53 protein-coding genes and 5 pseudogenes are annotated in these 53816 nt (G+C 61.5%); 28 read left to right on the forward strand and 30 right to left on the reverse strand.

All coding sequences use genetic code 11. The annotated features are described in order from the left end of the window. From NKJ20_RS25785 to NKJ20_RS25830, 10 genes and pseudogenes are all read right to left on the reverse strand, one after another. Nucleotides 1-679, reverse strand: a pseudogene (locus NKJ20_RS25785) (NAD(P)/FAD-dependent oxidoreductase); the annotation flags it as partial. A gap of 53 nt (nt 680-732) precedes the next feature. Further along, complete coding sequence (fni, locus tag NKJ20_RS25790) at nt 733-1782, reverse strand: type 2 isopentenyl-diphosphate Delta-isomerase (RefSeq protein ID WP_352747951.1); 1050 nt, start codon at nt 1780-1782, stop codon at nt 733-735. An 85-nt stretch (nt 1783-1867) separates the two neighbouring features. After that, entirely contained in the window at nt 1868-2770 is a 903-nt protein-coding gene (locus NKJ20_RS25795; RefSeq protein WP_352747953.1) for a terpene synthase family protein, read from the reverse strand. Beyond that, nucleotides 2767-4317 carry a hypothetical protein gene (locus NKJ20_RS25800; protein WP_352747955.1) on the reverse strand — a complete coding sequence of 517 codons (1551 nt, stop codon included), beginning with the start codon at nt 4315-4317 and terminating at the stop codon, nt 2767-2769. Before NKJ20_RS25800 ends, NKJ20_RS25795 begins: the two co-directional genes overlap by 4 nt. A gap of 136 nt (nt 4318-4453) precedes the next feature. Continuing rightward, complete coding sequence (locus NKJ20_RS25805; RefSeq protein WP_352748029.1) at nt 4454-5452, reverse strand: polyprenyl synthetase family protein; 999 nt, start codon at nt 5450-5452, stop codon at nt 4454-4456. Nucleotides 5453-5606: 154 nt separating this feature from the next. Next, nucleotides 5607-6950, reverse strand: coding sequence for a cytochrome P450 (locus NKJ20_RS25810; RefSeq protein ID WP_352747958.1), 1344 nt, complete (start codon nt 6948-6950; stop codon nt 5607-5609). Next, nucleotides 6950-7792, reverse strand: a complete 843-nt coding sequence (locus NKJ20_RS25815) for an SDR family oxidoreductase (RefSeq protein ID WP_352748032.1) — start codon at nt 7790-7792, stop codon at nt 6950-6952. Before NKJ20_RS25815 ends, NKJ20_RS25810 begins: the two co-directional genes overlap by 1 nt. A 168-nt stretch (nt 7793-7960) precedes the next feature. Then, nucleotides 7961-8104: pseudogene (locus NKJ20_RS25820) on the reverse strand (ferredoxin); the annotation flags it as partial. Beyond that, nucleotides 8088-9377: a cytochrome P450 gene (locus NKJ20_RS25825; protein WP_352747960.1), complete on the reverse strand. Its 1290-nt coding sequence runs from the start codon at nt 9375-9377 to the stop codon at nt 8088-8090. The gene NKJ20_RS25825 and the pseudogene NKJ20_RS25820, both read right to left, overlap by 17 nt. A gap of 91 nt (nt 9378-9468) precedes the next feature. Further along, nucleotides 9469-10671, reverse strand: coding sequence for a cytochrome P450 (locus NKJ20_RS25830; RefSeq protein ID WP_352747962.1), 1203 nt, complete (start codon nt 10669-10671; stop codon nt 9469-9471). Between the two features lie 1627 nt (nt 10672-12298). Between NKJ20_RS25830 and NKJ20_RS25835 the strand changes: the two genes are divergently transcribed. From NKJ20_RS25835 to NKJ20_RS34195, 8 genes are all read left to right on the forward strand, one after another. Next, a complete protein-coding gene (locus tag NKJ20_RS25835; protein WP_352747964.1) occupies nt 12299-12832 on the forward strand; it encodes a peroxiredoxin in 534 nt (177 codons plus the stop codon). A gap of 69 nt (nt 12833-12901) precedes the next feature. Beyond that, nucleotides 12902-14338, forward strand: a complete 1437-nt coding sequence (gene rpoN, locus NKJ20_RS25840) for an RNA polymerase factor sigma-54 (RefSeq protein WP_352747967.1) — start codon at nt 12902-12904, stop codon at nt 14336-14338. A gap of 57 nt (nt 14339-14395) precedes the next feature. Next, a complete protein-coding gene (locus tag NKJ20_RS25845) occupies nt 14396-15613 on the forward strand; it encodes an MFS transporter (RefSeq protein ID WP_352747970.1) in 1218 nt (405 codons plus the stop codon). Between the two features lie 125 nt (nt 15614-15738). After that, entirely contained in the window at nt 15739-16026 is a 288-nt protein-coding gene (locus NKJ20_RS25850; protein ID WP_352747973.1) for a hypothetical protein, read from the forward strand. Between the two features lie 56 nt (nt 16027-16082). Beyond that, entirely contained in the window at nt 16083-16346 is a 264-nt protein-coding gene (locus NKJ20_RS25855; protein WP_352748035.1) for a type II toxin-antitoxin system RelE/ParE family toxin, read from the forward strand. An 87-nt stretch (nt 16347-16433) separates the two neighbouring features. Beyond that, the gene (locus tag NKJ20_RS25860) at nt 16434-16829 is read left to right on the forward strand and encodes an XRE family transcriptional regulator (protein ID WP_352747975.1); all 396 of its coding nucleotides are present in this window, start codon (nt 16434-16436) and stop codon (nt 16827-16829) included. Nucleotides 16830-16895: 66 nt separating this feature from the next. After that, on the forward strand, nt 16896-18239 hold the full coding sequence (locus NKJ20_RS25865; RefSeq protein WP_352747977.1) for a hypothetical protein: 1344 nt from the start codon (nt 16896-16898) through the stop codon (nt 18237-18239). A 429-nt stretch (nt 18240-18668) separates the two neighbouring features. Beyond that, entirely contained in the window at nt 18669-19052 is a 384-nt protein-coding gene (locus tag NKJ20_RS34195; protein WP_502902831.1) for a carboxymuconolactone decarboxylase family protein, read from the forward strand. 6 nt (nt 19053-19058) lie between these two features. On the opposite strand, the gene NKJ20_RS25875 is transcribed toward NKJ20_RS34195, so the two are convergent. Beyond that, nucleotides 19059-19454, reverse strand: a complete 396-nt coding sequence (locus NKJ20_RS25875; RefSeq protein WP_352747980.1) for an avidin/streptavidin family protein — start codon at nt 19452-19454, stop codon at nt 19059-19061. A gap of 89 nt (nt 19455-19543) precedes the next feature. Here NKJ20_RS25875 and NKJ20_RS25880 point away from each other — a divergent pair, with 89 nt between their 5' ends. Beyond that, nucleotides 19544-19765: a hypothetical protein gene (locus NKJ20_RS25880; RefSeq protein ID WP_352747983.1), complete on the forward strand. Its 222-nt coding sequence runs from the start codon at nt 19544-19546 to the stop codon at nt 19763-19765. Between the two features lie 350 nt (nt 19766-20115). On the opposite strand, the gene NKJ20_RS25885 is transcribed toward NKJ20_RS25880, so the two are convergent. The 14 genes and pseudogenes from NKJ20_RS25885 to NKJ20_RS25950 form a co-directional block, all read right to left on the reverse strand. Beyond that, a complete protein-coding gene (locus NKJ20_RS25885) occupies nt 20116-20628 on the reverse strand; it encodes a hypothetical protein (protein ID WP_352747986.1) in 513 nt (170 codons plus the stop codon). Nucleotides 20629-21185: 557 nt separating this feature from the next. Continuing rightward, nucleotides 21186-21293, reverse strand: a pseudogene (locus NKJ20_RS25890) (ABC transporter permease); the annotation flags it as partial. A gap of 303 nt (nt 21294-21596) precedes the next feature. Further along, a pseudogene (locus NKJ20_RS25895) lies at nt 21597-22085 on the reverse strand (IS66 family transposase); the annotation flags it as partial. Nucleotides 22086-22108: 23 nt separating this feature from the next. Next, the gene (gene tnpC / locus NKJ20_RS25900) at nt 22109-23692 is read right to left on the reverse strand and encodes an IS66 family transposase (RefSeq protein ID WP_352747989.1); all 1584 of its coding nucleotides are present in this window, start codon (nt 23690-23692) and stop codon (nt 22109-22111) included. A gap of 73 nt (nt 23693-23765) precedes the next feature. Beyond that, on the reverse strand, nt 23766-24110 hold the full coding sequence (gene tnpB / locus NKJ20_RS25905; RefSeq protein ID WP_287281401.1) for an IS66 family insertion sequence element accessory protein TnpB: 345 nt from the start codon (nt 24108-24110) through the stop codon (nt 23766-23768). Further along, nucleotides 24107-24487, reverse strand: a complete 381-nt coding sequence (locus NKJ20_RS25910) for a transposase (RefSeq protein WP_352671857.1) — start codon at nt 24485-24487, stop codon at nt 24107-24109. Before NKJ20_RS25910 ends, tnpB begins: the two co-directional genes overlap by 4 nt. 109 nt (nt 24488-24596) lie before the next feature. Next, nucleotides 24597-24806, reverse strand: coding sequence for a hypothetical protein (locus NKJ20_RS25915; RefSeq protein WP_352747992.1), 210 nt, complete (start codon nt 24804-24806; stop codon nt 24597-24599). A 203-nt stretch (nt 24807-25009) separates the two neighbouring features. Further along, nucleotides 25010-26068, reverse strand: a complete 1059-nt coding sequence (locus tag NKJ20_RS25920; RefSeq protein ID WP_352747993.1) for a hypothetical protein — start codon at nt 26066-26068, stop codon at nt 25010-25012. Nucleotides 26069-26151: 83 nt separating this feature from the next. Then, complete coding sequence (locus tag NKJ20_RS25925) at nt 26152-26682, reverse strand: HNH endonuclease (RefSeq protein WP_352747995.1); 531 nt, start codon at nt 26680-26682, stop codon at nt 26152-26154. A gap of 435 nt (nt 26683-27117) precedes the next feature. Next, complete coding sequence (locus NKJ20_RS25930; RefSeq protein WP_352747997.1) at nt 27118-28077, reverse strand: hypothetical protein; 960 nt, start codon at nt 28075-28077, stop codon at nt 27118-27120. After that, entirely contained in the window at nt 28070-28354 is a 285-nt protein-coding gene (locus NKJ20_RS25935) for a hypothetical protein (RefSeq protein WP_095091031.1), read from the reverse strand. Before NKJ20_RS25935 ends, NKJ20_RS25930 begins: the two co-directional genes overlap by 8 nt. Nucleotides 28355-28531: 177 nt before the next feature. Continuing rightward, nucleotides 28532-29116, reverse strand: coding sequence for a nitrogen fixation protein NifQ (locus tag NKJ20_RS25940; RefSeq protein WP_352748038.1), 585 nt, complete (start codon nt 29114-29116; stop codon nt 28532-28534). 312 nt (nt 29117-29428) lie between these two features. Further along, nucleotides 29429-29656, reverse strand: a complete 228-nt coding sequence (locus NKJ20_RS25945; protein ID WP_352747998.1) for a ferredoxin — start codon at nt 29654-29656, stop codon at nt 29429-29431. A gap of 40 nt (nt 29657-29696) precedes the next feature. Continuing rightward, nucleotides 29697-30914, reverse strand: a complete 1218-nt coding sequence (locus NKJ20_RS25950; RefSeq protein ID WP_352748041.1) for a cytochrome P450 — start codon at nt 30912-30914, stop codon at nt 29697-29699. A gap of 436 nt (nt 30915-31350) precedes the next feature. Here NKJ20_RS25950 and NKJ20_RS25955 point away from each other — a divergent pair. Beyond that, nucleotides 31351-31691 (forward strand): annotated as a pseudogene (locus NKJ20_RS25955) (hypothetical protein). A 91-nt stretch (nt 31692-31782) separates the two neighbouring features. On the opposite strand, the gene NKJ20_RS25960 reads toward NKJ20_RS25955, so the two are convergent. Both NKJ20_RS25960 and hemP read right to left on the reverse strand, forming a co-directional pair. Then, nucleotides 31783-32850 carry a hemin-degrading factor gene (locus NKJ20_RS25960; protein ID WP_352747999.1) on the reverse strand — a complete coding sequence of 356 codons (1068 nt, stop codon included), beginning with the start codon at nt 32848-32850 and terminating at the stop codon, nt 31783-31785. 32 nt (nt 32851-32882) lie between these two features. Next, the gene (hemP, locus tag NKJ20_RS25965; RefSeq protein WP_352692227.1) at nt 32883-32987 is read right to left on the reverse strand and encodes a hemin uptake protein HemP; all 105 of its coding nucleotides are present in this window, start codon (nt 32985-32987) and stop codon (nt 32883-32885) included. A 588-nt stretch (nt 32988-33575) separates the two neighbouring features. On the opposite strand from hemP, the gene NKJ20_RS25970 reads away from it, so the two are divergent. From NKJ20_RS25970 to NKJ20_RS26055, 18 genes are all read left to right on the forward strand, one after another. After that, nucleotides 33576-33896, forward strand: a complete 321-nt coding sequence (locus tag NKJ20_RS25970) for an iron-sulfur cluster assembly accessory protein (RefSeq protein WP_352748001.1) — start codon at nt 33576-33578, stop codon at nt 33894-33896. 264 nt (nt 33897-34160) lie between these two features. Beyond that, nucleotides 34161-34406: a NifU family protein gene (locus tag NKJ20_RS25975; protein WP_352748003.1), complete on the forward strand. Its 246-nt coding sequence runs from the start codon at nt 34161-34163 to the stop codon at nt 34404-34406. Beyond that, nucleotides 34357-35574 (forward strand): cysteine desulfurase NifS, encoded by a 1218-nt coding sequence (nifS, locus tag NKJ20_RS25980; protein WP_352748004.1) that lies wholly within the window; start codon nt 34357-34359, stop codon nt 35572-35574. The genes NKJ20_RS25975 and nifS overlap by 50 nt, the downstream gene beginning before the upstream one ends. After that, nucleotides 35571-36779 (forward strand): homocitrate synthase, encoded by a 1209-nt coding sequence (nifV, locus tag NKJ20_RS25985; protein ID WP_352748007.1) that lies wholly within the window; start codon nt 35571-35573, stop codon nt 36777-36779. Before nifS ends, nifV begins: the two co-directional genes overlap by 4 nt. Beyond that, the gene (gene nifW / locus NKJ20_RS25990) at nt 36776-37156 is read left to right on the forward strand and encodes a nitrogenase stabilizing/protective protein NifW (RefSeq protein ID WP_352506802.1); all 381 of its coding nucleotides are present in this window, start codon (nt 36776-36778) and stop codon (nt 37154-37156) included. The genes nifV and nifW overlap by 4 nt, the downstream gene beginning before the upstream one ends. A gap of 187 nt (nt 37157-37343) precedes the next feature. Further along, complete coding sequence (locus NKJ20_RS25995) at nt 37344-38195, forward strand: electron transfer flavoprotein subunit beta/FixA family protein (RefSeq protein ID WP_352748009.1); 852 nt, start codon at nt 37344-37346, stop codon at nt 38193-38195. Between the two features lie 18 nt (nt 38196-38213). Beyond that, complete coding sequence (locus tag NKJ20_RS26000) at nt 38214-39323, forward strand: electron transfer flavoprotein subunit alpha/FixB family protein (protein WP_352480509.1); 1110 nt, start codon at nt 38214-38216, stop codon at nt 39321-39323. A 9-nt stretch (nt 39324-39332) separates the two neighbouring features. Then, nucleotides 39333-40640 (forward strand): FAD-binding protein, encoded by a 1308-nt coding sequence (locus NKJ20_RS26005; RefSeq protein ID WP_023678244.1) that lies wholly within the window; start codon nt 39333-39335, stop codon nt 40638-40640. Nucleotides 40641-40651: 11 nt separating this feature from the next. Continuing rightward, a complete protein-coding gene (locus NKJ20_RS26010; RefSeq protein ID WP_023678245.1) occupies nt 40652-40951 on the forward strand; it encodes a ferredoxin family protein in 300 nt (99 codons plus the stop codon). 181 nt (nt 40952-41132) lie between these two features. After that, nucleotides 41133-42896 carry a nif-specific transcriptional activator NifA gene (gene nifA, locus NKJ20_RS26015; RefSeq protein ID WP_352748013.1) on the forward strand — a complete coding sequence of 588 codons (1764 nt, stop codon included), beginning with the start codon at nt 41133-41135 and terminating at the stop codon, nt 42894-42896. A gap of 238 nt (nt 42897-43134) precedes the next feature. After that, the gene (gene nifB, locus NKJ20_RS26020; protein ID WP_352700536.1) at nt 43135-44613 is read left to right on the forward strand and encodes a nitrogenase cofactor biosynthesis protein NifB; all 1479 of its coding nucleotides are present in this window, start codon (nt 43135-43137) and stop codon (nt 44611-44613) included. Between the two features lie 32 nt (nt 44614-44645). Further along, the gene (locus tag NKJ20_RS34200; protein ID WP_023678248.1) at nt 44646-44840 is read left to right on the forward strand and encodes a 4Fe-4S dicluster domain-containing protein; all 195 of its coding nucleotides are present in this window, start codon (nt 44646-44648) and stop codon (nt 44838-44840) included. 99 nt (nt 44841-44939) lie between these two features. Beyond that, entirely contained in the window at nt 44940-45260 is a 321-nt protein-coding gene (locus NKJ20_RS26030) for a nitrogen fixation protein NifZ (protein WP_352450751.1), read from the forward strand. Next, entirely contained in the window at nt 45257-45469 is a 213-nt protein-coding gene (gene nifT / locus NKJ20_RS26035) for a putative nitrogen fixation protein NifT (RefSeq protein WP_352748015.1), read from the forward strand. Before NKJ20_RS26030 ends, nifT begins: the two co-directional genes overlap by 4 nt. 38 nt (nt 45470-45507) lie before the next feature. After that, nucleotides 45508-46413 (forward strand): SIR2 family NAD-dependent protein deacylase, encoded by a 906-nt coding sequence (locus NKJ20_RS26040; RefSeq protein WP_352748017.1) that lies wholly within the window; start codon nt 45508-45510, stop codon nt 46411-46413. A 73-nt stretch (nt 46414-46486) separates the two neighbouring features. Next, nucleotides 46487-48355, forward strand: a complete 1869-nt coding sequence (locus NKJ20_RS26045) for an ABC transporter ATP-binding protein (protein WP_352748020.1) — start codon at nt 46487-46489, stop codon at nt 48353-48355. Then, a complete protein-coding gene (locus tag NKJ20_RS26050; RefSeq protein ID WP_352748023.1) occupies nt 48355-50250 on the forward strand; it encodes an ABC transporter ATP-binding protein in 1896 nt (631 codons plus the stop codon). Before NKJ20_RS26045 ends, NKJ20_RS26050 begins: the two co-directional genes overlap by 1 nt. 159 nt (nt 50251-50409) lie before the next feature. Then, nucleotides 50410-50613, forward strand: coding sequence for a hypothetical protein (locus NKJ20_RS26055; protein ID WP_352457028.1), 204 nt, complete (start codon nt 50410-50412; stop codon nt 50611-50613). A gap of 247 nt (nt 50614-50860) precedes the next feature. Here the strand turns inward: NKJ20_RS26055 and NKJ20_RS26060 are convergent, their stop codons facing one another. From NKJ20_RS26060 to NKJ20_RS26070, 3 genes are all read right to left on the reverse strand, one after another. Further along, a complete protein-coding gene (locus tag NKJ20_RS26060; RefSeq protein WP_352506792.1) occupies nt 50861-51901 on the reverse strand; it encodes an LLM class flavin-dependent oxidoreductase in 1041 nt (346 codons plus the stop codon). A 91-nt stretch (nt 51902-51992) separates the two neighbouring features. Beyond that, complete coding sequence (gene hisC / locus NKJ20_RS26065; RefSeq protein ID WP_352748024.1) at nt 51993-53132, reverse strand: histidinol-phosphate transaminase; 1140 nt, start codon at nt 53130-53132, stop codon at nt 51993-51995. A 235-nt stretch (nt 53133-53367) separates the two neighbouring features. Then, the gene (locus tag NKJ20_RS26070) at nt 53368-53520 is read right to left on the reverse strand and encodes a helix-turn-helix domain-containing protein (RefSeq protein ID WP_352748027.1); all 153 of its coding nucleotides are present in this window, start codon (nt 53518-53520) and stop codon (nt 53368-53370) included. Nucleotides 53521-53816 lie beyond the last annotated feature (296 nt).

The following is a 53816-nucleotide window of genomic DNA, read 5'->3' on the forward strand; positions in this document are numbered from 1 at the left end:
CGAAGACATTGCGCTTGCGCGGCTCCACCGGCAGCGCCAGCCCGGCCATTGCTGCCACCTTGCCGGCATTCGGCCCGGCGGCGTTGACGACGGTGCCGGCCTCGAGCCGCTCGCCATTGTCGAGGGTCACACCGGCGACGCGCTTCCCCTGCCGTTCGATACCGGTCACCGACGCCGTGATGAAATCGATGTTCTTGCTTCGCAGTGCCTTGCGGAACAGCATCAGCATCGCATGCGCGTCGAACCAGCCTTCGCCGCTGCGGCCATAGGCGCCGGCGGAAATGCCCTCGACCGACAGCCATGGAAAGCGGCGGACGAGCGCCTCGGCATCCTCGAGCACGATGTCGGCGCCCTCGGCCATCTGCGCCTCGTGGTTGGCCCGCAGGATCGGCAGCCCGTTTTCGCCGGCAAGGATGAGATAGCCGCCTTCGCGGCATCCGCGCCAAACTCTTCCCTGAGCCGCCGGAACAGTTTCAGCGTGAACTGCGACAGGCGGATGTTCTCGGGGATCGAAAACTGCTGGCGGATCGAAGCGCAGGACAGCGTCGTCGCCGCATGGGAAAATTGCGGGGTCGCGCTCGATCAGCGCGATCGAGCCTGAAAACCCTTCCTCGCGCAGATAATAGGCGACCGAGGAGCCGACGATGGCTCCGCCGATGATGATGATGTCGTAATGCACTTTTTCGCTTCTCCAGTTCTAAGGCCCGCCGCCACGTGCGGGCGATGCCGGCATCAACCGGCGGGCAGATGTGCCGAGGGCAACAAGCGCGCCTGACGCAACGCCGCCAGATCAGCCGAGCCGGTGCAGAAGCAGGCGACGGCCAACTGGCGGATGACGATCTCGAAATGCGCGACAACCGCCTCGGTGGATACCGTAGCCGCGCGCAGCACGCCGGCCGCCTGCCCGGCGATGTCCGCGCCCAGGCGGATGGCCTTGGCCACGTCGACGCCGTCGCGGATCCCGCCCGACGCGATCAGCTTCACCTTTGGCAGCGCCCGACGTACCGCCTGCACGCTGGCCGGGGTCGGAATCCCCCAATCGGCGAACGCCATCGCCACTGCACGGTCGGCGGCATCGCGGGCGCGCTCGCCCTCCACCGCGGCCCAACTGGTGCCGCCGGCGCCGGCGACATCGATCACCGCCACGCCCGCCTCGACGAGCGCACAGGCCACCGAGGCGGACAGGCCCGACCCCACTTCCTTGGCCACGATCGGCACGCCCACGCCGCGCGCGGCGCGAGCGATCTGCGCCAGGACACCGCGCCAGTCGCGGTCGCCCTCCGGCTGTACCGCTTCCTGCAGCGGATTGAGATGGAGGATGAGTCCATCGGCCTCCAGCGCTTCCACCGCCCGGCGCGCCAGGTCCAGGCCGTCGGCCTCGCGCAGTTGCGCGGCGCCGATATTGGCCAGCAAGGGAATGTCTGGGGCCTGGCGGCGCAGCGCGCGCGTCAGCCCCTGGGAGTTGCGGGATTGCAGGCTCACGCGCTGCGAACCGACGCACATGGCGATCCCCAAGGCTTGCGCTGCCTCGCTCAGATGCCGGTTGATGGCCTCGGCGCGTGGCATGCCGCCGGTCATGGAGCTGATCAGCAGCGGCGCGCGCATGGTCTTGCCCAGCAGCGAGGCGCGCAGGTCGATCTGCGTCAGGTCCAACTCGGGCAATGCGCAGTGTTCGAAACGGATGTACTCCCAGCCGGCGGCGACCGTGGCCGACGCCGTTCGCCGATCCAGCACGATGTCCAGATGGTCGTCCTTGCGCCGGCTCAGGGCGGTGTCGCTCATGCTCGCTCCATCCGTCGCATCGGGCGACGGCGTTGCGTCGGATCGGACCGACGGCAGCGCGCGCACGCCGCCGCCTCCCGTGCGTTCAGGCCGGCGCACGCTGGCCTCCCCCCGCAGCGTCGCTGCGGTAGCGGCTGGTCGAGGTCTGGTAGTACTGCGCGCGGATGGCCGCCATGGCCTCGATCAACGGTCCCCACGGCGCGGGAAAGTGTTCTTCCGCCATCACCCGGTGCAGCATGCGCGTATGGCCGGCCAGCTCATCGTTGAGGAACTCCACCACAGGCATAGCCGGATAGCGCTGCAGCAGCAGGATCGCCGCGTTGTCGGCCTCGCCGGCCGACCTGTCCTTTTCGCGTCCATGCAGATCGTTCTGCAAGCGCCCTATCGCGGAGATGAGCCGCAGGACCTGGCGAAACGCCGGACGCGCGCGCAAGGTCGCCATGTCCAGTCCCCACAGCAACGACAGGCAACAGAACACGTTCGTGTAGGCGATCGAATCGATGCCGTTGTGCAGGTACTCGGCGTAGGACCAGCGTTCCGCCCCTGCCGCCTGCGCGTGTCCGGCGCGCAGCGCCGCGCAGTAGCACCGGGTATCGTCGAGAAGCTGAGCATAGTCGCGAGGATCGTAGGCGAGCGCAGCCAGCGAAGCGCGCAGCACAGCGCAGCCATCGAATCCGGGGAGCGCGCACGGCACGCCCTGCCCCAGCGCCTGCTCCACCGCGGCGAGCTGCTCCGGCGCGATCAGGCCAAGGTCGTTGCAATCGTCGAGCCAGAACAGCAGAGCCAGTTCGCGATAGAACGCCACGATCAGCGTTTCGTCCTGCGGATCGCGGCCGGTGCGGGCGCTGGTGTGGCGCAGGCTCGGGTGGATGCGCTGCAGGATGTGCTGGCCGCCCCTGACCGCTTCCACGGCATGCTCGTGGGCGAACCCGGTCAGGGAACGCCCCCACTCCAGCACCTGCTGCAGCGCGCGTTCGGTCCGGATCATGGCGCCGCTCCTGCTCCCTCGGCCGAGACGCGCCGCCCCCAACGAAGCGCCAGCCACAACCCGGCGAGTTCGGCCACGCGCACCACCCGGGTGGGGCAATACAGTTCCTTGCCGATCCACAGCGGCGTCTGCGGCAATGCATGCGCCGCATGGCGGGCGAGCATCCACTCCAGCGCACGCGCCACCGCCTGCGCGATGCGTTGGCGCCCTGTCGGCTCTTCGCTCCCGTCCATCACGTGCAACGCGAACAGCGCATAGGCGGTTTCCTCGAATGTGGACGCGCGACCGGCGCCCCAGCCGCCGTCGCCGCGCTGCGCCTGCAGCAGCGCCGCCAGCGCGCGCTCGTCGCGCCACTGGGGCTTGCCTTGCGCCAGCGCAGCGACCGCATGCGCGGTGGGATACAGCCACGAAACGTGCCATTTTTCGTTGTCCCATAGACCGTGCGGGTTGCGATTGGCCTCGACGTAGACGCTGGTGCCGGCCGCGGGCTTTCCCAACATTCGCAACGCATGCAGGGCGTGGATGTTGGTCGACACCGAGGCATTGCGCTCGCCGGGGAAGGTGACGAACAGCTCGCCGATTTCGAAATGGCGCAACGCATCGGCCGCCGGGTCGCGGCCTGCAAGGCGCAGGACGCACATCGCAACGGCGGTGTCGTCCGCATCGGCCGCGAAGTGCAAGGCCGGGCCCAGACCGCGCACGCCCAGGCGGGCGTCGAGCTGCGCGACGATCACTTGCACCGCCTCGGCGAGCGCGGGATGCGCGAACAGACCGGCCAGATGCAGGGTGTACAGCGACCAGCATGGCTCGAATACATTGATCGGCCAGACGTTGGGAACGACACCTTCGATGCCGCTGCGCGTCGCCCGCGATGCCGCCTGCAGATACGCGTCGGCGCGCCCGACATGCGGCGTGTTCCCCTGTGTCACGGCGTGCGCACGCCACGCGGCGGTGGCCGCCGGACTGATGCCGATGCTGCCGTCGTCATCCGGGCATGAGGTGGTCGGCGACGTCCCCCAGGCTTCCCAGGAGTGCAGCAACGGATGGCCGCTCGGCAACGTCCCCACCGCCCCCAGCTTGACCAGGCACGCTTGCCGCAACGGCAACAGCGCCGGGTGACGCGGAAACGCCACGCCGCCCAGCAAGGATACGGCCTCGCCGCACAACTGCGGCAGGATCAGCTCCGCGCCGATCGGCGCGTCTTCCGGCACCGCATGCGCGTAGGGATCGGGCTGGCGCTCGAGGAACCGGGTTGCAGCCTGGACTGCGTCGGCAGCGCCGGGAAGAGCATCGGCACGCTGCAATGCCAGCAACGCCGCCCACGTGGGCGCATGGCGGAACAGCGGGAACTCCGCACTTCCCCATCCGCCATCGGCCTGTTGCTGCGCGATGAGCCACGCGAACGCGTCCTGCCGACCGGTGGCGTTGCCGTGGAACTGGAGAGCTCGCGCCGTGTCGTAGACGGACGGACCGACGCTGCCGCCGTCGCTCATCTCGCTCAGCAGGTGGCGCAATTCGGAAAGGATCTGTTCGGACAGCGCGTTCACGCGGGATGTTCCTTCTGCAGACGGTTGACAAGAACCAGGATCGGCAGACGCCGCGGACTCGGGCACAGTGCAGCATGCACCGCTGCCGCCGGCCGATCGCAGTGGCACAGGGGCGACTCCATGTGGACGGGCGTGCTCATGCGCATGGCGCGTGCTTGAACAGATACCCGTTGGCCCGCTGCAGTATCTGCGCCAACCGTTCCGCACGCGGCCCCAGCGGGGCGATGGCTTCCCCGGCGTCGCGCAACAAATCCAGCGCGAACTGGCGCGCTGGCTGCAGCCCCATAATCGACGCGCAGGTCGGCTTCTGCGCCGCCGCGTCCTTGCCGGGGGTCTTGCCCAGCGTCGCGGTATCCGCTGTCGCGTCGAGAATGTCGTCGATCACCTGCAACGCCAGGCCGAAACAGGCGGTGTACCGATCAAGCGCACAGTACAGCGCAGCGTGCGCGGCATCCTCCGCGATGGAGCATAGCGCGCCCATGCGAACGGACGCGCGCACTAGCGCTCCGCTCTTCATCCGGTGCATCGCCACGATCCTGTCCAGCTCGGCGTGCTTTCCGACCAGCGACAGATCCATGGCCTGCCCGCCTGCGGCACCCTCGGCGGACACGGCCTGCGCCAGTTCGCGCACGAGCGCGATACGGTTGTCGCCCGGCGCATCCAGGCTCGCCAGGGTCAGGAAGGCGTGCGCCTGCAGCGCATCGCCGACCAGGATCGCAGTGGCTTCGCCGAACTTGACGTGCACGGTCGGAAGGCCGCGGCGAAGCACGTCGTCGTCCATCGCGGGCAGGTCATCGTGGACCAGAGTACAGGCGTGCATCATCTCGATGGCGGCGCCGACGTCGTCGAGCATGTGCGCCGGCGTGTCGGCCAGTGCGCCGGCAGCCAGACAGAGCAAGGCGCGGGTGCGCTTCCCGCCATGCAAGGTGGCGTAGCGCATCGCCGCCATCAGCTCGGTCTCACCGTCGTCTTCGGCGCAGAGAAGACGCGCCAGCGCCTGTTCGACCCGCTTTGCGCCGTCGTGCATCCAGATCTCCGGCAGCAGCCTGCCGGATGCGCCGCGCGCCTGCGCGCCCAATCCGCCGAGCGCGGAAACGCCAGTTCGGTCGTCGTGTAGCGTGGAACCGGTCTGCATGTTTTTCATGTCCTTGTACCTGACACGAGATGGCCACAGCGAGCGCCAAGCCGCAGCGGTGTTGCCGGCGTCGCACCGAGCGCGTGCGCTGAGTGCAGCAATGCCGCGCCTCGCCGGCGCCGCTGCCTCGCCACACGGGGCATGCGATGCCAGCTCATGAGAAGCCTATGCGGATTGCCATGGACGGATGTGCGGTCGGGTAATAGCGCCGGCCTTTTTCGACGCCGCTCAGCAACCGCGGCCGCACCCCGGCCTTGTGCATGATCAGCGCCAAGGCGATGCAGAACTGCACCATTTCCAGCCATACCAGGTGGTAGCCGATGCAGACGTGTGGGCCGGTACCGAACTGCAGCATGTCCACCGGCCGGATCGGCTCCGTGCGTTGCAGCCACCGCGCCAGGCGGAACTGATCAGGCGCCTCGTGCAGCAGCGCCGAGGTCGAGAAATGCAGCAGCGGGATGCACAGATGGGTGCCCGCGGGAATGCGCCGTTGGCCGAGTTGCAATTCCTGCAGGGCGCGACGCGGCAGGAGCGTGGTCGCCGGATGCAGGCGCAGCGTCTCGCGGAACAGCGCCTCGGCGACGGGACACTCCGCCAGGTCCGCGTGCCGGGTCGGCACCGCGCCCACGCGTTGCGCCTCCTCGACCAGGGCGTCCCACAGCACAGGCTGCCGCGCCAGTTCGATCACCATCCAGGCCATCGTCGAGGCAGTGGTGTCGTGACCGGCAAGCAGCAGCAAGCGGATATTGGCGACCAGGACGTCATCGGAAAGCGCATCGTCGCTGCGGTCGAAGGCGCTCACCATGTCGTTGATCAACCCGGTGCGCGCGGCATGCGCGCGCGCGTCGTGGACGAACTGGCGCAACTGCGCGTCGATCCAGTCGCGGGCGGCGCGGCCTCGCCGCAAGGGCAGTCCGGGCAGGTCGACCGGGGGCGCGACGATCAACTGCAGCAGTTGCCGGTATTTGCGATGCCATCCCGGCAGGTCCTGCGCGGGGATTCCCATGAGGCTGAAGATGAGCTTGAGCATCAGGTCGCCGGTTTCGCGCAGGATCGTTACCTCGCCGCGGGCGCGCCACGCCTGCACCCGCGCCTGGATGACGGGCGCGAACAGGTCGCCGATCCCGGCCTGGGTCAGCCCCTTGGGCAAGAACGCTGCCTTGATGGCATCGCGCGCCTGCCGGTGCGCGCCGCCGTCCAGGGCAACCAACGTTCCGCCAAGCAATTCGGGCGCGATCTCTTCGATCAGCGCCGAGGACACGTCCTTGTGCTTGAGCAGTGAGAATGCGTCCGGATCCACACAGGTCATCAGATGTCCGGCAGGGCCGAAATCCAGCCAGAAGTGGCTGCCCAGCGTCCGTTCTGCGCGCTGCAGCAGGCGCGGCAGGTCGCAGACAATGGCGGGAAGATGCCCGACGAGGGGGAAAGCGCCAGGCATGACCGGGATGTCGCATCGCAGCCGGTGCCGACGGTTGAGGGGGTTGAGTAGTATGTCCATCAGCAGCGCGCCGCCGCCGCCGATTCGGTGTCGCCGGCAGGGCGCGCGGCGCAGCTGTTGCCTCCGTCGGCGTATGTCGGCACATGCGCCAGCATGCCGCCATCGATGCACACGACCTGGCCGGTCATGAACGCAGCATCGTCGGAGAGCAGGAACGCCACGAGCGCGGCCACGTCCTCGGGACGGCCGACGCGCGGCAGGAGCTGGTGCCGGCGCAGATGCCGTTGCATGCACTCGTCCAGCTTGCCAAGGAGACGCTCGGTCATGATAAGACCCGGCGCAACCGCGTTGCAGCGGATCTGCGAGTGACCGTACTGGGTGGCGAGCGAGGCCGACAGCATGTTCATCGCCGCCTTCGAGGCGGCGTAGGACGTCTGCGCGGTATCACCGCTGAGCCCCTGACACGACGACATGTTGACGATCGCGCCACCGCCACGGGCGATCATCCGTGGGATGGCCTGCCGGCAGCAGAGCAGCGTGCCGCGCAGATTGGTCGCCATGGTCTGGTCCCAGACCGCCAGGTCCAGGTCGAGGATCGCGCGGTCGCGCGGGGTCAGATGCATGGCGCTCGCATTGTTCACCAGCAGGTCGACCCCCCCGAAGTGCCGCTCCGCCCTCTCGAACAGCGCTGCCACCGCCTGCTCATCGGCGATATCCATGGCTATGGGCAGCGCGTGGCCTGCTTCGGCCGCGATCTGCGCGGTGCAGGCGATGGCCGCCGAGCCATCAATGTCGGCCACCACCACTCTGCCGCCCCCGCGCGCGATGGCGAGAGCGCATGCCTTGCCAATGCCGGCGCCGGCGCCGGTCACCACGGCCACTTTGCCTTCAAACCGTCCCATCGTGTCTCCTGAACTGCATTGGTCTTTCGCAGCATGCCGCTTGGCCTGCGCCGGAGAAGGCGCAGGGTCGGCGCTGGCGCACTCGTCATGGCCAGCGTCGCTTTCGATGACTCGAATGGCGGCGACCGGGCACTGGTTGGCCGCAAGCCGCACGGCGGCGTGCAGCGCCTGCGGGACCGTCGCCACGCACACTTCGGCCACGCCGTCCGGTTCGCGCTGGCGAAAGGTGCCCGGCAGCGTCAGCACGCACTGCCCGGTAGTTCCGCACAGATCCTGATCGACCAGGACGCGCATCTCAGCCCTCCTGCCCATGCAGCCGCACCGGCAGCGCGCGGAACGTCCTAAGGAACGCGGAGGGCTCCCGGGTCGGCTGCTCGGCCAATGCCAGCGTGGGGAAGCGCGCCTGGATCCGCGGCAGGCTTTCGGCCAACTGCACCCGGGCCAGCTGCGCACCAAGGCAGAAGTGGATGCCGTGGCCGAAGGTCAGCATGATCTTCCCGTCGATCGACATGCCAGGACTTGTGCCGTAGAACCGCACGGGATCGAAGCGGTCGGGATCGGCGAAGGCGTCCGGGTCGCGATTGCCGGCCGCGATCAGCACGCGCACGTCCGCGTTCTTCGGGATCACCACGCCGCCCAGTTCGATGTCGCGCTGGGCGATACGCGGAATGGAGCTGAACATGGCGGGCGCGTCGTAGCGCAGGGCTTCTTCGACGAATGCCTTCACCCCCACGGCATCTCCCTTCAGCCAGTGCCGCTGTTCGGGATACGCCAGCATCGCCAGGACCGCATGGCCGATGGCCGCGGCAGTGGTGGCGAAGCCGCCCAGCAGCATGCCCCAGAGCATGCTGATCAATTCCGCATCCGACAGCATCTCGGCATCGTCGTCGTGTGCGCCGACCAGCATTGACACGATGTCGTGGCGGGAATCGGTGCGCTTGCGCTGTATGAGGTCGCCGAAGTAGGCCTGCACCCTGGCGCTGGCCGCGTCCCCCGCAGCGAGTTGGGGATCGCTGGCGTGCGGGCTCAGGCCTTCCAGAATGGCGCTGATGCCGGTGACGAGCCCGAGAATGTCGTCCGGGGGCATGCCGAACAGTTCGCCGAAAACCAGCATGGGCAAGGCCAGCGCGAATTCCCGATGCAGGTCCACCGCCTCCCCGCGCTCCAGCGCGGGCGCCATGCCGTCCAGGCGCGCTGCGACGATGCGCGCGATGCTCGGCCGCAGGTTGTCGATCTGGCGCATGGTGAAATCGCGCGAGATCAGCCGGCGCAGACGCGTATGCGTCGGTGGATCCTTCATCGCTAGCGTGGACGCCAGCAGATTGAGTGACAGGCTGGTCGCCGCACGCGGGAAATAGCGCGCCAGTTCGCCCGGCGCCGGTCCCCGAAAAGCATCGCCCGTGGCCTTGAGCGCCCAGTAGATGTCGGCGTGGCGGCTCAACAGGAAGAGGCCCGACGCCGCGCGATGTACCGGATCGTGCTCGCGCAACCACCGCATGAATGGGTACGGGTCCTGAATGCACGCTGGCGACGCCAGTTCGGCGAAGGCGTCCGGGCATGCTGCCGTGGCTTCTTGCACGTCCATCTTGGTCACCTGTTGGCTAGCTGATCTGACCGGCGCGCGGCAGGCGCGCCGGCAATTCGGAGAACATCGCGTTCCTGGTGGCGTCCGCGCATCACCAGAGCACCGGGAACTCCTCGAACCCGCCAGTGATGATCTCCTTGCGCAACTTCAGTTCTTCGGGCGCCACCGCCAGGCGCAGCGCGGGAAAGCGCTGGAAGATCGAACCGAACACCGCCTTGAGTTCCAGCCTAGCCAGCGCCAAGCCGATGCAGTTGTGCGGCCCGTAGGAGAACGCCAGGTGCGGGTTTTCGTCACGTCCGATGTCGAAGATTTCCGGGTCGTCGAAATGGCGCGGATCGAACGAGGTCGCCGGCAGGCCGACCAGCACCTTGCTCTCCGCGGGAACATGCATGCCCGCGATGGTCACGTCGGTCCTCGGGTAGCGCATGATGCCGTCCCAGCCGGCGCCCGGCGGGTACATGCGCAGGATTTCCTCCACCGCCTTGTCCACCAGGGATGGATCGCCCACCAGGCGTTCGCGCTGTTGCGGATGGCGGAACATGGCCAGCAGGCCGAATTCGATCTGCGCCACGGTGCTCTCGTGCCCCGCCACCAGCATGCCCGCCGCCAGGCCGATCGCCTCTTCCTCGGTCGCCTTGCCCTGGTCGACCGCCGCGAGCAGATCCGTCAGCAGGTTGTCGCCCGGATTCTGGCGCTTGTCCCGCATCTTGCCGCGAATGTAGGCGCGCAGTTCTTCCCAGGCCAGGCGCGACGCGCTGCGCGGGCCGCTTTCATGCTGGTGCGTCATCACCTCGTCGGACAGCCCGGCGAAAAAGGCGTGATCCTCATAGAGCACGCCCATCAGCGCGCTGATGACCATGGCCGGAAGCGGAAAGGAGAGGTGGCGCCGCAGGTCGGCGGGCTGGGGCTGGGCCGCCAGTGTCTCGAACAACTGCGCGGCGATCGCCTCGACCTGCTGCTCGAGCAGCTTCACCCTGCGGTTGCTGAAGGCCGGCGCCACGATCGTGCGTAACCGGGCATGCTCGCCCCCCTCGTGCGAGACCAGCCACCCCGGCGATCCGAGAATCACCGAATCCGGGGTGAATGCCGCCGGCGGCATTCCCGAGGGCCGGAACGCCGCGTCGGACAGCACCGCCTTGGCCTCGTCATAGCCTGTCACCCACCAGCCTTCGTGCCCGGACGGGAAGCGCACGCGGTGGATCGGACCGTTGGCGCCTAGCGCCAACATCTCGGGCGAGGGCTCGATGTGATCGACGCGCCACATCGGCAGCGTCGGCAAGGGTTGTTCGGACATGGTGGCACTTCACTCTCTAAACGATGGAAGGGCGGAAGGTGACCGGCAGGCGCTACGGCAGCGAATGACCTAAGGCATACAGATGACGTCCTCCGAAGGCCGGCCTGATTATCAAGATCGGCCAACGTGTACTGTCTAGGCACATCGCGCGGCGAGATGCAGAACGTTATCCTGCACCTTCGAGGTCAGGATAAAGTCGGTGTGGTGGGCCTTTGACTCGCCGCCGGCCAAGATTTCCGCAAGGGTCGACAAGGGCGGCGCGCTGTTTGGTAAGGGCGGTTTCGCCGAGGGGCCCCTGCCCATAGACGCTATCCGACGCGGATTTGACATTTTGCTTTTCTTTCTTCGTTCCATTCGTGTCATGTCGGTCGGCGGCTCCCGGCCCGCAACGAAGGTGCTTCAAATCTCGTGCCAATTTGGCCGACCGAAGAAAAAAGTGATGCTTTTGGCGGCTTGTCCTGAGGACGGACAAGAGCTCGGCGAAATAGGCCGGCGTCGCGGACCAACAAAGGCGACAGAACAGTGTCGGACAGAGCGCCTCGGGCGACCTTTAGGTCGGGCTTGCGACATTCTGGTCCAGTTTCGAACATAAGAGGGCGGCAAACAGACACGATTGGGGAATTCGATCGTAACGGCGCCAGGGCGCTTGCCCAAGAGCCCGCGCTCATGGTTGCTGCGGACAGGCGCGTGTTCGCGATAGCCGTGCCTGCGCACCCAAGAACGCTAGCGGCACACGCTACGCAATGACTGGAGTGCCCGCCAGCCTCAGGTAGTGCATCGGCTCGGCTTCCGGTTCGTCTTTGTCCAGCCGGGGCTGAAGCGCCGAATACCCGCAACCATACAGCATCGTTGTTGCCTGTGTGACGAGGCCGTTATAGCGCGCGCCCGATCGTCCAACACACGGCCTCCGAGAAGAAGGGGGCGGTCCAACAGCACCTCTATTCCAAATGGCACGCCGCTTGCTGCTCCTGGTTAGAGCACCATCAAATCACGATGAAAGCGACTTGTGCCATGCCCGATACGCGAAGCTCCAAGCCGTGGCCTGAAGAGACGGTGCCCGTTCCCGCTGAACAGCGGGACATCGTCTCCTCCGGAAGTCCCTTCTCGGTGGCCGCTTTGCGCATGGCTGGTCCGATGCCGGCACGCCAACACGGGCCGCTCGCGCAAATGCCGTTTACCGGTTCTGTTCAGCATGTGAGTGCCCAAGAGCCCCGTCAAAGGGTCACCGAAGCCAAGGCCGGCGGGTCACTGCCACATATCGACAACACGCTTAACCAGTCCAGTGACCCGAGCCTGCGTGAAGTGACATTTCAGGCCCCCACATGCTTGCGATATTGGCTACTTCCGGCCGCTATCCCTTTTCCAAACGCACGATCGCGAGTGACCGATCCCGCTTCCGGCGCCATAGCCGTGGAAAGCAAGCGGCTCGACGGTGTCCAACTCGCTCAGATCGATTGCGGTCGGGTGGCCAAGACCAGCCGCCAAGACGTTCCCATACGTCGGCAGGGAAAAAGGAGGTTGCGAGCCGCGAGGTCCTCATTCCGTGCCGGGCAAACGAGCCTCTGCTCGGTGTTGCGCCAGCCTCTGCCAGAATTCAGCGCCAGTTTTCTTCTTTAGGAGCAACTTGATGACAGTTCAAAAGAAAGTTCCCTTCGTCACCTTTCTCACGCGTGTTCACGACAAGTCAGTCCAGGGGCCAAATCCATATCGCTGGCAAGAAAAGACATCTGACGACTACTTTGCCGGCAAGCGGGTCATCCTGTTCTCGCTGCCTGGCGCCTTCACGCCGACCTGCTCGACCTACCAATTGCCCCAGTTCGAAGAGCTCTATGATGAGTTTGAGAAGGAGGGAATTGACGCGATTTACTGCCTCTCAGTCAACGACGCCTTCGTCATGAATGCGTGGGGGAAGTCCTTGGGCCTGAAGCAGGTCGAGCTCATCCCCGATGGCTCAGGCGAGTTCACACGCAAAATGGGCATGCTGGTCGCCAAGGACAATCTCGGCTTCGGGATGCGCTCCTGGCGCTACGCCGCCCTGATCAACAATGGCGTGGTGGAGCAGTGGTTCGAGGAGGAAGGTTTCTCCGACAACTGCGAGGCCGACCCCTATGGCGTCTCATCCCCGCAAAACGTTCTCGAAACGCTGAAGGCCGCCGCATGACCTAGAAAACGTCTCACTCGTGCCATTACCCACCCCAAGAGGCTCCTCGACAGGATTATCGCGCTCACCATGCAATCCTCAGCAAGCCTGCTTCAGCGCCAGAAGCAATCCATGGTCGCATCGCCTCAACTCATTGAGTCGATTCGCCTGCTGCAACTGGCGCATACTGAACTGCATCAGTTCGTGGAGCGGGAAATCGAGAAGAACCCGCTCTTGGAATCTGCGTCAAACGATGGCGGGCCTTTTGGCGATGTTTCGATTTCGGGAGCGGATCAACCTATCGGCCCTGGCGCAAACGCCGTTGAAGGACCGACCGGGGCAGGGTCGCCTGAACGGCTCGGGCAATGGAAATCACTTGGCAACACGACCAACAACCCGCCGGGCAATGGCCCTTCCCTCGACGAGTTTGCCACACTCGCCGAAACATTGCACGACCACGTCGCTCGTCAGATCTCCCTCACTGCGTTCACACCACAGGAGCGGCTGATCGCTGGCCAGCTTGCCGCCGATCTGGAAGACACTGGCTATCTTCGGGCAAACCTTTTGGAGCTGGCCGAGAGCCTGAATGTCCGTGAGGCTGTTGTGGAACGGGTTCTCGGAACCTTGCAGCAATTTGATCCACCGGGAGTTTTTGCGCGAAGTCTCAGAGAATGCCTCGAGATCCAGTTGCGCCAGCGAAACCGGCTCGACCCGGCAATGGCAGCTTTGGTTGCCAATCTTGAAATGCTTGCGCGACGCGATTTTGAGGCACTGAAGCAGCATTGCGGCGTCGATGAAGAAGACCTTCTCGACATGATGCATGAGATTCGGGCGCTCGATCCCAAGCCTGGGAACCGATTCCAATCCGGTGCGTCTGAATCAATCATACCCGACGTCTGGGTCACGCCCTCGCCGCAAGGCGGGTGGCAGATCGAACTTGATCCCGCCACGCTGCCGAAGCTGCTGATCAACCAAAGCTACTATGCCGAAGTCACGCGTCAAACTGCCCAAAATTCGAAAGATCAAGCATTTCTCGACGAATGCTTGCAAAATGCGAACTGGCTAATCCGCAGCCTCGATCAGCGCGCCAAGACCATTGTTAAGGTTGCGGCTGAAATCGTGCGTCAGCAGGATGCCTTTTTGGAACATGGCGTCGCCCACCTGCGGCCTCTCAATCTTAGAACCGTCGCTGACGCGATCGGCGTGCACGAGTCGACGGTAAGCCGGGTGACCTCGAACAAGTACATGCTTACCCCGCGCGGAGTCTTTGAACTGAAGTATTTTTTCACCGTCGCGATCGCGTCCTGCCAAGGCGGCGATGCGCACTCCGCCGAAGCTGTCCGGCATCGGATCAAAGCGATGGTTGCCGCAGAATCTCCCGGCGACGTGCTTTCCGATGAGGACATCGCTGTCCGGCTGAAGGAAACCGGCATCGATGTTGCACGCCGCACCGTCACAAAATATCGCGAAGCAATGAACATCCCCTCCTCCGTGCAACGCCGCCGGGAAATGCGCTTGTGTTTTTAAATTTGGGTCGAGGCAGCCAACATCACGTTGCATTGCATCAAAGTGGAGACTTCGTTCATGACCCAATCCGCGGCAGGCGTCGTGGACGCTGTTCTGCACGACTCAGAAAAGCCCGTCCCACCGTCTGGTCCCGCATGGGGTGCGGTCATTTCGCTTTCCTTGGGCACCTTCGGGCTGGTGACCGCAGAGTTTCTGCCTGTTAGCCTGCTCACGCCGCTCGCACATGATCTCGGTATCACCGAGGGAGCGGCTGGACAGGCGATGACGGCGACCGCTATCGTCGGGGCGATCTCGGCGCCGACGGTGGCCATCATCACAAAGCGCCTGGACCGCAGGATCGTCATGTGGGCGATGACGCTGCTGCTGATCCTGGCGGACGTTCTGGCGGCCGGCGCGTGGTCGCTGGCGGTTCTCCTGACTGCACGCGTCGTGCTCGGCATAGCGCTCGGAGGCTTCTGGTCGATGTCGGCAGCACTGGCGATGCGGCTCGTTCCAAGCCACCTCCTGGCGCGCGCTATGTCGATCATCCTCACCGGCGTTTCGGTGGCTACCGTTTGCGCAGCTCCAATCGGCGCTTATGTCGGCGATATCTGGGGATGGCGAAGCGCCTTCATGCTCGCCGCAGTCGGCGGCGCGGCTACACTGCTGGTGCAACTCATAACCATTCCGAGACTGCCTCCGATTGGAGTGGCTAGCTTCCGCAGCCTGCTGGATGTGGCTAAGATTCCGATGGTCAAGGTCGCGATTGTGGTCGTCCTGCTTGTCGCTTCCGGCCACTTCGCCGGAATCACTTATATCCGCGCCTTCCTCGAGAAGATTCCCGCGCTGGACGTCGAGACGATCTCGCTTGTGTTGCTTGGTTTCGGCATCGGCGGATTCTTCGGCAATTTGGCCGGCGGGCTTCTGGCCGAGTACAGTCTCAAGGCAGTCGCGGCCCTTGCACCGCTGCTCATAGCGATAGCCGCTGTTTCGCTGCTGACGGCGGGAGCATCGGCCTTCGCCTCGGCGATTGCGGTTGCCGCATGGGGGTTTGCCTTCGGCGCGGTGCCGGTGGGATTACAGACGTGGATGGTGCGGCGGGCCGTTCCCGAGCAGGCCGAAAGCGCCGGTGTGCTGATGGTCGTAGCATTCCAAGTGGCAATCGCAGCCGGCGCGATTTTCGGCGGACTATTGGTGGACAATGCCGGGGTTACCAGTGCCATTGCCTACAGTGCTGTTGCCACGTTCATCGCCGCCCTGACAGTGTTCCTGCTCGGCCCGAAGCGCGAAACCTAGGCCGCCTGACAGTAGAGAGGTCTCAGCAGCGCAGGGGGACGAGAGATGCAAACGCATGCACGGCGCGGCGCGATCCTTCGCTTGCATGGACCAGCGGAAGCGCTCGCCGGCTCCACTTCCGGGCCATGGCGACCTTCGCCGCCCGACACGTGAACCTCGCCGGCACCAGTTTCCATTTGGCGGCGGTGAGCGCTGCCGGCGCGGCAACCCTTGCTGGCCGTCATATCCTTCACAACAAGCCGGCATTCTGGGCAAGCGACAGCTACGCGCCGGCCATGCCCGTCAGAACGCCGGTGACGATGCCGCTCGATAGCGCAGACAGGTCGCGAATTGCCAGTCGTGTCAACGGCGGCCGGATTATCGTCGACCGCGCGTACCTTGTTTCGGCCGCAGACTATCGTTCGTCAGCTTGATGATGTTGACCACATAGCCTAGGAGCTATATATGACTTGGGAAGTCATTTTTGGCGATGAGTTCGATGGAGTTCGAGGCGTTGCACCAGACAGTCCAAGATGAGGTATTGGCCTCGGCTAAGCTGCTCGGTGTGTTCGGACCCCAGCTGGGGCGAGCGTATGCGGATACCTTGAATGACTCGTCGTTCGCGAACATGAAAGAACTTCGCTTCGACGCTGATGATGGTGTCTGGCGGGTTGCGTTCGCATTCGACCGGAAGCGGAAGGCGATCCTGCTCGTCGCCGGCGATAAGTCGGGCGTGAGTGAGAAGCGCTTCTAGCTTCTATAAAAGTCTGATCGCCAAGGGGGACAAGCGCTATCAAGGGCATCTCGACCGTTTGGCGGCGGCGAAGAAGGAGAAGAAGTGATGGGACGCAAGCTTGACGACCTAATCGCTGCGCTCCCCAAGGATCGTCGGGAGCGGGTCGACGCGCGTTTCGAAGAGTTAAGGGGAGAGGTCGAGAGTCTCGGCGATTTGCGGCGTGCCGCTGGAAAGGCCCAGGCCGAAATCGCTTCGGTCCTCAAGATCAAGCAGCCTTCGGTCTCGAAGATCGAGAAACAAGCCGACATGTACTTGTCTACTCTTAAAAGCTACGTCGAGGCGATCGGGGGGCAACTCGAACTCGTCGTTCGCCTTCCCTCGCGCGCGCCCCTCCGTATAGAGCGGCTCGGCGACGTCGTGGCTCCCAAAGCCGTCTCCGTGCGTAGTGTTAAAAGAGCGGCAGGTGGACGTAATCGCACAAAGGCCGCACGCGCCGGCTGACCTCACTCTGTTTCGGCTAAAGACTACCGATGGGGCGAGATGGTCTCGTCGATGCAAGGAGTAGGTATGAGCAACGTCCTAGTTAAGCCAAAGACCGACCTGCCCGCCGTCACACTGCCCGACGTGACCCCTCTCTCCTCGCCCATGCTAGCCCAACTTACCGCCGCGTTGGGAGTCCCCCGCAATGTGCTCGCCGAGGACGACCAGATCGCCCATGCTTGGTCCCAGCTCCCACGCCTGATCAAGAAGATCCCTCCGCACCTGCGCGATGAGCGGATCGTCAAAATGTGTGTCGCCGTCGCCAGCGGTCTGTTCGACGCAGCCATCAACTACGTTTGGAACGCGGCCGTGGTGGAACTGCGTGACAAGGTGCGACGGTTCGGCATCAACGTCGTCCCTCAGATCCTCGACGACAAGTCCTTTGACGAGGACACGCTCCTCGACCTCAAGGACGCCGAGCTGCTCGACCTCTGCCGTAAGCTCAACCTGATCGGTGACGACGACTTCTTCTTCCTCGACCAGTGCAGGGCCACACGCAACAGTTTCTCTATCGCACACCCAGCTGCGGGGACGGTCGATGAAGACGAGTTCCTGAGCTTCCTAAGCCGCTGCCAGAAGCATGCGCTCTCGAGCGCCCACAACCCTAAGGGGGTGGACACAAAGTCCCTGCTCGCCGCGCTGAAAGCAACGAAGTTCAAGAAGGATCAACGACAAGAATGGGAACGCCGTATCCAGGAAACATTCGAGGCCCAGCGCGAGCTGATCTTCGTCATGTTACACGGCATCTACTGTGACCCAGCGTCGGGAGAGGAAGCCCGCCTAAACGCCATCGCAATCTGCGAATCGTTCAGTAACGACCTTAGCCCCCGGACCAGGTCGGCGCTGGTGGATCGACACCAGGACTATAAGGCAAAAGGCGACGAAGCCCGTCAGAAGGCTTCGCTGCAGTTCTTCGAGACGCTGGGCCAGTTGTCGCTGCTGAGCGAAGCCGAGGTTCACAGTATCTTCACATCAGCGAGTAGGAAGCTCTTAAGTGTGCACAATGGCTGGGATAACTTCCACAACGAGCCGCCCTTCGCCGATCGGCTCCTCAAGCTGTCGCGGAAAAACCGCGTTCCGGAAACAGCGCAGGCCACTTTTGTGGAGGCAGTCGTGACGGCAGCGACTGGCAACTCATACGGCGTCTCGAACGCGGCGTCGCCATCCTACAATGAGATGGTCAAGTCGTTCTCGCCAAACGAGGTCAAGCTGATGCTGGATCTACCGAAGGCCTCAACCCTCGTCGCAAGTCGCATCAACTCGAACAGCGGCTGCGAGAAGCGGTTCCGCTCGCTCGTCGCTCTCGTTGATGCCAAGACGGTTCCAACGGCCTCGAAGAGCCTTTACGCAAAATGGGTACCTAAGCCTTGATTCGCTGCGTTCCCGCTGACCCTGTTTCGCCCTTAGACTACTGTATGTAGGTGACCGGCAACCCGCTGGTTCGCAAAAAGGGGACGGCGAGGTTGAACGAGAAAGAACCCCGGGATCAGATCCCGTCGCCAAGGCGTCGGCCTTCTTGTCCAAAGCCCAGAAGGCAACCGAGGCGAAGGACGCACTAGGCATGATCGAGGCGCTTCATGCGAGTGACTACCTCGCCGTCTGAAGCGTATGCTCCAGTCCAAATGGTCAAACTGCCTGCGGCCGATGTCGACGATAGCGTCGCAGAAGCGGTCGAAGGCGCGTATTACGCTGTCTCGACAGGACGCAGGGTCGGCAGCATAGGTGCCTAGCTCTGGAAGGCGGCTGACAACATCGCGAACGACCGATGGAACCGCGGCCACCTCGATATGCGTGAGATCGATGACGCGTCGGACTGCGCCGGCGAGGTCGAACTGTCCCCCGACGAGCGACGCGAGGCCGACGATCTTGCCGAATACCGGCGGACCGAAGCAGACCAGAGCACTGGACGTGAAAACCCGCGAGCGCATTGCATTGGCCGTTGCCCAGGTGAACGGCTGCGACTACTGCCTGTCCGCTCATACCTTCTCGGCCTTAACCTGGCAAAGATCAGCCCCGAGGAGGTCGCGCTCAACCGCAAGGGCAAGGTCGAGCGATTCGAAGGCAGATTGCTCTGGCCGCGCAGCAGACGAAACAGGTCGGCCGCAAGTGCTGCTCGGACCGTCGATTGTTCAAAAGATTCGGCCGGCTTTCCCGGTGGGTCGCTATCGTCTGTGTGGCCGCTGACAGCGGCTATTCCCGAACGAATTGATCTGCACCTGCGTTGATTGAAGCCCACATATCCTCGGGTTCCTCGGCATCGGCAACGTTTTGCGTCATCTGCCAAAGGGTATCGAGAACGTCTGAACCATCTGCAGCGGTAGTAAGTTGCCCTACCCAAGCAGTTATCGCTGCTACCGGCCAGGCGACGACAAACGAGATTAGATCGCCATTTACAAATCCGGCCACGTCTCCGGTCAAGGACTTCCCGCTCCCGCTTTTCGCGGTCGTATATGAGCCGGACACTTTGTTCCCCGCAACGGCAAGAAACATCTTCGAACCCAGCTCGTTTTTCCAATGTCCGGCAAAGTCGGGACCCTTGCCTGACGTCATCGAAAGTAGCTTGAGCGCCGTCTCAACTTTTCGCACGTTATATTCCTCTCAAGGTCGACCTGTGTGGCTTATAGATTACCCAAAGGGAGCTTGACGAAGCAAGGCACGTTCCGGAGGAAAAAGGGATGAAAGCAATCGAGAGAAAGTCAGCCAGCCTCGATCCACCACTCGTTATGCCCGACGCATCCAATTCGCTGACCACGGCGACAAGACTCCCGAATTGCGCTTTGTTGCCGGAGGTTGATATGGTCGCCAGCCTTGGGGCAACTGCCATGAAAACACCGCAAGTTGATAAAAAGAACAAAGATCGGCATGACAATCCAGAACCCTCGTTGGCTGTATCTTAGCCAACGAGGGCAGATGCACCCGCCTCAGCCCCAGACAAAACTCTATGCGGCACAGCTCCAAATCCAGTAACGGGACGGGAAGTTGAAAGACTAGTCCCCGCGCTTCCGCTTTCTTATGGCCAACCTAAATCTGCCTCGAGTCAACGACCGGGGTGGCCCAATCCTAAGTCCGCTTTCGAGCGGAGCCAAACTGCGCCGCAATGGCCGATATAAGGCGCGTTGCCGCCAGGCCGCTACCCGCCTCGTTGCGGTCGTTAGCCCTTCCCTCGGGCAAGGAAAGCTCCTGTCCCGAAGCTACCGCTCGAAACGAACATTCAAGGCCGCATCGGGGCCTCCGATCCGGACTACATTCAGGATGGCCAAAGCGGCTTCACCCGCTCAATCCGATATCTCTTCTCGAATTCACGAAGCACCATTTCGAGCGTTGTCTCAAAAGCACCCTGATCGAACATCATCGATTTCTTTGCCTCGTGAAGGTAGCGCCAGTCGGTGAAGGCATCTTGGTGCTGATACAGAATGTGACGAATGCTGTAGTCGATGTACAAACCATTGGGATGATACGGGACCACTGACCTTTTGAACTCCGCGTCGAGTTTCTCTTGGCTTTCGGGCTTTAGGCGATCAAACAGCTTCATCAGGTTGTGCGATTTGACAACTCTTGGATCGTCGTGGTCGAAGACGAACCACGCTTTGAGTGCCAGCTCCATAGAAAGCGCCAAAAGCATCGGTTCAACACCGACGTGTTGGCGTTCGCTCAGGTCTGCATGCTCTCCAAATTCTCGGCTTGGAAAGCTCTGAGTTTTTCGAAAGATCGCCTTTGCGGCTTCCCCGATCCTAATGGCCGTCGATAAGCGCGCACTCATTAGAGGTCCATTGGATTGATGTAAACTAGCTCAGGAGCTTGAGCTGAGATATTGCACGAAGGCAATCGCTTAGACTAGGAGGTATGGAATCACAACTTAACGACGACAAGTTAGTTGAGTTCACCGCCGGCGGCCTGTTTTTCCCCACCTCATTGGGGCGCGAATGCTATCTGGTTGCGATCCTTATTACCTGAGCCAAGGTCTCTAGAGCGGCGGCGCATCCGCGCGAGCTTATCGGGCTATGTCAAGCTCGTCTGCATTCAAATGCTGGCGTCCGGCTAATGAGCAGACTGTCCGCCGTCAGGAACTCCCGGAAGGTGGGTGAACGACCGGAATGAGGCGCATAGCTGCAATACGACACGTAGAGTTAAACGCCTTCGTGCTGACGTGAACGACCTGCGAGGTCGCGAGCGTTAGAAATTCGAAGCCTCCTGAATCTATCCTAAATCCGAATCTAGTGACCTAATTTGTCCAACAAGCACAAGCAATTCGGGTTGAGGCGGGATCCAGAAAGTTCGAATAGCTTCCACGAACCCCAGCGCGCGCCCTGCCGGAACCTGGCCGAGAATGATCACGGAGCCGGCAGCAACGAAATTGATGGCCACGCCGGAGACAATCTGGCCGCCCCAATGGGTGAGCGAGGCGAAACTGTGCACCAGCGCGAACAATGACGGCGGTGAACCGCGGCCGCCCAGGCGCCGCAACCGCGAGGCAGGCGAGCAGCAACGGCCCGGAGAACACCAGTTGCTCGGCGGCGATGGTGCGGGTCGCATCCTGCACCGCCATCATGACGGCGCCCGCCGAAGCGAGCATGGCGGGTAATCGGACAGCAGGCACAGCATTCAATCCCCGAAGGGGTCCGTCGACATTCGACAAGAGACACATGGCGCGGCGCGAGCGCTGGCGCTGTACAATCGTAAGCGCTCATTTCCCCGCACGTCGACGGCCCTTGCACCAGCTGATCGCTTTCAGACGGACGCGTCCGCAGCGGTTTTGGCGAAGTTGAAGGGCAGCAGGTCGTCGATATCAGTATCGACAGCGCGTTGAGGCAACTCGGTGAGGACGTGGCGCAGCCACGCTAACGGCTCGACGCCACAGGCGCGGCAGGTCAACATCAGGCTGTAGATGACGGCGCTGGCCCTGGCTCCGTCGACGGTATCGCTGAACAGCCAACTTTTCCGGCCAGTGGCAAAGATTCTGATGTCACGCTCGAGAAGATTATTGTCGATCGGCATGCTGCCGTCCTCGGTGTAACGCGTCAGATATCCCCATTGGTTCAGGGTGTAGGAGACGGCGTCGCCGAGCTTGCTGTCCGGCAAGACTTTTGGGGCGATGTCGTCGAGCCATGCCTTGAGAGCCTGGAGGATGGGGACACTATGTTGCTGGCGGAAGCGGCGAATGCAGTCATCCCGCGTTTCGCCGTCATCGGGGATTTCGTTCCGCGCCTGCCTTTCAACCGTAAGCGCGTAGCTGATGCCGTTCAGCGCTGGTAGTTCCAAGGCATGAGCGCCTCGATATCGCTGTTTGGCCAGCCATTGGCGATACGCTCGAGGGTCTGGGTGAGCCAGGCGTGCGGATCGATCTGGTTCATCTTGGCGGTGGTCAGCAGCGTGGCGATGGTGGCCCATGTCCGTCCGCCGCCGTCGCTGCCGGCAAAGAGGCTGTTCTTTCGGGTAATTGTCTGTGGCCGGATGGCGCGCTCGACGGTGTTGGAGTCGATTTCGATGCGGCCGTCGGTAAGGAAGCACTCGAGCGCGGCACGCCGGCCGAGCGCATAGCGGATCGCCTCGGCGGGCTTCGATTTTCCCGACAGCTTCGGCAGCTCCTTTTCCCACAGCGCAAAGAGAGCGGCAACGACGACGGCGGATTTCTCCTGACGCGCAGCTATCCGAAGTACCGGGTCCTGGCCGCGCACGGCCTCCTCGGCGGCCCACAGCGGGGCCATCTGCGCCACCGTCTGCGAGGCGATAACGGAGGAGCCTGCGGCATGCAGTTCGTAGAACTTGCGCCGCACGTGCGACCAGCACGCCGCCAGCGTCACGCCGTCATTGCCCCGATCCGATCGGGCCAGCCGGTTATAGGCGGCGTATCCGTCGACCTGCAGGATGCCGCGATAGCCGTCCAGATGGCGGGCGACGCATTCGCCGGCACGGCTGTCTTCGAAGCGGTAGGCGACGATGGGCGGTCCGCTGCCACCGAACGGCCGATCATCGCGCAGATAGGTCCAGAGGTAGGCCGTCTTGGCCTTGCCCGATCCGGGGGCCAGCGTTGGCAGGGTGGTCTCATCGGCAAAGACCCGCTCACCCTGCTTGATGCGGGTCAGTGCGTAATCGGCGAGCGGCTCGAGCTCGAAGCCGACCTTGCCCATCCACTGCGCCATCTGTGACCGGTCGATCTCGACCTGATCGCGGGCATAAATCGCTTCCTGGCGGTAGAGCGGCAGGCCATCGGCGTATTTGGACACTGCGATCTGCGCCAGCAGCGCTTCGGTCGGAATGCCGCTTTCGATGATGCGGGCGGGAGCGGCTGCCTGGATAACGCCGTCCCAGCCCTTGTAGGCATATTTGGGGCGACGCGTGACGATCACCCGGAACTTCGCCGGGGTGACATCGAGCCGTTCGGAGACGTCCTCGCCGATCAGGATCTTTTCCAGCGCTTCGCAGCCAGCAGGCGTTTCGGGCTCGATAACCACCTCGACCCGTTCGAGATGGGCCGCAAAGCCTTTACGAGGACGCGGAGCGCGCTTCGCTTTCGAGCCGCCCGCAGACTTCTCCATCTGCGCTTCGATGGCCGCCACGCCGGTTTCGATCTCGTCGAAGACCAGCGCATACTGCTCCTCGCTCAGCGCACCGGTCCGCAACCTTTCGGAGCGGCTGCCGAAGCGCGCCCTCTCCAGCATCTTCACCACCGCGGTCAGCCGTGCGATCCGCTCATCAGCGCTCTTGTTGACCAACTCGAGATGGAGGTTGCGCTCCTCCAGAAGGGCGGCCTTTTCGGCCATGGCAACAACCATCGCCTTGAGCGCGTCAACGTCGTCCGGGAGCGCGAGTTCGGGTGCCGACATGGCCAAAATCAGAGCATATTCGCGGGCAATTTTCCCGCTTTTTCAGCTCCCTGATTCATCATGCCGCAGGGTTTTACCCAGCCGATTGCGGCCGCCTGACGGTCTCAGTCCGAACCCGTTTCCAGTCCATTCCGTCAACCAGAGCCATGAGCTGAGCATGATTGAGCTGGACCCGGTGGTGGCCGATCCGCGGCCAGCAGAACTTCGCGTCGTCCAGTCGCTTGGCATAAAGACACACGCCGCTGCCGTCCCACCAGACGATCTTGATCCTGTCCGCTCTTTTGGCGCGGAAGACATAAAGCGCGCCGTTGAACGGATCCGAGCCGGCATCGCGCACCAGTGCCAGTAGGCCGTCGGGACCTTTTCTAAAATCGACGGGATGACTGGCGACCAACACCTTCACGCCGGCCGGGATCATGCCTGGCGAACCGCCCGGATGATCCGCACCAGCTGCTCCTCATTGATATCGGCACCGGCGCGAATGACCACGCCACCCAGCTCGATCTCCACCGACGCAGACGCTGTCGGCGTGACCTCGACAAAGCCGAGCCGAGCCGCATCTCGCTGCCGCCTGACCGCACCGCTCTTGATCGCCTTGCGCCGCCAGCCGAACAGCTGCGAGCTCGCCAGTCCAGCCTGGCGCGCGATCGCCGACACGTTCGCCCCTGGCTTCAGGGACTCTTCAACCAGCCGTGCCTTCGCTTCCGCCGACCAGCGCCGCCGCGGACGCTGCGGACTTGCGTCCAGCCGGTTCGCAACCGCCTCAAGGATATGGAAGCTCCTATCATCAGGCATAGGCGCAGACATAGAAATTGACACTGCAAGCTCCTCAGCTCCTTCAGTGTCACTATCTCTCGCTCATCACCTCAAGCCGCGCCAGATGGGGTCAGCTTGGCGCTTACTTTCAACCCAATAGAGCTGTTCGAAGAACCGGAGCGCCTGCGTCGGCCTCGGGTTTCCCGGCCAACTTGCCGCGCTGCTCGTCGACGGGAAAGCCTTCCGTCTGGTACGCCGCCCCCGCCTCCCATGGTGCCCATGGCTGGGACTGGACGCCCGCATTGCCGAAGACCACGCCCTTCAGACCTTTTTCGAATTGCGCGCCCGCGAGCCGCACGACTGGCAGCGCCTATTCAAGGAAGTCACCTGCAACCGCCGTCAGGCCCTCCGGAACTGGCGTCGCGAAGGCCTTGCTATCCTGTCCCGTGTCCGTATGCAGGAGGCGCATGGCCCGACGTGTGCTTGCCTTCCACCTCGCCGAGGAGTTCCGGATGCCCGGCCGGGGGATGCGCTCCCTGAAAAGGTTTTGACGCTGGCCGACTAGAGCTGCCCCATTAGATTGAGCAGGCCGCCCATAGGGGTGTTCCATGTTCGAAAAGGAATCTCGACCTTGGTGTTGTCAGGGGAGGTCTTGATCAGCTTCATTCCGCCCCTTTCGAGAGCGTCGATCGCGATGTCTCCGATTGGATCGAATTCGGCCCGCTCATCCCATTCGCCAAGCCGTTCCCAGAGTTTCCTATAAGCGGTTTCGAGCTTTTCGAAATACTCGGAGAACCAATGACCGTTGAGTGCTTCGACCAGTTCGGGAAGATCGGCGATCTTCTTATCGAGGCCGTGCATCGTTCCAATCAGATAGGATGCCCATTTGATGAGGTTGCCATATAGCGGCGGGACCTCTGCAAGAACTTGGTCGATGTCGCCGTGTGTCCGATAGGACAAAATGAATTCATTCGCTGATTGGTCTGTTTCCGAGAGTGCCTTGACGAACGTGCTGACATAACCGTCCGTCGGATCTGTACCCCAGTCTGCGCTCGCCCGAGTAGCGCCGTATTCTTCCCAGCATGCATCGGTGACCTCTAGTCGGAAACGGTCGAAGTAGTTCGATGCGCCTTCACGTAAAATCACGTTCGGAAATCGGTTGTCGAATGCTGTATGCAGCATCGCATGAGCGCATTCGTGTGCAAGGGTATGGACAGCCAGCGGGAATAATTCGGACTCAGGTTCTGCAAGGCCGAGGATCGCGTGGACGTGGAAGACCAAGTGGGTTTTGAGCTTTCCGTCTCTTAGAACCGCTGGTGCCATTGCTATGCCGATTACGCCGTCTTCGTCGGTGGAGGCCGTCAAAGGTCGGAGGCCTTCAATGCCGCGATCGAGGGCGGTCAAAGCTTCATGGTAGTCCCCAGAAATGGTAACGCCATCGACCCCGCTGAGGTCCATCGATCTGCCGAGAACCCTCATCGACCCTAATACTCGATAGGCAAACTCGCGAGCTTTGTCCTCGCTCTCAAACGGGCCGCTGAGGCTAACACCAACGTTAGTTGGCAGCGTTGTAGGCTCCTCGGAATCATCGACGGTGATGGGTTCGCTATCATCAGCCATGCAGGGTAACTCCAGTGTGACCGTAAGATCGGTATCGTGTTGCTTCTGTTCAAGAATATTCGCTGGTCGCTGCAAGGTCCGGGCTACGCCAAGGTGCGTTTTGCCTGCTCGGTGATCACACTTCTCAGCTCGGCTATTGAATACGGCGGGTTTCGGCGATGCACGACGTGATGACAATTTGCGCAGAGCGGCACCAGATCGCGGATCGGGTCGACCCGATAGGCTTCGCCAATCTCCGAGAGAGGCGTTAGGTGGTGAACGTGGATGAGATCGGCGCCAATCGGACCATACCTATCCTCATAGCTGAGATCGCATGCTTGGCATCGGTAGCCGAAGTGCCTGATACACTCTCGTCGAGCTTTAACGTTGCGTTCGTGTTTCGTGAGTTCGACTGTTCTTAGCTCGCCTTCGGTTAGGGCGTCAGCGGGAACGCCCAGGCTGCCGTTCGCCGGAGCAGCAGGAGGGGCGCGCCCGATTACGAAGTTCCCGGCGATTCCGGAGACGTGCATCTCCCAAATGCCCCACTGACCGATGGAAAGGCTGGATCCCGGCGGGGCGGGATGCAACTCCGATGCCATCTCTCCTGTCACCGGGTCGCGCCATAAGCGGCGCATGTCGCGATTTCGCTCATGGAGATACCACGCCGGCCACTCGCCAAGCTGGTATGCCCAGGATTCGGCACGAGCGTGACACCTGCGCGCGATGGCCAAGCATTCCGAAGCGGGTGGAACTGCTATTGAGATCCGGAAGTTGGGGCCTAGCTGATCTGGGGGTGGTGTTAAGTAGGCGTAGTTCTTCGTCTGCTTGGACAAGCGACCATCCCCGCCTTGGAAGAACCACGCTCAACGTGAGGGAAGCGCCGAACCGATAGGTGTTCGGTCCATACTTCTTTGGTGCCTTCCCACTTGCACTGAACTCGATCACTTTGATCGGCCAACCTGGGGGGGTGTGGGTGCGCGCCGCTGGTTCGTCGAGTTCCCAGGTATCTGCCTCTTCTTTGGCCACGAATCTGTTTCCCGTTAGAGGGCGCTCGGTCTGGGTCTCAGGACCTAGTCGTCCTTCGACAACATGTGATCGCAGTAGTCGCAGAGTCGGGGATTGTTGACAGACTTGTTACTTATACTAAGTGACTCACCGCACCTCGCGCAGTCGCCGCCCACTGCATAGCCGCAGAAGAAGCATTTTACGGTGATGCCTGTTTCCACATATGTGGCGTTGTAGCACTCAGGACAGTCGTGAATCGTCGGCTCCAACCCTTCCTTGGCAGCCATGTAGTCATCAATGCCGAAGCCTGCCTGCACAATTATCTCGACGGTCTTCTCTGCTGAGAAAGCATCGCCGCATGCCTTGCAGCATCCCTCAATGTCACCTGGTTCGTCGTTGGTGTCGTCTTTCTGGTAAACGAGCGACGATCTACAGTTCGGGCACGAGATATCATCGCGTTCAGCAATCTCTGGCCACCAGGGAATTTTCTGGAATGTCGCGTTGCACGAGTCTTTCAGCTTTCTGAAGAACGCGCGTTCTGCAAGCATCAAATCCCACGTGTCGCCAAGCTCAACCTTGGGCGATTTCTCCAGTATTGCGAAGAATCCTTCCACCAAAGGAAAGCAATCGGCTATCACCTGTCGTATCGCTGGTTTCGGCGTTGCAGAGTGGTAGTGCTCAAAGTCATTCCGGAGCTTCTGGAGGCCTTTGATGTCGCCAGCAGGCCATGTGAGCTTGAAACCCTTGAAGCGCTCACGGAGTTCCGCAAGGTCAATAGTCTGCTGGCCCTTCGCTGCATATGCTACCTCGCCGTCGTCGTCCAAAATGGGGGCGAACTTCGATGCAAGGATTTCCATGGGGTCGGCGTCGTCTGGCGCAGCATTCAAAAGACACTGTTTTCCAAGAAGTAGCACCCCCGCGTAGAAATTCCGCAGCGCGCTTATCGGCCGAAGTTCGTCGTTGGATTGAAAATCCTGGATACCAAGCCTGATCGAGGCGATGGCGTTCTCGTAGATGTCACTCATCGCCTATGAATCCTTGGTCCGCGTGGACAGCCATTGCGGCCACGTGGTCGAACATCTTCTTCAGATGCTTGCTCATGAGCACTTGTACGGTCTTCGGAGCCTGTCCGCTATCGTAGACGGAGCCTTCGATAGCTTCTCGGAACTGCTTCACGGCGGCGCTGGGTGTGGTTCCCGCGAGATGGGCGTAGTTGCTTGCTGACAGCAGGGCAAGCGCATGAAAGGCGTGCTCAAGAGCCAGCAGCCTCGCCAAGTCATCTTCGCCCCAATTGACGCTCATTGTTCGCTCGCTCCGCCCTGCGCGATCTCTGACTGATTCCCCCTCGCTTCTCAATGTTGACAACGGAATCCTTGGCGCTGTACACCCTTGCGTACACCAATCAGGTGTACGTTTCTTGATTCTGGCGATTTCGGTCAACGCTATTCGCGCTTTAGAATTCAATGACTTAAGGGCGGGCTACTCGCAAAGTCCCTCCGGGCCGAAGCAGCTTTCGAAATCATTGCATTCCAAGCAACTGGGCGCGCTGCAGAGCGAAAAACCTTCGGCCTCGCAGAGCTTGCGGTAAAAGTATTTCTTCCATTTCATGTTTTGGGTGTTGCCGGCCGCCAGCGTCGGAAAATGCGAGGCGAGCAGGCGGCCGAGGTCGTTTCGATTAAAAAGGCCAAGCTCCTGCCAGAGATGGTCATTGCGCATGGCACGCCGGGCGATGATCTTGGCGAAGCGGGCGCTCGCCGGGTCGCCATGTCGGGCATGCGCCAGCAGCAGTCCATGCAGAAGTTCTTCTTCCAGATCCGGCTCGGGCTCGCTCACCTCTTTCAAGGCAAACGCGTTGATAGGAATAGCAGGGAAACAGCGGGCCAGGACATCGCGCAGCTCGGCGCGCGAAAGTCCGGTTGCCTCCGTCGCCGTCGCCTCGCCGGCCTCGATCTCCTCGAGCGCACGTGAAAGCACACAGGCAAGTACATGCTGGTCGAACCTCCTCTCCAGCTCGATCTGCGGCCATTGGCCGGTGCTGAGCCGGGCATAGTGTTGGGCGAATATGGTGTTGTTCTCCTGGTTGTCCTATCAAGCCATTCAGCGACCGGTCGGCCGCAACATGGGCAGTTCTTTGGTATGGCACTCCGGATCGCCTCGCGTCGAGTAGTTCGGCAATTTTCGTCTGGTCCATCGGCTCTGTCGCAAATTCTGTGATTGGAAGAGGTGTTTCCGAACCCCCGCCCTGCCGTTTGCGCCTCATGGGGAACACCTCGGCGCCGGAAATGCCCCCGCGGAGTTGGACGTGGACCGTGCTGGGACAGAGGTCGCGTGCCGTCCTTTCCAGTGCGGCCACATGGTCGACCCCATTCAAGCCCGCTAGACTCTCGGTTGAATGACGTCCGATTCAAAGCGTCCGCGGGTGAGTTCCAGCGCACGTTCAGGACAGGATCGCGCGCCTCGCGATGCACGCAGCTCCTCCCCTTCCGCAACTTCAATGTCATCAGGCAGAATGTAACCCTCGTCATCAAGCTTGAAGATGTCCGGCGCTTGCACGGCGCATCGCGCGTGACCCTGGCATTTGGCATTTTGGACGATGATGCGCATGGCGCTGCCTCCATTGTCTGTGCCCCGGCTCGGGGCGGGCCTAAGACCAGTCCAGGATCAAATTTTCGATCCCGAACACATGGCCCCCAGAGGTTATCGGTGCCGTACCCTGCTTGATCCTGAAAGGTGGGATGCGCGCCAGCCACTCCTCCAGGCCAATGACAATCTCCCGCCGGGCAAGGTGTGAGCCAAGGCAACGGTGGGGACCATAGCCAAACGCTGCGTGGCGGTTGTCCTCTCGCTCCAAATCGATCGTGTTGGGGCATTCGAATTCCGCCGGGTCACGATTGGCGATCATCGTGGCGCAGGAAACATAGTCCCCCTTCCGGATCGGCGCGCCTTCGAAGTCGATATCTTTCGTAGCCACGCGGATCAACTGAATGGGCGGATAGGCCCGCAGCAATTCTTCGGTTGCAAGCGGGATGCGGTCCGGTTCGCTCCGCAGCAATTGCTGATCTTTGAGGTTCCGCGCGAGGTACGCCAAGTCAAAGCCTATAGCTGCTGCGACCGTGTCGAGCCCAGCGACGAAGACAAGCACGCCGATGCCGCGGACTTGGGTGTCCGTCAGCCGGCGGCCCTCGACCTGTGCCTGCACGATAAAGGTCATGAAATCGTCAACCGCCTCCTGGCGGCGCATGGCTGCAAGTTCGTCGATGAATGCCACGATCGTCCGGGCAGCCACAGGTCGTTCCTTATCGTCGCCGTGGAGCAGATCTTTCCCCCAGCCGACGAATGTATCGAGTCGGCCATCGGGCAACCCCAGAAAGCGAAGAAAGGTGCTCACCGCGAAAGGAAAGGCAAAATCCTTCATCACGTCGCAGCTTGTGCCCGACGCGGCGATCCTTTCGATCAGCTCGACCGCCCGTTCGCGGACAGCCGGTTCCAAAGCCAACACCCGCTTTGGCGAAAGCAGCGGATTGAGCAGTGAGCGAAAGACGCCATGGGCCGGTGGATCGAGCTCAAGCGGGATCGTCGGCCAGTTTTCACCTAGTATGGAGGAGAAGATGCTGCGATGGCTGGAAAAAGTCTCAGCGTCCTGCAGCACCTTGCGCTGGTCCGCGGCACGGGTGATGACCCAGGTACCCCGGCCATCTTGCGTGTTGTAGCGGGAATAAAAGATCGGAGGCCCGTCATGGGCGCAAGCGACAGCTGCGTGTGGATCCCCGTTGGGCGTCGGTGACATCCCTGGTGACGTAAACAGGCTGAAGTCCCTCACCATTTCGGGCGGGACATGATCTGGAACGGGTTTGGTTGCCATTTTGCTTTCTCTACATTGGCGTTCATGGCCGATTGAGATTGCACCGCTGTTCATAAAGTCGATTTCCAGCATGGGTACGTCTCTTGTCGGGCCCCTTCTACAGTCTGTCTCCCGATACAGCCCACCTGCACCAGCGCGGATGAGATCGGTTGCGAAGTCAATCAGAAGGGGCATCTCCGCCGCGCTGCGGTCATGAAGCAAAGCCGCCCCTTATCCCCGTTAGGGTTGAGAGGCTGGTCAATCACCGCTGAGCTCCGTGACGCACTGCTGATGCCCTGCTGATCAAATTGTCGAAGCAAGTCGCGTGCCGGATAGGCGTACCCATGGCGCTGCACCAAGCGATGCCAGCCTGCACTGGGCCCGCCGCCGCTAAGTTGATGATCACCTGTCCATCATTCTTAGGACAACGTCCGACAACCGACATCCACGGTCGGTTTTGTCGAGTCCGCGACATCGGGCTGTTCGGCCTGGCTGCTGCTGCACTGCCTTCCGGTCGACGAGCGAGAAGATCGCTCGCACGGCCCGGATTGAGCAACGACGCGATCCAGCGCAAGGATCGGGTGCGGTCCGACAAGACTCAGCGGCGCTTGCGCGCGATGATCGAAATTATCAACAAGGTCGAGCCGCGCTTCGGTTCGGCGCTGATGGCGTATGCGTTGTATCGCTCGCAGCCGCAGCAAGGCTTTCCGGTTAGACGGCGATGCACTCGTGCGCAGCGGTCCGCCCGGCGACGAGCTTGACTGTATCGATGCGGTCAATTCCGGCGTGCACACCTGACCGTCCGTATGCGCTACGACCTCGCAGCCGCTGTCGCAACGTGGTGCCGAGTCCTATGGCGGCCGGTTCAATCCGAGGGTCTGCCGGCACTCTACACATCCCTGTCGGTCGGACCGGGAATGCGTGGCAGGTTCTCGGCCAGAAACCGCCAGTCGCTGCGCTCGCGTTCGCCTTCCTTGCGCGTGCCGAAGAACTGGATGATCATCTTGCCGTCGCCGCCATAGGCTTCAATGGACGTGACGTGACCGTCCCTCGTCGGCTTGCGCACGGCCCAGACCTCGCGGATGTGATGGGTCCTAAGATGCAGATGGAAGGTCTCGTCGAGCACATTGATCCGCGGCCCGATCTGCTTGACCGACTTGATCGGGCCGGAATGGATCTGGATGCAACCACGATTGCCGACAAAGCACATGATCGGCATCTCGTCTTCGGCAGCCTGTTGGAACAGGGCGCCAACGGCATCATTGTCGAGCAGCCAGGCGTAATCCTCGTCGGCCATACGCATCGCCTGGCAGCGGCTGAGCTTCAGTGTCTTCAACATATGGTAGAACTGATGCACGTCGCTCAGCCGGCTCCAGTGCTCGCGTAGGTCGTCGACCGTGGCGGCTTGGTCTGGACTCACTGCGTTATCGCGCGCCCCGCTCGCCTCGACCGATATGATCGGCTCCTGGTCGGAGGATACGAGCTCTGCCGCCAGATTCTGATAGGCGTGCAGGTTCGAGGCGGGCCTGAGATGTACTTTGTGCATCGCCTCGCCGGTGGCATCAAAGAATTGCAGGCTGCGGCGGATCTCGGCTCCCTCGCGCTTCTCGACGGCGAAGCCATACGCCCACGCTTTCGGGAAGATGCGCAGGTCGATCTCGTCGCCGAGCACCATGGCATGCGGGTTGCCGGTGACCACTTTGTCGTAGACGCCGATCTTTTGGTGCACGGCACTTTGGTTGCGGGTGACCGCCATCACCTCGCCGACCGCTTCGAGGCCGGTCAGCAGATCATCGACGCGCGGCTCGATGCGCACCGCGCCGTGACCACAATGCGCCGCGACCAATTCGGCTTCCGAAATGCCCAATCGAGCGGCGAGATCATGCTCCCGGATTTTCGGATTGTCTTCGCACGCCCGCCGGATTTCGTCCGGCGACGGTTTCTCGCGCTGGTCCATGTCTTACCCCTGCTTCCACCTACGTGTAAGGATCAGCTGCCCTGCCGGGGAATCTTCAGCCGATAAGGCGTGCCGTAATGCTCGACCCTGATCTGCTGCTGGCCCGTGAACAAAGTGTCGCTGGACAGCGTGCGCACGTCGTCGCACCCGCGCGAAAGCCGGGGGTGCTGTCGGAGCGGCGAGACCCGAGTGACTCGAGCAGGCACATGCCGATGGAATTTCATCGAGCCGGTCGGCGGCCACTGGGCGGTGGTGAGCGATTGTCGGTGTTGTCGCAATCGGCCAAGCGGGCATTCGGACGCCACGGGCGGCGCTGCTTTGCCAAACGAAGCGCATCTGACCCAGTCCTGACATGTTGCTCCCTTGCTTCGCCCCATCGATCGCGAGGGCACCCACGACATGATTGTGGATCGGCAGTCTCTTGCCGCCTCGCCAAATGGAGCTTCAAAAACCGTGCCAATTGCGCCGGAGCAAGCTCAGAAGAAGTCTTCTGTAATGGTCATTGGTTTAATGTGAGTTCAGCCAAGAACTCAGGCCCAACATCCCCGTGGCGGACCCGACAAACCCGACAGTACGTGTCGGTTGGCCGACACCTTCGCAGCAATGGACTCACAAGAACCACGGCAGTGTCAGAGATGCCGCGCTGTGTTGAAACGTTTTTTCGCTTTGGCACGGTGCATGCAACGTGATGCGCAAGCAGGTGCCGGACTGAGGAGAATGGAGCCATGATTACGCTCACCGACAACGCTGTTGCCGCCATCAAGACTGCTCTTTCCCGCGCCAGCGAGCCGGCGGAAGGCTTTCGCATCATGGTCCAGGCCGGCGGCTGCGCCGGCTTCAAATACTTAATGGGCCTGGAGAGCGTGTCGCGCGAGGGCGACGCGATCACCGAGACAGATGGGATCAAGCTGTTCGTGGACTCGGGCTCCCAACCGCATGTCGCCGGCATGACCGTCGACTTTCTCACCGGGCTCGAATCTTCCGGCTTTGTCTTCGATAACCCCAACGCGCGCGAGAAGTGCGGCTGCGGCAAGTCCTTCAGTTGATCGCCCGAAGCGCCTGTGCGGGTCCATGAAGCGATTGCCGCCAACGGACTCAGTTGCGGCAGAGGAGGCTTATATGGCCGGCACAACAGATGTCCCTGTCCTCAAGAACAAGGCAAGGTCGAAGCCGATCTTGGGACCGGCAATCGCTTCAGGTAGGATGCAAAGAACGTCGCCTCCCGAAACAGTTCGGTTCCTGGTGGCACCCAAGCTGCTGGCGGCCAAATCGCGCCGCTGCGCCAAATTCGGCTTATCGATAACGTTGTCGTGTTCGGGCGTCCTTACCTGCGGGCTGACGGCGGCGACTGCGGACTTGGCCATATCGACGCCGATCCGGTCTACGTCAAACTCTCGGGCGTCCCCGCCGGCTGCCAGTTCGGGCCCATCATCATCAACGGCATACGCCAGAGGCTCAATGAGGCGGTCGCGCGCTCGCGTCATTCCGGTCAACTGAGGATCGCACATGAAACCTGTCTACCTCGACAACAACGCAACCACACGGGTCGATCCTGAGGTCGTGCAAGCGATGTTGCCGTTCTTTAGGGATCAATTCGGCAACCCTTCGTCGGCGCACGCTCTTGGCGCCTCAGTCAGTGCGGCGGTGAGAAAGGCGCGAAGGCAGTTGCAAGCTCTGATCGGCGCGGAGTTCGACGATGAAATCACCTTCACCTCGGGTGGGACAGAAAGCGACAATGCAGCGCTTCTTTCGGCGATCGAGGCGGCGCCCAACCGAACCGAGATCGTTACGTCCGCGGTCGAGCATCCCGCCGTGCTGACGCTCTGCGCGCATCTTGAGAAGACCCGCCGCGTCAAGGTGCACAGGATCCCGGTGGATTGCCGTGGCCGGCTCGACCTCGACGCCTATATGGCCGCCCTCACCCCCCAGGTGGCAATCGTCTCGATAATGTGGGCGAACAACGAGACTGGTGTGATCTTCCCCGTGGCCAGGCTTGCCGAGTTGGCCAAGGAAGTGGGCGCCCTTTTCCATACCGATGCTGTGCAGGCGGTCGGCAAGCTTCCGATGGACCTGAAGTCGACCGCAATCGACATGCTGTCGCTCTCCGGCCACAAGCTGCACGGGCCGAAAGGGATCGGCGCGCTTTTCGTAAAACGTGGCGTCAATTTCCACTCGCTGATCAAGGGGGGCCACCAAGAACACAACCGGCGTGCTGGCACCGAGAATACGCCCGGCATAGTCGGGCTCGGCATGGCGGCCGAACTCGCCTTGAAATTCATGGACGACGAGACCACACGGGTAAAGTCGCTCCGCGATCGCCTGGAGGACGGGATTCTCCAGCGCATTCCAAGCACCTGTGTCACTGGTGATCCCCTGCAACGGTTGCCCAACACCGCTAACATCTCCTTCGAACATGTCGAAAGTGATGGAATTCCACTTCTCCTCAGCCGCATGGGCATCGCGTGTTCCTCCGGCTCGGCCTGCACCTCCGGCTCTCTGGAACCGAGCCATGTCCTAAGCGCGATGAAAACGCCACACGCGGCAGTCCGCTTCTCCTTGGCGCGGGACAACGGCGAAGCGGACGTCGACCGGGTGCTCGAGGTCATGCCGGCAATCGTGGAGAAGCTGCGTGGCTTTCCCAGTTCTGGGCCGGGTAAGCGAAGCTCCGAAGACGTTCAATCCGGTCTGTGCCTGAGCGGCAGCAGAACAGGCTACCGTTCATGACCCGTCATGTCTTTCTCAACGATACGACCTTGCGCGATGGCGAGCAGGCGCCCGGCGTCGCCTTTACCACGACGGAAAAGCTGGAGATCGCCGAGTCTCTTGCGGCGGCCGGCGTCACAGAGATCGAGATCGGCACGCCGGTCATGGGCGCCGACGAGATCGAAACAATTCGCGCCGCGGTCGCGCGGCGTCTCCCGGTTCGGCTCATGGCCTGGTGCCGGATGACGTCGTTGGATCTCGATGCAGCGATCGAGAGCGGCGTCCACGCCGTCAATCTATCGCTGCCTGCGTCGGACATACAACTTGCCGCCAAGCTCGGCCTCGATAAGGCGGGAGCGCTCCAAGTTATCGAGCATATGGTCAGGCGCGCAGCCGCCGCCGGCTTCTTCGTCGCGGTGGGCTGCGAGGATGCCTCGCGGGCCAATCGGGATCATCTCGCCCGCGTCATCGAGACGGCTGCACGCGCCGGCGCAAGCCGCGTCAGGCTAGCCGACACAGTCGGCGTTCTCGACCCGTTTTCGACCTTCGAACTTGTCGCCCAGCTCGTGGCGCAGTCTCCAATCGACCTTGAAGTTCATGCGCACAACGATCTCGGACTTGCTGCCGCCAACACGCTGGCCGCGATCCGCGCAGGCGCGCGCCATGCCTCCGTCACCGTCCTGGGGCTCGGCGAGCGTGCGGGCAATGCCGCGCTGGAAGAGGTGGCCGCCGCGATGGCGGTCCTCGACGGCGCGGATACCGGCATCGAGCTGACCGCATTGCCCGACCTCGCCGCCCAGGTGGCTTGGGCCGCCCGCCGGCAGACCGCGGCCATTAAGCCGGTCGTCGGCGCCGATGTTTTCACCCACGAATCCGGCATTCACGTCGCAGGGCTGCTGAAGGACTCGCGTACTTATCAAGGGCTCGATCCGGCTCTCGTGGGCCGCTGCCGGCGTATCGTTATCGGCAAGCATTCCGGCGCCACTGCGAATGCCCATGTGCTGAGCGAAAGCGGTCGCGATCTCGACCCGGATCTGGCAGCCGCGATGGTGGCCCGCGTCCGGCGCGAGGCGGCCGAGACCAAATCGACCGTCACTGCAACTCAACTGGTCGAGCTCTACGATGGAATGTGCAGCGAGGCATCCCTCGCGGAGCTGTGCGGGTCCAGGTCAGCCGTGCGCGAGCGCACCGACACCACAGTTTTCCGACCAGGGAGAATGCAATGAATTGTTCCGCTGACAGCCGCCCCATCAATGTCACCGACATCCTAGCACGACTGAAGCGCCTGTCGGCTGCGGAGGAGTTCTTCGCAGTCCTTGGCGTCTCCTATGACCCGAAGGTGCTGAATGTCTCGCGGCTCCATATCATGAAGCGCGTGGGCCAATATCTTGCCGAAGAAGATTTCTCCGGTCTGCCCGACCAGGTGATTGCCGCGCGGGTGCGCGCGACGCTCGAACGCGCTTACGAGGACTTCGCGGTTTCCTCGCCGCTCACCCATCGGGTCTTCAAGGTGCTCAAAGACCACGATCCGAACAAACCTGCCACGCCGGGCCGCACCTTTGTCCCGTTCGACTCCGTACTGAAGCGGTTCGGACAGGAATGACCGCGACACGGGTTGCGACGCGACAATGTCGAGAAGCCGACAAATCCGGTCATCACCACGGCGCCCTCAGAAGCAACCAAGCGAAGTTCTAGGAATAGGGGCAGCGCAAAACAGTTGGCACGAATGATGCGCACCAAAGTGATAACCGCCAAGCCCGCATCCGGACAGGAGCCTAGAGAAACCGCCAATGCACATCGTAATCTGCATCAAGCAGGTGCCGGACTCGGCACAGATAAGGGTCCATCCGGTGACGAACACGATCATGCGCCAGGGTGTTCCGACTATCATCAACCCTTACGACCTGTTCGCCCTCGAAGAAGCCCTCAGACTGCGCGACGCGCATGGTGGCGAAGTCACCGTGCTCACTATGGGTCCGCCCATGGCAGAGGACGCGCTGCGCAAGGCGCTCGGTTACGGCGCCGACCGAGCGGTGCTCTTGACCGACCGCTATTTTGCCGGCTCCGACACGCTGGCGACCTCGTTCGCCCTTTCCCAGGCAATCGCGAAGGTTGGCGAGACGTTCGGCACGCCAGACCTCGTCTTCACCGGCAAGCAGACGATCGATGGCGACACCGCCCAGGTCGGGCCTGGCATCGCCAAGCGCCTCGGACTCCTGCAACTGACCTATGTCGCGAAGATCGCCTCTATTGACGTTGCTGCACGCGAGATCAAGGTCGAGCGCCGCTCCGAAGGCGGCACACAGATGCTGAAGAGCAGGCTCCCTTGCCTCATCACCATGCTGGAAGGCACAAACGAGATCCGCCGGGGCTCGATCCAGGACGCCCTGTGCGCCGCGCGCAGCCAAGTCTTGAAATGGAGTGCGGCCGACGCCGGCATTGAGGATCTCACCAAATGCGGCCTGCGCGGTTCACCGACGGTGGTCAAGCGCGTTTTCGCGCCTCCTGCGCGGGCGGAAAAGGCGGCAAAAATCGACACCGCCGAGATGGCTTTGCGCGATGTCGCTGACGAACTCATCACGGCAATCTTCACCCGCCAGCCGGCATTGGAACATGAGCTCGCCTTCAACGGCGGCGCGTGAGAGGGCAAGGATCAGACGATGTCGAACGCGAACCGAGAAACCCCTCGCCCTGCCGCCGGCCGTGCCGGCATAAAGAAGGAGCTGCCCGCGCATTTCAAGGACTACCGGCACGTTTGGGTTTTCATCGAGCTCGAACGCGGTCAGGTCCATCCCGTATCATTCGAACTGCTCGGCAAAGGCCGCAAGTTAGCAGACAAGCTTCAGGTCCAGCTTGCGGGCGTCGTGCTTGGACCGCCGGGAGAGGCCATCGGGAACGCCGTTGCCGAAGCCTTCGCTTATGGTGCCGACCTGGTCTACATCGTCGAGGAGCCGCTGCTCGCCGACTACAGGAACGAGCCTTTCACCAAGGCGATGACGGATCTGGTCGATACCCACAAACCCGAGATCCTTCTTCTCGGTGCCACCACACTCGGCAGGGATCTTGCCGGCTCCGTGGCGACGACCTTGCAGACAGGGCTCACGGCCGACTGCACCGAACTCGATGTGGATACCGACGGTTCGCTCGCCGCCACCCGTCCGACTTTCGGCGGTTCCTTGTTGTGCACGATCTATACGCTCAATTTCCGCCCCCAGATGGCGACAGTGCGACCGAGGGTCATGCCCATGCCGCAGCGGGCGGATAAACCGGTCGGGCGTGTCATCCGGCACAAGCTCTCGGTAGCCGAGGACGAGATCGTTACCAAAATCCTCGGCTTCCTGCCGGATAGTCAGTCGGCAAAGGCAAATCTTGCCTATGCCGACGTCGTGGTTGCGGGAGGCCTCGGTCTAGGCGCGGCGGAGAACCTGCAGCTTGTGAAGAATCTCGCGCGGGCAATCGGCGCCGAGCATGGCTGTTCGCGCCCGTTGGTCCAGAAGAGCTGGATGCCAGCTGATCGGCAGATCGGCCAAACTGGCAAGACCATCCGGCCGAAGCTTTACATAGCGGCCGGGATTTCCGGCGCCGTCCAGCATCGGGTTGGCGTCGAGGGGGCGGATCTCATCGTGGCCATCAACACCGACCCGAACGCGCCGATTTTCGATTTCGCTCACCTCGGGATCGTCACCGACGCGATCCGCTTCCTGCCCGCACTGACGGAAGCCTTCACCCGGCGGCTGTCGCCCCACAGTCGCGATAAGCTTGCGAGCTAAGGGATGGACATGATTGAGGAACAATTCGACGCCATTGTTATTGGGGCCGGCATGTCCGGAAACGCAGCTGCTTACACCATGGCCAGCCACGGCCTGAAGGTGCTGCAGTTGGAGCGGGGTGAATATCCGGGCTCCAAGAATGTCCAGGGTGCCATCATGTACGCGAACATGCTGGAGAAGATCATCCCGGATTTCCGGGACGATGCGCCTCTCGAGCGGCATTTGGTTGAACAGCGGCTTTGGGTGATGGACGACACATCCCATACCGGGATTCACTATCGGTCGGACGACTTCAATGAGGCGAAGCCCAACCGCTACACGATCATCCGTGCCCAGTTCGATAAATGGTTTTCGCGTAAGGTGCGCGAGGCCGGCGCGACGGTTCTGTGCGAGACGACCGTGACGGAACTCATCCGTGACGCCAAGGACAGGGTGATCGGCGTCCGCACAGACCGGGCCGGCGGGGCCATCTACGCGGACGTGGTCGTCCTCGCAGAAGGTGTATGCGGACTGCTTGGCACGCGGGCCGGCCTGCGCGAGATGCCGAAGCCGCAAACCGTGGCGCTCGCCGTCAAGGAAATGCATTTCCTGCCCGAAGAGGTCATTGAGCAGCGGTTCGGCCTCAAAGGCGATGAAGGCTGCGTGATCGAGGCGGTGGGCACGACCTCCCGCAGCATGGCCGGGCTCGGCTTCCTCTACACCAACAAGGAGTCGATCTCACTGGGCATTGGCTGCCTCGTCTCCGATTTCGCCGCGATGGTCGAGAGCCCTTACGTCCTCCTCGACGCCTTAAAAACCCATCCTTCGATCCGGCCGCTGATCGCCGGCTCGGAAGTGAAAGAATATTCCGCGCATCTCATTCCCGAAGGCGGCTACAAGGCTATTCCGCAGCTCTTTGGCGACGGTTGGGTCGTGGTCGGCGATGCCGCGCAACTGAACAACGCCATTCACCGCGAGGGTTCGAACCTCGCCATGACCTCCGGCCGCATCGCGGCTGAGGCAATCATCGAGGTCAAGAGCCGCAACGGTCCTATGACCAAACGGAATCTCGCCCTTTACAAAGCCATGCTGGACAAGTCCTTCGTGGTCAAGGACCTAAGGAAATACAAAGACATGCCGGCCTTGCTCCACACCAATTCCTGCAATTACTTCACGGCTTATCCGCGGTTGATGTCGCAAGCCGCGCAGAACTTCATGCGTGTCGACGGCACGCCGAAGATCGAGAAGGAAAAGGCGACCACGGCGGCCTTCATCAAGGCGCGCTCGCGCTGGGGGCTGGTCAGCGACGCGGTCCGCCTTGCATTGGCGTGGCGCTGAGGGGAGACGAAATGACGATCGCAGTGACGAAGTCACGTGTCGAGGACAAGCTTTACCAGAACCGCTACTTGGTGGATTCCGGCCGTCCGCATATCAAAGTGCGACCGCACGAGAGGCCAAGCGCGAACTTGCTCGCGCTGACCCACGTCTGCCCGGCGAAATGTTATGAGTTGAACGACAAAGGTCAAGTGGAGATCACTGCCGACGGCTGCATGGAGTGCGGCACCTGCCGGATTTTGTGCGAGACCAGTGGCGAGATCGAGTGGAACTATCCACGCGGCGGCTTCGGAGTCCTCTTCAAATTCGGATGAGGACGCACGCACCGTATCAAGAGGGTCAATCTTGGTACACCTGAGGTCGCGACCAACGCCAAGTCTATCTTTGCTTGAATTGCCGCGCCACGAAGAGAAGCTCGTGAATACTGTGCTTTCACAATTCAGACTCAGACACAAAAGGAGGAGCACTCTGGACGACAACCGCTGAGGTGTTTCCATGGCTCACGTACCGCAAGATCGGGTCGACGAGGTAGCACCTCGGGATACCCGCCCTGAACCGCCCATCAAAAGCATGCCCCAAGCAGATATCGCGCTCAGGGGACTCTACGAGATATCGAAGGTGCTGACCGCCCCCAGCGAGCTGGAGATTACGCTCGCCAATGTCGTGAACATCCTGCCTTCGTTTCTGCAGATGCGTCACGGAGCAATCGTCGTCCTGGACGCTGAAGGAGAGCCGGAGATTGCCGCAACTGCCGGCAATACCCACGCACCTCAATCAGGCACTCGCCGCGTCATACCACAGGCCATAACAGATCAAATCGTCGCTACGGGGACGCCGCTCTTCATACCGGACGTCCGCAAGTCCCAACTATTTCAGGCTGACCTTCAAACATCTTCGAGCAGCGGCACCATCCCAATTGCCTTTATCGGTATCCCGCTAAAGGCTGATCATAAAATCCTTGGGACATTGTCGATCGACCGCGCCGGAGACGGCGCTACCGACTTTCGCGACGACGAGGACACATGCTTCCTGACGATGGTCGCCAACCTTGTCGGCCGGACGATCCGTCTCCATCGCATCCTGAGTACAGATCGTCAGCGGTCTGTCCATGAGCAATGGAGACCGGAGAAATCGCCCAACGAGGGGAGGACCTACGACCCTGCCCGGCATGCGGATGTCAAAATCGACGGGATCATCGGGGAAAGCCCCGCACTCAAGCAGGTGCTCGAAACCGTCTCGGTCGTAGCAGGGACCAATTCCACCGTGCTACTGCGGGGTGAAAGCGGCACCGGCAAGGAATTCTTTGCGCAAGCCATCCATAAGCTCTCACGTCGGAGGAAGAAGTCTTTCGTCAAATTGAACTGCGCCGCACTGTCTGAAAGCGTTCTGGAGTCAGAACTGTTTGGGCATGAAAAGGGCGCTTTCACGGGTGCTATCTCCCAGCGCGCCGGTCGTTTTGAATTGGCAAATGAGGGAACGCTGCTACTTGATGAAATCGGCGAGATTTCGCCGGCCTTTCAAGCCAAGCTGTTGCGTGTCTTGCAGGAAGGCGAGTTGGAGCGAGTCGGCGGCACCAAAACGCTACAGGTCGACGTGCGCCTCATATGCGCCACCAACAAGGACCTCGAGACGGCCGTCATAAAAGGGGAGTTCCGGGCCGACCTTTATTACCGCATCAATGTGGTGCCAATTATCCTGCCTCCGCTCAGAGAGCGACCCGGCGATATTCCACGCCTTGCGAACGCCTTCCTCAACCGATTCAACAAGGAGAACGATCGCGCACTCGCCTTCGCGCCGTCGGCGCTTGACCTGATCTCGCAATGCTACTTCCCTGGTAACGTCCGCGAGCTGGAGAACTGCGTCCAAAGGACGGCCACACTTGCGCGTTCAAGGACGATCACGCCATCCGATTTCGCCTGTAAGAAGAGCCAGTGCCTTTCCTGGCTCCTCTGGAAGCGAGCCGACCGCTCGAATGGCGGCAATACCATCGACGATCTCGCACGGGTCAACGCAGTGCCGGTCGGATTGCGGCTGCCGGCCAGTCGCATCGGTGCCTCCGCAGGCAACGTATCTCCCCTTGCGGCCGGCGATCCAAACGATCCCGCTTGTCCCCCGCGTCTGACGGAACGCGACCGGCTGATCGACGCGATGGACAAGGCCGGTTGGGTTCAGGCCAGGGCGGCTCGTATCCTCGGCCTCACGCCGCGGCAAATCGGCTACGCGCTGCGCCGATATGGCATCGAGGTGAAGAAATTCTAGACGTCGTGATGACGTCAAACGTAAGTCCGGAGTAGTCTCCCTCACACCCTTCGCGCCCAAGGCTGGTAGCCTTCGCGACCCGATTTGCTTGTCCACTGTCGGAAGCCCGACAAAGATGTGTCGGAGCAATCCGACGGAATCCGACACGAAAGCCAATTCGTGAACCAAAACCGCTCTTTGAGCTGGCATAGCTCTTGCGGTTTGAACTGCGACATTCACCCAGCAACGGAGCCGTTCGATGTCCGCACCGGCAATTTCGCTTGAGAGCCTCAGCACGACATTCGGTGACCAGTTGCTTGCCACCGTGAAAGCCGGTGGCTGCGCGTCTTCGTCCTGCGGCTCGTCGATAAAGCCGGACGACACGGATCCGGCTATCTGGGAGAAGATCAAGGATCACCCCTGCTTTTCAGAAGAGGCGCATCACTATTTCGCGCGCATGCACGTCGCGGTCGCGCCCGGCTGCAATATCCAGTGCAACTACTGCAATCGCAAATATGACTGCGCCAACGAAAGCCGGCCTGGGGTGGTCTCCGAAAAGCTGACACCCGACCAGGCGCTACGCAAGGTGGTCGCGGTCGCCAACGAGGTGCCGCAACTCTCCGTGCTCGGCATCGCCGGACCGGGCGATGCCTGTTACGACTGGAAGAAGACGAAGGCAACGTTCGAACGAGTTGCCAGGGAAATCCCAGACATCAAGTTTTGCATCTCCACGAATGGGCTCGCGCTGCCGGACCATGTCGATGAGCTTGCCGACATGAATGTCGATCACGTGACGATCACCATCAACATGGTCGACCCTGAGGTCGGTGCAAAGATCTATCCTTGGATCTTTTACGACCATCGCCGCTACGTCGGCATCGAAGCCGCCCGGATCCTGCACGAGCGGCAGATGTTGGGTCTGGAGATGCTGACCGCGCGCGGCATCCTCACCAAAATCAATTCAGTGATGATCCCCGGCGTGAACGATGAGCATCTGATCAAGGTGAATAGATGGGTCAAGGAGCGAGGCGCGTTCCTGCACAACCTCATGCCGCTGATTTCGGACCCGGCGCACGGCACGCACTACGGACTGAGCGGGCAACGCGGCCCAAACGCAATGGAGCTGAAGGCTCTTCAGGATCGTGTCGAAGGCGGCGCCCAGTTGATGCGCCACTGCCGGCAGTGCCGGGCAGATGCCGTCGGCCTGCTCGGAGAGGATCGTGGCCAGGAATTCACAGTCGACCGGATTCCCGGCGAGGTCACCTACGATGCCAGCAATCGCAAGGCCTATCGGGAGCTGGTCGCGGAGGAGCGCCGTGATCACGTGGCGGCTAGGAGAGAAGCGATCGGATTGGTCAAGGCAGCGAGCCCCGGCAAGTCCCTTCTCTTCGCGGTGGCGACCAAGGGCGGCGGCCGCGTCAATGAACATTTCGGCCATGCGAAGGAATTCCAGGTTTATCAAGCCTCGCCGAGAGGGATCAGTTTTGTCGGGCATCGGAAGGTGGAGCAGTATTGCCTCGGCGGCTGGGGCGGAGAAGCCGCCCTCGATGGCGTCATCGCAGCGCTTGAAGGCATAGATATCGTGCTGTGCGCCAAGATCGGAAACTGCCCGCAGGATCAGCTCGCCGACGCTGGAATCCAAGCCACCGACGCATATGCCCACGACTATATCGAGACCGCAATCAGCGCGATTTACGCGGCCGCGTCTGGGACCCCCGCACTCGCGGCGACGGCCTGAGCGCGTCTCATCCATTCGGACCAGGAGTTAAAATGGCTTTCAAGATCATCGCATCCCAATGCACCCAATGCGGCGCCTGCGAATTCGAGTGTCCCTCCGGCGCGATCAAGTTCAAAGGCGAGAGCTATGTGATCGAGCCGCAAAAGTGCACCGAATGCGAGGGGGTCTTCGATGCGCAGCAATGTGCCTCGGTATGCCCGGTGCCGAAGACCTGCGTTCCTGCGTGACGGACATTGGGCCGCCGACATGGTCGGGGATGCCTTCGCAGGACGCCTGGAACGCCTTTGTTCACAATCTGCAGCCTCAAGGGAAATCAGGGAACGGACATGTCGCTCGGACGCGAAGAGGAGGTCGAAATCCGCAGGCCTCCACGATTCATGCCGGGAGAGCGGGTACGTGCCACTCGCCACATAAAGAATGACGGCACCTATCCTGGCAGGGAGATCGGCGAAAATCTCGTGCGGAAGGGCGACGAGGGATATGTGCGCGACATTGGCACCTTTCTCCAGCAGTTCTTCATCTATGCGGTCGAATGGATCGACCGTGGCACAGTCGTCGGCATGCGAGCGCGTGAACTGATGAGCCTCGACAAAGCCGAGGTGCCCTGCAGTGCTGATAGCAATACCAATGAAGGGACGGCCAGATGAAAGTCATGATCCGCAGGACCGATGCTGGCTTGTCGGCGTATGTCCCGAAGAAGGACATCGAAGAGCCGATCATCAAGCTCGAGAAGGAAGAGTTGTGGGGCGGAACTGTGACGCTCAGGAACGGGTGGCGGCTCCTCCTACCCGATCTCCCACGGGATACGCGTCTGCCGATCACCGTCGAGGCAAGGAAGGTTTCCGAAGAGGACTGATGCTGCCCCTTGATAAGGTGCGTCGCGAGGAAACGAGCATGAACACCATCCTGACATCGGGCCACCTCGTCATCGTGCGGGACAGTTTTGCCGAAAAGCTGCTTGACCTGGCGGAGGAAGCGCTCGCCGCCGATGAGGTGATCCCCTATCTCGGTCCGGGTCTTCTTGAATTCAACTGTGCGGAACCGCCTGTGCCGCATACGCCGGAGCTCGTTGCCGCGGCACTCAATGCGCGGGCGCCAGCCCCTTCCAGGATCCGCACCAATATGTGGTCGGTTGCGCAGTTCATCGAACAGCGCCGGCATCGCCGGACGCTGCAAGCTTGGATGACCGACATATTCGCAGCGCCGGTGGCGCCGACCCTCCTCCACGCCTGGCTCGCAAGGCTGCCGCTCTCCCTCATCGTCGACAGCTGGTACGACGGCGCGATGCGCACGGCTCTCGTAGAGACCGGCCGAACGGACGTCGTTGAGATACAAGGCGTCACGCGGGCGAACGAAATCGGTAACATTTGGACGAAAACCTACGATTTGTCCGGGAGGGAACTCGACCCCCGATCGGGGGCAAAGACGGTTCTCTATACACCTCACGGGAGTATTAGGCCGGCGCAAAACTTTCTCGTCGCAGATTCCGACTATGTCGAAGTCCTGACCGAAATCGATATCCAGACACCGATCCCAGACGTGGTGAAGGAACGGCGCATCACCCGCGGATTTTTCTTCGTTGGCTGCCGCTTCAACGATCAGATGCTGCGCACCTACGCCAGGCAGATCATGAAGCGCTCCCGAGGTCCACATTGCGCGGTAATGGACGCGGAAACGCTGACCAGAAACGAAGCGCGTTTCCTTGCGGCAAGCGGAATCACGGTGATCGACATGCCAGTAAGTGAAGCCGCGGCTCGGCTTATAGGAACGGGCACTGCTGCAGGTGGTGGACAGGATTAACAATGGCGGGCCCCTTTGATGATTGGTCCTTCGGCTTGCCTCGAAGGCGCAAAATGCAGTCGGGAATACACCCGTGAGCAGTGATGCTATCGGCAGCGCAACGAAGGCTCTGAATTCGTTGACCCATGTGGAAGCGGCGCGCTGGCGCCGGGATTTGAGTACGCTGTTGCGCATCACGCGTATGAATTTGCGGCATCCCTGGCAGGTCGCCTTCGCTATGGGCTCGACGGTCCTGGCGGCAATCCTCCAGTTGCTCATTCCCCAGCTTCTCGGCCGGGCCGTCGACCTGACCCAGACAGCCATCGGGGGCGGTGTCGCGGGGACCGCGGCAGGACAAGCGCTCTGGATCCCGGCTCTCCTGCTGCTCGCCGTCAGCGCGCTACGCGGCCTTTTCACGATGGCGCAGAACTATTTTGCCGAAGCCGTCGGGCATCATGTCGCGTACGAACTGCGGCTCGCCTACTACGACAAGATCCAGCGTCTCAGCTTTTCCTTTCACGACCGGGTCCATTCAGGCGATCTGATCACCATCGGAATGCTCGATCTCCAAGGCGTGCGGATGTATTTTTCCACCGCGCTCGTTCGCGTGCTCCTGCTCAGCATGCTGATCGGGATCGGCGCCTACATGACGATCTCGACCGATCCCATGCTCGGCCTGATCGCGCTGAGCTTCGTGCCTTTTGTCGCCTGGCGCTCATCGGCCACACAGCTTAGGCTGCGCGCCACCTGGCTCGACCTGCATGAGCGGCTTTCGGTACTAAGCCGCGTGATGGAGGAAAATCTCGCAGGCATCCGCGTGGTCCGCGCTTTTGCGGCTCAAGCCTATGAGATGCTAAAGTTCGACGGCGCTTCCAAGAACGCGCTCGACCTCGCCCACGACCGAGTTGACATCTACGTGCCCAGCACGTCGGCGATGACCTTGTCCTTCTTTTTCGCAATGGGATTGGTGCTCTGGATCGGTGGCAGCAGGCTCGTCGCTGGCGAGATCAGCGTCGGAACGGTGGCGACCTTCCTGACCTTCATGACAATCCTGCAAATGCCAGTCCGCCAGATCGGCCTCATGGTCAATGCCTTTGCCCGCGCTTCTAGCTGCGGTTCGCGGCTTTTCGGTCTCCTCGACCAGGAGATCACAATCAGGGATGCTCTCGAGGCCAGACCGCTCGAGATAAGCGACGGCACTCTGCGCTTCCACAATGTCTCGTTTGCGTACCCCAGCGCCGAAAACTGCGCCATTCTGAAGAACCTCAGCTTTGAGGCCCGTAGAGGCGAGACGATCGCGATCGTCGGTCCGCCGGGTTCGGGCAAATCGACGATGGCTCATCTGGTCCCCCGCTTTTACGACGTGACCGGTGGCGCCATCACGCTGGACGGCCAGGACATACGTAATGTCACCCTCGCGACGCTTCGCAAGGCGGTCGCCGTCGTACAGCAGGATGCATTCCTATTCACCACCACGATCGAGAACAACATCGCTTATGGCGATCCCTGGGCGAAGAGACAGCGAATAGAACGCGCTGGCGAATTCGCCCAGCTCCACAACTACATCCTCGGGCTCCCAGCAGGCTACGAGACGGTCGTGGGCGAACGCGGCGTCTCTCTCTCTGGCGGCCAGCGCCAGCGTCTCACGATTGCTCGCACCATGATGCTGCGCCCCTCCGTCGTCGTTTTCGACGACTCAACGGCGGCGATCGATGCCGGCACCGAGCAGCGCATCCGCGCGGCGATGCGGCGCTTCGCCAAGGATCGGGTGACGATCATCATCGCGCACCGGCTGAGTGCGCTTATGCACGCCGATCAGATCCTTTTTGTCGATAACGGCGAAATCGTAGAACGCGGCACGCATCAAGAGCTTTTGGCGAAGCGGGGACGCTACAGGGCCCTTTACGATCTCCAGACGCGCCCGGGTGATGACATTATGACCCAGTATGGGGGCGCCCGCTGATGGCGCAGGGCCGCGCCGGCGAACTCGAAGCCGAACGTGACGACGGCAGACGCCCTCCGCGCGCGGTTGTCGGCTCGCACCGCATCGAGGAGGAGATGTTCGGCCGGGCTTTCGACAAGAGCATCCTCCGGCGCATCTGGACCTTCGTCCGTCCCTATCGGGCCAGGGTAGTCATCACGATTGCAGCAATGCTGATCTTCACCGGGACGCAGCTTCTCATCCCGTTGATCATCCGCTACGCGATCGACCAGGGCATGAACCCGGCAAGGACCGATCGCTCAGCCCAGCTTGCGGCCGTCGGCGCGTTCGTTTTGGCGATTTTGGTCAATTTCGCTGCCGGCTACATGCAGGAAACCGTGGTTGGGAAAGTGGCCGAAACTGTCCTGTTCGACATCCGCCGCGCCATGTTTGGCCATCTGCAGAAGGTGTCGCTCTCCTTCATGGACAAGACCGAGGTCGGACGCCTCATGTCGCGCCTGCAAGGCGACGTCAACTCCATACAGGAATTCCTCGAAACCTCGGTATATTCCGTAGGCGATGTTGCGCTTCTCTTCGGCATCGTTTTCGTAATGCTGTGGCTCGACTTCCGCCTCGGCCTCCTGACGCTCTCGGTTCTGCCGGTCCTGGTGATCGTCCGCATTGTCTGGCTGCCGCGTGCCCGCGCCGCCTTCATGGCTGCACACGAGACTAATTCCGTCGTCAACGGCGCGCTGGCCGAAGCCATTCACGGCGTGCGCACCGTCCAGTCCATGGACCGCCAGCAGGTGAATTTCATCCTTTTTGACGACAAGGCCCATGCCAACCTCAGGACCCACCTGATCGCTGCCAAATATGCACTGGTCATGGTGCCTATCGTCGATGGCCTCACCGGCCTCGCCATGGCCGCCGTTATTGTGGTCGGCGGCTCGATGGTCATGAATGGCCGCATAGATGTGGGCGTATTGGTTGCCTACCTATTTTACATCCAGCGCTTCTTTGACCCGATCCGCTCACTCACCCTGCAATATTCGGTCATGCAGCGCGCCATGGCCTCAGGCAAGCGCCTGACCGATGTGCTCGACGTCAAGATCGATGTTCAGGACAAACCCAATGCCGAGGTGCTTTCGCCCGGAATGGACGGCTCGGTCGAGTTCAGGGACGTCACCTTCGGCTACAATCCGAACCGTTCGGTGCTGAAAAATGTCTCCTTCCGGGTCAATCCCGGCGAGACGGTCGCACTGGTCGGGCCGAGCGGTTCTGGCAAATCGAGCGCGATGGCCCTGGTCCACCGCTTCTATGATGTTCAGCAGGGCCAAGTGCTGGTCGGCGGACATGATGTGCGCGATCTCACCCAGGAATCGCTCGGCCGCCAGGTCGCCATGGTGCTGCAGGAGCCGTTCCTGTTCACCGGGACGGTCTTCGAGAACATTCGATACCACAAGACGGAAGCCACGCGCGACAAGGTGATCGAGGCCGCCAAGGCGGTCGGCGCCCACGACTTCATAATGAGCCTCGCCGACGGGTATGAGACCCAACTTGGCGAACGCGGCGACAACTTATCTCTCGGCCAGCGCCAGCTTATCAGTTTCGCCCGCGCCCTCGTCGCCGACGCCAAGATCCTCGTGCTCGACGAAGCTACCGCCAACATCGACAGCTACACGGAAATGCAGATTCAGAAGGCTCTGATAAAGCTGCTTGAAGGGCGCACTGGCCTCGTCATCGCCCACCGTCTTGCCACGATCCGGGGTGCCGACCGCATCATCGTGCTTCAGAATGGCCAAGTTATTGCGACTGGCAACCACGATCAGCTAATAGCCATGGGCGGCCTGTATTCCAAACTCTACAATCTCAACTACGCCTCCTTTGACGATATTCCAGAACACGATACGACCGTACAAGCCGGCTCCCAGACCTGACGTCTTGGCGGCCTTGTGGTACTGACATTGACTTCGGGCGTGCCGGCGGACACTCAGGCCGCCGCAGACGAGGAAGCAGGCAGCATTCATGCAAAGCACTCGCGCGGATCGTGAAGACCGGCTGCGAACGATTTCCTCCAGCGTCGTTATCCGACCGCGGTGCACGCCGCGACATCGGGCGAACTCGCTCCAGGTGGTGTCGCTCGGCGTAGCAAAGCCGCTCGCGAGCGCGCCCTCAACAGCGCCGTAGCGAGTGACGGCTTTGCTACCGCCGAGCCGCTGATGAAGCTGGATGCGGGAGCCGCCACCGGCGCCGCCCCGGTCGAGAAGAACCTCTTGCGGCGGGCTATGGGCAACGACTAGCGCGAGCGCGACGAGCAGATGCGTGCCGGCATCGTGACGCGCTCGGCCATCATCTCCTTAGGATCGTGCAGTCTCACACCGTGCCCAGATGCCGGCCAACGTACAAACCTGGTAATCTGTGCCGCCGGCTCGTCGTCAGTTTGGCCTCCCTCACGATTTCCCCAATCCCCACCACGTGCACGCTCGAGCAATGTGAGGGAGCGCTGTTACAACGATTTACCTTCGGATCAGACCGCGAATTTCATGGTCAGCCAAGTCGAGCCATGATTTCGGATTGAATGGTCGTCGCGGTGTATAGGGAAGCATCTAGCGGCAGATTCCCAAATGCCAGTTGACAAAGAAGGTAGTTAGCACCTGCCTCTTCCAACTGACTGAGCAGAGCTTCTCGCACAGACGCTGCTGATCCTACCACGCACAATTCACTCTCGACTGCCGCATCGAAGGTCAGCGGCAGGTTGGGTGGAGTGGGGATAGCGTTAAGCTCGTAAAGGAATTGGAAGCTCTTGAGCCATCGTTCGTAAGCAGGTGCCGCGAGCGAATAGGCATGTGTGTCACAACGCCCAACCACGACCATGCGGAGCAATCCAATAAATGGCGCTCGATTGCCCGCGCCAGTGTTGTCCTCTTGATAGGCGCGGAACGCATCAGTAGTTTTGCGAACAGAAGAGGAAGGTCCTACACACGCGATATTTGCTCCATTCGCAGCGGCCCAGGCTGCGGACTCGGGTCGATTGGCGGCGACCCATGTCGGCGGATGTGGACGCTGATGAGGTCTTAGCGTCAAAGGAACGTCATTGAGCTCAAAATGGCGGCCCTGATAGCACAGCGTGCCAACCTTCATGGCATTAACAAGTATTTCAACAAGAATTTCGCTGGCTTCCGCATAGCGGCCCGGCACCGCGTCCGCACCAATCCCGAAGTAACCCAATTCGATCGGGAGAGCACCGCGCCCTATGCCCAGTTCGAGCCTGCCACCGCTCAACTGGTCCAGCATACAGATCTCTTCGAACGCACGCAGCGGATGATAAAGCGCAAGCAGCATCACCAAGGGTCCGAGACGCAGGCGCCGGGTGCGCTGGGCGACGCTCGATAAGAACAGATTCGGCGATGGACCTCTCCCATGGGGGGTACAGTGGTGCTCTGCGAGATGATAGGCATAGAACCCTAGCTGATCGCACGCCTCTGCTAATATCAGGCGATCTTCGTACTGCCGGGCGATATCGAGGCCGTCCTCGTCCAGATGATCGAAGATGCCGAAGGCTAGGTTTGAAGGAAAGACGTTTGTCACTCGATATTGTCCCTGATTTTAAAGAAAAATGTTGTCGTGCTTGGGTGACCAAGCAAGTCTAAAGATAGCAATGTGTGATATCGGATTAGCGTCAGCGTACCGAACGAGCAGAGCCTGACGCTCCCCTGCCCGTGGTGCTTGGTATGTTTAAGCTTCCAACTATATCGCGAGCGGCAGCAAGAAATGCATCCAATTGCTCTTTTGTGCCGATGCTGACGCGGATGCAATGTTCCAAACCATTGTCCGGAAAGTAGGCAACGAGTATCTTTTGCCTTTCCAAGGCTGCTTGCCACCATGAGCCGTCCTGTCCCGCTGGCACACGGGCTAGCAGGAAATTTGCGTGGGAGGGCGTTACGGAAAATCCAAGTTGCGACAGTGCGGCTGTCACTCGCTGTCGTTCATGTCTGATGTGCTTGTGGTTCTCTGCGTAGGCGCCGCGATGCGCAAGCACGCTGATACCAACCGCATGCCCGATCACGTTCATGTTGAAGACGTTCTGGATGTTGCGCAGCCTGCCAATAATCTCAGGGTGACCGAAACCGAAACCGACGCGAATGCCGGCGGCGGCATAGCTCTTCGAAAATGTTCTCAAGATCAGAAGGTTCGAATAACGGTTGATGAGGCGCAGCCCGTGATCGGGTGCAAAGTCGACATAGGCCTCATCAAGGACGACCAGGCGATCCGATTGTGCCACGAGGCGTTCGATATTGCTTATCGAGAGGAATGTTCCGGTCGGATTGTTTGGATTGGCCACCAGAATGAACTTGGCGTCTTTTGCCGGACCGGAAAGCAATTGCTCCATTGGCAGCGAATGAGTTTGACATCCCATCTCGAGAAACTCAGCACCATGCAACATGGCAAGTTTGCGGTTGAACGAAAACCCTGGCGATATCATCGCCACCTTGTCGCCAGGGGCGAGGAAAGCTCTGTAGATGAGTCCGAGCAGTTCAGACGACCCGTTGCCTGCGATGACCTGATCCGTGGATACCCCATAGGTATTGGACGCTGCTTCCCTCAAGCTGATGTTATCGTCGTCCGGATACAGATACTGGCGATTGAGGGCCGCCACTGCACTTTGCATTATGATTGGCGGCAACGGAAACGGGTTCTCATTCGTATTCAGCTTGACAAAACTTTCGTCCGGCGCTGGTCCGTTGGACGGCAGAGCATCTAACTGTCGCGTCCCTTGCGGAAGAGACGAAAGCACAGCTTGCAGTTTTGCATCGGACATATTTTATCTCCGTTTCAGTCGCACAGGGGCATCCGTATGAGCTCGCAACGAGAGCAACATGGCGGACGGATTGACGATGGCAGCGTCGCCTTTCACAAGATGGTCGCAACGCCGGCTGCCACGGGAATTCGGCCAGGCTGTCCTCGGTCGGATCGACTTGACGCGGACGCGGATCTGCATCCCTGCGCGGGCCAAGCCGCTAAGCGGTCTCAGCTAATCCGCCTGAGTCATGCTTTCACAGACGCTTGACCTCGATGCCGTATTTCCTCAGCACGTAGCCAACCTGGCGCGGGGTCAGTCCAAGCAGGCGCGCCGCCTTTGCCTGCACCCAGCCACATCTTTCCATGGCAGCAATGACGCGCTCGGCGTCGGTGGTCCTCGCGCCCAATGAGTGGGTTGCTCCGGCAGGCGGGACTGTGGTGGCGGCCGAACGAGCGGCCGCATCCGGCGGCGTGGCCGGATTCACTGCCTCTGGGAGGATTGGCGCTGGTTGCAGCGCGGCCTTGCCCGATCTGCTCTTCCGCAGCGCCTCGGCAAAGCATTGGTCGTGGGAGCACGCAAAGTCGTTTCTCCCGATTGATCGTCCCTCCGCCAGGATCGTGTTTGGACCGGAGACATCGCGAACAGGTGTGCGAGGACATCGCGAACAGTGCTCCATGCTATCTCTCGACGAGGTTGAGGTCG

This window comes from Mesorhizobium sp. M0185, assembly GCF_040322175.1.
Lineage (GTDB): Bacteria > Pseudomonadota > Alphaproteobacteria > Rhizobiales > Rhizobiaceae > Mesorhizobium.

Excerpts from the sequence above, each read along its gene's own strand:
- NKJ20_RS26050 (WP_352748023.1), top strand. The coding sequence starts at position 48,355 with ATGGCGCAGGGCCGCGCCGGCGAACTCGAAGCCGAACGTGACGACGGC.
- NKJ20_RS25945 (WP_352747998.1), bottom strand. The coding sequence starts at position 29,656 with ATGCGCATCATCGTCCAAAATGCCAAATGCCAGGGTCACGCGCGATGC.
- nifA (WP_352748013.1), top strand. The coding sequence starts at position 41,133 with ATGGCTCACGTACCGCAAGATCGGGTCGACGAGGTAGCACCTCGGGAT.
- NKJ20_RS25850 (WP_352747973.1), top strand. The coding sequence starts at position 15,739 with ATGGCGACCTTCGCCGCCCGACACGTGAACCTCGCCGGCACCAGTTTC.
- NKJ20_RS25925 (WP_352747995.1), bottom strand. The coding sequence starts at position 26,682 with ATGCGCCGCTTATGGCGCGACCCGGTGACAGGAGAGATGGCATCGGAG.
- fni (WP_352747951.1), bottom strand. The coding sequence starts at position 1,782 with ATGAGCGACACCGCCCTGAGCCGGCGCAAGGACGACCATCTGGACATC.
- NKJ20_RS26000 (WP_352480509.1), top strand. The coding sequence starts at position 38,214 with ATGTCGAACGCGAACCGAGAAACCCCTCGCCCTGCCGCCGGCCGTGCC.
- NKJ20_RS25950 (WP_352748041.1), bottom strand. The coding sequence starts at position 30,914 with ATGGCAACCAAACCCGTTCCAGATCATGTCCCGCCCGAAATGGTGAGG.
- NKJ20_RS25855 (WP_352748035.1), top strand. The coding sequence starts at position 16,083 with ATGAGTTCGATGGAGTTCGAGGCGTTGCACCAGACAGTCCAAGATGAG.
- hisC (WP_352748024.1), bottom strand. The coding sequence starts at position 53,132 with ATGTCCGATGCAAAACTGCAAGCTGTGCTTTCGTCTCTTCCGCAAGGG.
- NKJ20_RS25860 (WP_352747975.1), top strand. The coding sequence starts at position 16,434 with ATGGGACGCAAGCTTGACGACCTAATCGCTGCGCTCCCCAAGGATCGT.
- NKJ20_RS25885 (WP_352747986.1), bottom strand. The coding sequence starts at position 20,628 with ATGAGTGCGCGCTTATCGACGGCCATTAGGATCGGGGAAGCCGCAAAG.
- NKJ20_RS34200 (WP_023678248.1), top strand. The coding sequence starts at position 44,646 with ATGGCTTTCAAGATCATCGCATCCCAATGCACCCAATGCGGCGCCTGC.
- tnpC (WP_352747989.1), bottom strand. The coding sequence starts at position 23,692 with ATGTCGGCACCCGAACTCGCGCTCCCGGACGACGTTGACGCGCTCAAG.
- NKJ20_RS25935 (WP_095091031.1), bottom strand. The coding sequence starts at position 28,354 with ATGAGCGTCAATTGGGGCGAAGATGACTTGGCGAGGCTGCTGGCTCTT.
- NKJ20_RS25825 (WP_352747960.1), bottom strand. The coding sequence starts at position 9,377 with ATGGACGTGCAAGAAGCCACGGCAGCATGCCCGGACGCCTTCGCCGAA.
- NKJ20_RS25865 (WP_352747977.1), top strand. The coding sequence starts at position 16,896 with ATGAGCAACGTCCTAGTTAAGCCAAAGACCGACCTGCCCGCCGTCACA.
- NKJ20_RS25830 (WP_352747962.1), bottom strand. The coding sequence starts at position 10,671 with ATGTCCGAACAACCCTTGCCGACGCTGCCGATGTGGCGCGTCGATCAC.
- NKJ20_RS26030 (WP_352450751.1), top strand. The coding sequence starts at position 44,940 with ATGTCGCTCGGACGCGAAGAGGAGGTCGAAATCCGCAGGCCTCCACGA.
- NKJ20_RS25815 (WP_352748032.1), bottom strand. The coding sequence starts at position 7,792 with ATGGGACGGTTTGAAGGCAAAGTGGCCGTGGTGACCGGCGCCGGCGCC.
- nifS (WP_352748004.1), top strand. The coding sequence starts at position 34,357 with ATGAAACCTGTCTACCTCGACAACAACGCAACCACACGGGTCGATCCT.
- NKJ20_RS34195 (WP_502902831.1), top strand. The coding sequence starts at position 18,669 with ATGACGCGTCGGACTGCGCCGGCGAGGTCGAACTGTCCCCCGACGAGC.
- NKJ20_RS25910 (WP_352671857.1), bottom strand. The coding sequence starts at position 24,487 with ATGCCTGATGATAGGAGCTTCCATATCCTTGAGGCGGTTGCGAACCGG.
- NKJ20_RS25970 (WP_352748001.1), top strand. The coding sequence starts at position 33,576 with ATGATTACGCTCACCGACAACGCTGTTGCCGCCATCAAGACTGCTCTT.
- NKJ20_RS25845 (WP_352747970.1), top strand. The coding sequence starts at position 14,396 with ATGACCCAATCCGCGGCAGGCGTCGTGGACGCTGTTCTGCACGACTCA.
- NKJ20_RS26005 (WP_023678244.1), top strand. The coding sequence starts at position 39,333 with ATGATTGAGGAACAATTCGACGCCATTGTTATTGGGGCCGGCATGTCC.
- NKJ20_RS25805 (WP_352748029.1), bottom strand. The coding sequence starts at position 5,452 with ATGCAGACCGGTTCCACGCTACACGACGACCGAACTGGCGTTTCCGCG.
- nifV (WP_352748007.1), top strand. The coding sequence starts at position 35,571 with ATGACCCGTCATGTCTTTCTCAACGATACGACCTTGCGCGATGGCGAG.
- NKJ20_RS25880 (WP_352747983.1), top strand. The coding sequence starts at position 19,544 with ATGAAAGCAATCGAGAGAAAGTCAGCCAGCCTCGATCCACCACTCGTT.
- NKJ20_RS26010 (WP_023678245.1), top strand. The coding sequence starts at position 40,652 with ATGACGATCGCAGTGACGAAGTCACGTGTCGAGGACAAGCTTTACCAG.
- NKJ20_RS25960 (WP_352747999.1), bottom strand. The coding sequence starts at position 32,850 with ATGGACCAGCGCGAGAAACCGTCGCCGGACGAAATCCGGCGGGCGTGC.
- nifB (WP_352700536.1), top strand. The coding sequence starts at position 43,135 with ATGTCCGCACCGGCAATTTCGCTTGAGAGCCTCAGCACGACATTCGGT.
- rpoN (WP_352747967.1), top strand. The coding sequence starts at position 12,902 with ATGCAATCCTCAGCAAGCCTGCTTCAGCGCCAGAAGCAATCCATGGTC.
- NKJ20_RS26040 (WP_352748017.1), top strand. The coding sequence starts at position 45,508 with ATGAACACCATCCTGACATCGGGCCACCTCGTCATCGTGCGGGACAGT.
- NKJ20_RS25810 (WP_352747958.1), bottom strand. The coding sequence starts at position 6,950 with ATGGACATACTACTCAACCCCCTCAACCGTCGGCACCGGCTGCGATGC.
- NKJ20_RS25920 (WP_352747993.1), bottom strand. The coding sequence starts at position 26,068 with ATGGCTGATGATAGCGAACCCATCACCGTCGATGATTCCGAGGAGCCT.
- NKJ20_RS25835 (WP_352747964.1), top strand. The coding sequence starts at position 12,299 with ATGACAGTTCAAAAGAAAGTTCCCTTCGTCACCTTTCTCACGCGTGTT.
- tnpB (WP_287281401.1), bottom strand. The coding sequence starts at position 24,110 with ATGATCCCGGCCGGCGTGAAGGTGTTGGTCGCCAGTCATCCCGTCGAT.
- NKJ20_RS25995 (WP_352748009.1), top strand. The coding sequence starts at position 37,344 with ATGCACATCGTAATCTGCATCAAGCAGGTGCCGGACTCGGCACAGATA.
- nifT (WP_352748015.1), top strand. The coding sequence starts at position 45,257 with ATGAAAGTCATGATCCGCAGGACCGATGCTGGCTTGTCGGCGTATGTC.
- NKJ20_RS25930 (WP_352747997.1), bottom strand. The coding sequence starts at position 28,077 with ATGAGTGACATCTACGAGAACGCCATCGCCTCGATCAGGCTTGGTATC.
- nifW (WP_352506802.1), top strand. The coding sequence starts at position 36,776 with ATGAATTGTTCCGCTGACAGCCGCCCCATCAATGTCACCGACATCCTA.
- NKJ20_RS25795 (WP_352747953.1), bottom strand. The coding sequence starts at position 2,770 with ATGATCCGGACCGAACGCGCGCTGCAGCAGGTGCTGGAGTGGGGGCGT.